The organism is Acidovorax radicis, from assembly GCF_020510705.1.
GTDB classification, from domain to species: domain Bacteria; phylum Pseudomonadota; class Gammaproteobacteria; order Burkholderiales; family Burkholderiaceae_C; genus Acidovorax; species Acidovorax radicis_A.
The window spans coordinates 4355001-4411211 of record NZ_CP075184.1 but is presented as its reverse complement, the minus strand read 5'-3'; the positions used below and the strand labels follow the sequence as shown (position 1 = coordinate 4411211).

At 60.6% G+C, this 56211-nt stretch carries 58 protein-coding genes (1 of these 58 cut by a window edge); 28 read left to right on the top strand and 30 right to left on the bottom strand.

The window, feature by feature from the left end; genetic code table 11:
* From KI609_RS20195 to KI609_RS20180, 4 genes are all read right to left on the bottom strand, one after another.
* Positions 1–198, bottom strand: partial view of a PLP-dependent aminotransferase family protein gene (locus KI609_RS20195; RefSeq protein WP_226445320.1) — the 5' portion only. It extends 1008 nt beyond the left edge of the window; the window shows 198 of its 1206 coding nt (coding positions 1–198); the start codon lies at positions 196–198; the stop codon falls past the left edge of the window.
* A 65-nt stretch (positions 199–263) separates the two neighbouring features.
* Complete coding sequence (locus KI609_RS20190; RefSeq protein ID WP_226445319.1) at positions 264–593, bottom strand: DHCW motif cupin fold protein; 330 nt, start codon at positions 591–593, stop codon at positions 264–266.
* A complete protein-coding gene (locus tag KI609_RS20185; RefSeq protein ID WP_226445318.1) occupies positions 590–1507 on the bottom strand; it encodes a DMT family transporter in 918 nt (305 codons plus the stop codon). The genes KI609_RS20190 and KI609_RS20185 overlap by 4 nt, the downstream gene beginning before the upstream one ends.
* On the bottom strand, positions 1504–2118 hold the full coding sequence (locus tag KI609_RS20180; protein ID WP_226445317.1) for a LysE family translocator: 615 nt from the start codon (positions 2116–2118) through the stop codon (positions 1504–1506). The genes KI609_RS20185 and KI609_RS20180 overlap by 4 nt, the downstream gene beginning before the upstream one ends.
* A 148-nt stretch (positions 2119–2266) precedes the next feature.
* Here KI609_RS20180 and KI609_RS20175 point away from each other — a divergent pair, with 148 nt between their 5' ends.
* Entirely contained in the window at positions 2267–3754 is a 1488-nt protein-coding gene (locus KI609_RS20175; RefSeq protein WP_226445316.1) for a PLP-dependent aminotransferase family protein, read from the top strand.
* Between the two features lie 11 nt (positions 3755–3765).
* Here KI609_RS20175 and KI609_RS20170 read toward each other — a convergent pair whose 3' ends face one another.
* The 12 genes from KI609_RS20170 to flgB all read right to left on the bottom strand — a co-directional run bounded on the left by KI609_RS20170 (position 3766) and on the right by flgB (position 16315).
* The gene (locus KI609_RS20170) at positions 3766–4992 is read right to left on the bottom strand and encodes an HDOD domain-containing protein (protein WP_226445315.1); all 1227 of its coding nucleotides are present in this window, start codon (positions 4990–4992) and stop codon (positions 3766–3768) included.
* A 159-nt stretch (positions 4993–5151) separates the two neighbouring features.
* Positions 5152–6405 (bottom strand): flagellar hook-associated protein FlgL, encoded by a 1254-nt coding sequence (gene flgL / locus KI609_RS20165; RefSeq protein WP_226445314.1) that lies wholly within the window; start codon positions 6403–6405, stop codon positions 5152–5154.
* Positions 6406–6432: 27 nt separating this feature from the next.
* Entirely contained in the window at positions 6433–8409 is a 1977-nt protein-coding gene (gene flgK / locus KI609_RS20160) for a flagellar hook-associated protein FlgK (protein WP_226445313.1), read from the bottom strand.
* A 13-nt stretch (positions 8410–8422) separates the two neighbouring features.
* Positions 8423–9343, bottom strand: a complete 921-nt coding sequence (flgJ, locus tag KI609_RS20155) for a flagellar assembly peptidoglycan hydrolase FlgJ (RefSeq protein WP_226445312.1) — start codon at positions 9341–9343, stop codon at positions 8423–8425.
* A 194-nt stretch (positions 9344–9537) separates the two neighbouring features.
* A complete protein-coding gene (locus KI609_RS20150; protein ID WP_413463346.1) occupies positions 9538–10680 on the bottom strand; it encodes a flagellar basal body P-ring protein FlgI in 1143 nt (380 codons plus the stop codon).
* A gap of 365 nt (positions 10681–11045) precedes the next feature.
* On the bottom strand, positions 11046–11777 hold the full coding sequence (locus KI609_RS20145; protein WP_413463345.1) for a flagellar basal body L-ring protein FlgH: 732 nt from the start codon (positions 11775–11777) through the stop codon (positions 11046–11048).
* Between the two features lie 50 nt (positions 11778–11827).
* Complete coding sequence (gene flgG, locus KI609_RS20140) at positions 11828–12610, bottom strand: flagellar basal-body rod protein FlgG (protein ID WP_226445310.1); 783 nt, start codon at positions 12608–12610, stop codon at positions 11828–11830.
* A gap of 40 nt (positions 12611–12650) precedes the next feature.
* Complete coding sequence (gene flgF, locus KI609_RS20135; RefSeq protein WP_226445309.1) at positions 12651–13391, bottom strand: flagellar basal-body rod protein FlgF; 741 nt, start codon at positions 13389–13391, stop codon at positions 12651–12653.
* A 46-nt stretch (positions 13392–13437) separates the two neighbouring features.
* Positions 13438–14718, bottom strand: a complete 1281-nt coding sequence (flgE, locus tag KI609_RS20130) for a flagellar hook protein FlgE (protein ID WP_226445308.1) — start codon at positions 14716–14718, stop codon at positions 13438–13440.
* Between the two features lie 39 nt (positions 14719–14757).
* A complete protein-coding gene (locus KI609_RS20125; RefSeq protein ID WP_226445307.1) occupies positions 14758–15411 on the bottom strand; it encodes a flagellar hook assembly protein FlgD in 654 nt (217 codons plus the stop codon).
* 18 nt (positions 15412–15429) lie between these two features.
* On the bottom strand, positions 15430–15834 hold the full coding sequence (flgC, locus tag KI609_RS20120) for a flagellar basal body rod protein FlgC (RefSeq protein WP_226445306.1): 405 nt from the start codon (positions 15832–15834) through the stop codon (positions 15430–15432).
* 28 nt (positions 15835–15862) lie between these two features.
* Positions 15863–16315, bottom strand: a complete 453-nt coding sequence (flgB, locus tag KI609_RS20115) for a flagellar basal body rod protein FlgB (RefSeq protein ID WP_226445305.1) — start codon at positions 16313–16315, stop codon at positions 15863–15865.
* A gap of 231 nt (positions 16316–16546) precedes the next feature.
* Between flgB and flgA the strand changes: the two genes are divergently transcribed.
* The 3 genes from flgA (at position 16547) to KI609_RS20100 (ending at position 18206) form a co-directional block, all read left to right on the top strand.
* Complete coding sequence (flgA, locus tag KI609_RS20110) at positions 16547–17359, top strand: flagellar basal body P-ring formation chaperone FlgA (RefSeq protein WP_226445304.1); 813 nt, start codon at positions 16547–16549, stop codon at positions 17357–17359.
* A 93-nt stretch (positions 17360–17452) separates the two neighbouring features.
* Positions 17453–17773 (top strand): flagellar biosynthesis anti-sigma factor FlgM, encoded by a 321-nt coding sequence (gene flgM / locus KI609_RS20105; protein ID WP_226445303.1) that lies wholly within the window; start codon positions 17453–17455, stop codon positions 17771–17773.
* A gap of 58 nt (positions 17774–17831) precedes the next feature.
* Entirely contained in the window at positions 17832–18206 is a 375-nt protein-coding gene (locus tag KI609_RS20100; RefSeq protein ID WP_226445302.1) for a hypothetical protein, read from the top strand.
* A 91-nt stretch (positions 18207–18297) separates the two neighbouring features.
* Here KI609_RS20100 and KI609_RS20095 read toward each other — a convergent pair whose 3' ends face one another.
* The 10 genes from KI609_RS20095 to KI609_RS20050 all read right to left on the bottom strand — a co-directional run bounded on the left by KI609_RS20095 (position 18298) and on the right by KI609_RS20050 (position 29436).
* Positions 18298–19014, bottom strand: coding sequence for an RNA polymerase sigma factor FliA (locus tag KI609_RS20095; protein ID WP_226445301.1), 717 nt, complete (start codon positions 19012–19014; stop codon positions 18298–18300).
* 4 nt (positions 19015–19018) lie between these two features.
* Positions 19019–19816: a hypothetical protein gene (locus KI609_RS20090; protein ID WP_226445300.1), complete on the bottom strand. Its 798-nt coding sequence runs from the start codon at positions 19814–19816 to the stop codon at positions 19019–19021.
* Positions 19809–21302, bottom strand: coding sequence for a flagellar biosynthesis protein FlhF (flhF, locus tag KI609_RS20085; RefSeq protein ID WP_226445299.1), 1494 nt, complete (start codon positions 21300–21302; stop codon positions 19809–19811). The genes KI609_RS20090 and flhF overlap by 8 nt, the downstream gene beginning before the upstream one ends.
* On the bottom strand, positions 21299–23380 hold the full coding sequence (gene flhA / locus KI609_RS20080; protein WP_226445298.1) for a flagellar biosynthesis protein FlhA: 2082 nt from the start codon (positions 23378–23380) through the stop codon (positions 21299–21301). Before flhA ends, flhF begins: the two co-directional genes overlap by 4 nt.
* The gene (locus tag KI609_RS20075) at positions 23377–24531 is read right to left on the bottom strand and encodes a flagellar biosynthesis protein FlhB (RefSeq protein ID WP_226445297.1); all 1155 of its coding nucleotides are present in this window, start codon (positions 24529–24531) and stop codon (positions 23377–23379) included. The genes flhA and KI609_RS20075 overlap by 4 nt, the downstream gene beginning before the upstream one ends.
* 136 nt (positions 24532–24667) lie before the next feature.
* Positions 24668–25294: a protein phosphatase CheZ gene (locus KI609_RS20070; protein ID WP_226445296.1), complete on the bottom strand. Its 627-nt coding sequence runs from the start codon at positions 25292–25294 to the stop codon at positions 24668–24670.
* 4 nt (positions 25295–25298) lie between these two features.
* Complete coding sequence (gene cheY / locus KI609_RS20065) at positions 25299–25685, bottom strand: chemotaxis response regulator CheY (protein WP_010466076.1); 387 nt, start codon at positions 25683–25685, stop codon at positions 25299–25301.
* A 72-nt stretch (positions 25686–25757) separates the two neighbouring features.
* Entirely contained in the window at positions 25758–26690 is a 933-nt protein-coding gene (motB, locus tag KI609_RS20060) for a flagellar motor protein MotB (protein ID WP_226445295.1), read from the bottom strand.
* A gap of 33 nt (positions 26691–26723) precedes the next feature.
* Complete coding sequence (motA, locus tag KI609_RS20055) at positions 26724–27584, bottom strand: flagellar motor stator protein MotA (RefSeq protein WP_226445294.1); 861 nt, start codon at positions 27582–27584, stop codon at positions 26724–26726.
* 289 nt (positions 27585–27873) lie between these two features.
* Positions 27874–29436: a flagellin gene (locus KI609_RS20050; RefSeq protein WP_226445293.1), complete on the bottom strand. Its 1563-nt coding sequence runs from the start codon at positions 29434–29436 to the stop codon at positions 27874–27876.
* A gap of 330 nt (positions 29437–29766) precedes the next feature.
* Here KI609_RS20050 and KI609_RS20045 point away from each other — a divergent pair, with 330 nt between their 5' ends.
* The 4 genes from KI609_RS20045 to KI609_RS20030 all read left to right on the top strand — a co-directional run bounded on the left by KI609_RS20045 (position 29767) and on the right by KI609_RS20030 (position 33808).
* Positions 29767–31329, top strand: a complete 1563-nt coding sequence (locus KI609_RS20045; RefSeq protein ID WP_226445292.1) for a flagellin — start codon at positions 29767–29769, stop codon at positions 31327–31329.
* A gap of 218 nt (positions 31330–31547) precedes the next feature.
* Complete coding sequence (gene fliD / locus KI609_RS20040; RefSeq protein WP_226445291.1) at positions 31548–32990, top strand: flagellar filament capping protein FliD; 1443 nt, start codon at positions 31548–31550, stop codon at positions 32988–32990.
* 59 nt (positions 32991–33049) lie between these two features.
* Entirely contained in the window at positions 33050–33505 is a 456-nt protein-coding gene (gene fliS / locus KI609_RS20035) for a flagellar export chaperone FliS (RefSeq protein ID WP_226445290.1), read from the top strand.
* A gap of 3 nt (positions 33506–33508) precedes the next feature.
* Positions 33509–33808 (top strand): flagellar protein FliT, encoded by a 300-nt coding sequence (locus KI609_RS20030; protein ID WP_226445289.1) that lies wholly within the window; start codon positions 33509–33511, stop codon positions 33806–33808.
* A 320-nt stretch (positions 33809–34128) separates the two neighbouring features.
* On the opposite strand, the gene fliE is transcribed toward KI609_RS20030, so the two are convergent.
* Complete coding sequence (gene fliE, locus KI609_RS20025; protein ID WP_226445288.1) at positions 34129–34440, bottom strand: flagellar hook-basal body complex protein FliE; 312 nt, start codon at positions 34438–34440, stop codon at positions 34129–34131.
* A 174-nt stretch (positions 34441–34614) separates the two neighbouring features.
* On the opposite strand from fliE, the gene fliF reads away from it, so the two are divergent.
* From fliF to fliR, 13 genes are all read left to right on the top strand, one after another.
* A complete protein-coding gene (gene fliF, locus KI609_RS20020) occupies positions 34615–36306 on the top strand; it encodes a flagellar basal-body MS-ring/collar protein FliF (protein ID WP_226445287.1) in 1692 nt (563 codons plus the stop codon).
* 22 nt (positions 36307–36328) lie between these two features.
* The gene (gene fliG / locus KI609_RS20015) at positions 36329–37324 is read left to right on the top strand and encodes a flagellar motor switch protein FliG (protein ID WP_226445286.1); all 996 of its coding nucleotides are present in this window, start codon (positions 36329–36331) and stop codon (positions 37322–37324) included.
* A complete protein-coding gene (locus KI609_RS20010) occupies positions 37308–38042 on the top strand; it encodes a flagellar assembly protein FliH (RefSeq protein WP_226445285.1) in 735 nt (244 codons plus the stop codon). Before fliG ends, KI609_RS20010 begins: the two co-directional genes overlap by 17 nt.
* Positions 38043–38067: 25 nt before the next feature.
* Entirely contained in the window at positions 38068–39426 is a 1359-nt protein-coding gene (fliI, locus tag KI609_RS20005) for a flagellar protein export ATPase FliI (protein ID WP_226445284.1), read from the top strand.
* 19 nt (positions 39427–39445) lie between these two features.
* Positions 39446–39910 (top strand): flagellar export protein FliJ, encoded by a 465-nt coding sequence (fliJ, locus tag KI609_RS20000; RefSeq protein ID WP_226445283.1) that lies wholly within the window; start codon positions 39446–39448, stop codon positions 39908–39910.
* Positions 39911–39912: 2 nt separating this feature from the next.
* Positions 39913–41244, top strand: a complete 1332-nt coding sequence (locus tag KI609_RS19995) for a flagellar hook-length control protein FliK (RefSeq protein ID WP_226445282.1) — start codon at positions 39913–39915, stop codon at positions 41242–41244.
* A 249-nt stretch (positions 41245–41493) separates the two neighbouring features.
* Positions 41494–42030, top strand: a complete 537-nt coding sequence (gene fliL, locus KI609_RS19990; protein WP_226445281.1) for a flagellar basal body-associated protein FliL — start codon at positions 41494–41496, stop codon at positions 42028–42030.
* Between the two features lie 18 nt (positions 42031–42048).
* On the top strand, positions 42049–43053 hold the full coding sequence (gene fliM, locus KI609_RS19985) for a flagellar motor switch protein FliM (protein ID WP_226445280.1): 1005 nt from the start codon (positions 42049–42051) through the stop codon (positions 43051–43053).
* Positions 43043–43480 carry a flagellar motor switch protein FliN gene (gene fliN / locus KI609_RS19980; protein ID WP_226445279.1) on the top strand — a complete coding sequence of 146 codons (438 nt, stop codon included), beginning with the start codon at positions 43043–43045 and terminating at the stop codon, positions 43478–43480. The genes fliM and fliN overlap by 11 nt, the downstream gene beginning before the upstream one ends.
* 7 nt (positions 43481–43487) lie before the next feature.
* Positions 43488–43850, top strand: a complete 363-nt coding sequence (locus KI609_RS19975) for a FliO/MopB family protein (protein WP_226445278.1) — start codon at positions 43488–43490, stop codon at positions 43848–43850.
* A 70-nt stretch (positions 43851–43920) separates the two neighbouring features.
* The gene (gene fliP, locus KI609_RS19970) at positions 43921–44628 is read left to right on the top strand and encodes a flagellar type III secretion system pore protein FliP (RefSeq protein WP_226450551.1); all 708 of its coding nucleotides are present in this window, start codon (positions 43921–43923) and stop codon (positions 44626–44628) included.
* Positions 44629–44639: 11 nt separating this feature from the next.
* Positions 44640–44909: a flagellar biosynthesis protein FliQ gene (fliQ, locus tag KI609_RS19965; RefSeq protein ID WP_226445277.1), complete on the top strand. Its 270-nt coding sequence runs from the start codon at positions 44640–44642 to the stop codon at positions 44907–44909.
* Between the two features lie 107 nt (positions 44910–45016).
* A complete protein-coding gene (fliR, locus tag KI609_RS19960) occupies positions 45017–45787 on the top strand; it encodes a flagellar biosynthetic protein FliR (RefSeq protein WP_226445276.1) in 771 nt (256 codons plus the stop codon).
* An 8-nt stretch (positions 45788–45795) separates the two neighbouring features.
* On the opposite strand, the gene KI609_RS19955 is transcribed toward fliR, so the two are convergent.
* Positions 45796–46425 carry a response regulator transcription factor gene (locus tag KI609_RS19955; protein WP_226445275.1) on the bottom strand — a complete coding sequence of 210 codons (630 nt, stop codon included), beginning with the start codon at positions 46423–46425 and terminating at the stop codon, positions 45796–45798.
* Positions 46422–47531: an ATP-binding protein gene (locus KI609_RS19950; protein ID WP_226445274.1), complete on the bottom strand. Its 1110-nt coding sequence runs from the start codon at positions 47529–47531 to the stop codon at positions 46422–46424. The genes KI609_RS19955 and KI609_RS19950 overlap by 4 nt, the downstream gene beginning before the upstream one ends.
* A gap of 185 nt (positions 47532–47716) precedes the next feature.
* Between KI609_RS19950 and KI609_RS19945 the strand changes: the two genes are divergently transcribed.
* From KI609_RS19945 to KI609_RS19915, 7 genes are all read left to right on the top strand, one after another.
* Positions 47717–48163, top strand: coding sequence for a hypothetical protein (locus KI609_RS19945; RefSeq protein WP_226450550.1), 447 nt, complete (start codon positions 47717–47719; stop codon positions 48161–48163).
* A 49-nt stretch (positions 48164–48212) separates the two neighbouring features.
* Entirely contained in the window at positions 48213–48575 is a 363-nt protein-coding gene (locus tag KI609_RS19940) for a response regulator (RefSeq protein WP_226445273.1), read from the top strand.
* Positions 48576–48615: 40 nt separating this feature from the next.
* On the top strand, positions 48616–50751 hold the full coding sequence (locus tag KI609_RS19935) for a chemotaxis protein CheW (protein ID WP_226445272.1): 2136 nt from the start codon (positions 48616–48618) through the stop codon (positions 50749–50751).
* A 54-nt stretch (positions 50752–50805) separates the two neighbouring features.
* Positions 50806–51294 (top strand): chemotaxis protein CheW, encoded by a 489-nt coding sequence (locus KI609_RS19930; RefSeq protein WP_226445271.1) that lies wholly within the window; start codon positions 50806–50808, stop codon positions 51292–51294.
* Between the two features lie 99 nt (positions 51295–51393).
* The gene (locus KI609_RS19925; protein WP_226450548.1) at positions 51394–52305 is read left to right on the top strand and encodes a CheR family methyltransferase; all 912 of its coding nucleotides are present in this window, start codon (positions 51394–51396) and stop codon (positions 52303–52305) included.
* A gap of 30 nt (positions 52306–52335) precedes the next feature.
* Positions 52336–53085 (top strand): chemoreceptor glutamine deamidase CheD, encoded by a 750-nt coding sequence (cheD, locus tag KI609_RS19920; protein ID WP_226445270.1) that lies wholly within the window; start codon positions 52336–52338, stop codon positions 53083–53085.
* A 15-nt stretch (positions 53086–53100) separates the two neighbouring features.
* Positions 53101–54198, top strand: a complete 1098-nt coding sequence (locus KI609_RS19915) for a protein-glutamate methylesterase/protein-glutamine glutaminase (RefSeq protein WP_226445269.1) — start codon at positions 53101–53103, stop codon at positions 54196–54198.
* Positions 54199–54289: 91 nt separating this feature from the next.
* Here KI609_RS19915 and KI609_RS19910 read toward each other — a convergent pair whose 3' ends face one another.
* Entirely contained in the window at positions 54290–56200 is a 1911-nt protein-coding gene (locus KI609_RS19910; protein ID WP_226445268.1) for an ATP-binding cassette domain-containing protein, read from the bottom strand.
* Positions 56201–56211 lie beyond the last annotated feature (11 nt).

Genomic DNA, 56211 nt, shown 5'->3' with positions numbered 1-56211 from the left:
GTTGGCCAGCACGGCAGCCGAAGCTTCGGCAAAGGCCGACACGGGGAAAGTCTTGGGCGAAGGCAGGCCGCCCGCCAGACTGATGATGCCGGGCTTTTCCGTGACCTTCAGGATTTCGCGGATGACCGAAGGGTTCATGCGCTCGGCGCGGCGCGCCAGGGTCCAGGTGCTGGTCTGTGGAAGGTCGTTCAGTTTCACTCTCGTTCTCCTGCGGGTAGACCTCAGCGGGTCCCCCATGTTGCAAAGTCGTCGTCAGAAAAAAATCAGTCCACGATGAACAGCGTGGCTCCGTTCGGGGCCGTGGAGCGGTGGGGTTCCGCATTGTCCGCCACCTGATAGCTCATGCCGGCGGTCAGTGTGAACTGGCGGCCATCGGCAAGTTCGGTGTGCAGCTCTCCATTCAGGCACAACAGCACGTGCCCTTTGGTGCACCAGTGGTCGGATACATAACCGGGTGTGTACTCCACCATGCGCACGCGCAGGTCGCCGAACTGCTGGGTGCGCCAGAAGGCCTGGCCAGCCTGCGCGCTTTTTTCCTCGCGGGGGAGGCCGCCCCAGTCCGTGGTGACAAACGGGATGTCGTGCATTTTCATGGGGCGGCTCCTGCTGCGTGGACGGGCATCTTCTTGCCTGCGAACACCGTCGCAATGACAGCCAGTGCAAAAAATAAGGTGACGATATCCAGCCGCTCGCCCAGCAGCGGCACGGCAAATAGCAGGCTCAGGAAGGGTTGTATGAGCTGGATCTGGCTCACGCGCACGGCCCCCAGTGCAAGGGCACGATACCAGGCAAAAAAGCCGATCCACATCGAAAACAGCGCCACATAGATAAAGCCCAACCAGCCCATAGCGCTGATCGCCGAGGGCGCACCAGGCGCGAACCACCAGGCAATGGGCAGGGTCAGCGGCAGGCAGCACACCAGCACCCAGCAGATGGCCTGCTCGGCACCCAGGCTCGGCGTAAGGCGCGCCCCACCGATGTAGCCCAAGGCGCCCGTGGTCATCGCGATCAGCAGATAAATGTTGGCAGCGCCCAGGTAAAAGCCCCCAGCGCGCCACACCATGAAGCCCAGCACCAGACCGCTGCCCAGGACCGCGCAGGCCCAGAAGCCCGTGGATGGCCGCTGCCTGAACCACAGCGCGCCCAGTACGGCGGTAGACAGCGGCAGCAGCGCGGTGACAACGGCGCCGTGGGTGCTGGGCACGTGGCGCAGCGCCAGCGCGAGGAACAGCGGGAACCCGACGATCACCCCAAAAGCCGTGATACCCAGCAGGGGCCACTGTGCCCGCACCGGAACGTTGAGGCGCCCACGCGACCGCTGCCACAGCAAGTACCCGATGGACAGCACCCCCGCCACGGCGGCGCGGCCAAAGGTGACGAACCAGGGGGACAGTTGAGGCGCATCGGTGGGGCCGACGGCCAGGCGGGTCATTGGCAAGGTGGCGGCAAACAAGGTGACGCCGACCATGCCCCATAGCAGCGCTTCTTTTTCCTGGGCCGGGTTCATAGCGTCAGCATCCAATACGCAGTGAGCACCAGCACCAGGGCCAGCGCCCGGTTGAACCACAACAGGCGTGCGCCTTGCGCCAGCCACTGGCGCAGCAGCGAGCCGACCAACGCATAGACAAAATTGCTGGTGAAGGCAAACACCATCATTACGCCGCAGATGATCACCAGGCGCTCGCCCGGGTTGGTGGCCGGCTGGCCCGCTGCGTTTACCACCCAGCCTGCGCTGAGCGTGAGTGCCAGCATCCAGGCCTTGATGTTGACGAACTGCAGCCCTACGCCTTGCCAGAAGGTCACGCTCAGGCGCGTGGTGTCGATGGTGGTCAGCTGGCCCGCGCGGGCCAGCTTGAAGGCCAGCCAGAGCATGTAAGCCACGCCCAGCAGCGTGACGGCCCAGCGCAGAGCCGGCACTCCCGTGATCAGGGCCCCCAGGCCCAGGCCGCTGCCCAGCATGAGCAGTGTCCAGCCCGCAGGCACGGCAAAACAAAAACGCAGTGCGCGCTTGAGGCCCAGGTTGGCGGCCAGCGCGGTGGACAAGGTGGTGTTGGGCCCCGGCGAAAAGCTCATGGCGGTGCAAAACAGCAGCAGGGTGGTGAGTTCGGCGGCGCTCATGGGTGGGGTCACTATTGCGGTGGGCTTGTGTGTTCTGTGGGTTCAATGTAATCTTGCAAACCAATACAGAACCAGTACAGTTGGCCAGCGCAGTATCTAATCTGTATTGGTTGCGAAGACAGTACACACACAGCCCACAAGCCCTGCCATGCTGATGAAATCATCCACCCAGTCGCTCACTGAGCAGTTGTCTGCCCGGATTTCCGAGCGCATACGCAACCGTTTGCTGGCGCCCGGGGCGCGCCTGCCGTCGGTGCGCCAGTGCGCGCAGCAAAACGGAGTGAGCCCGTCCACCGTGGTAGCGGCCTATGACCAGTTGCTGGCGCAGGGGCTGGTGGAGGCACGCAAGAACCGGGGGTTTTTTGTGCGTGAAAGTGGTCGTGCGGCCGGTGCGGCAGATGGTGATGCCCATGCCGTGAACCCGGCGCTGGAAAGCGCAGCCGCCAACTGGAGCACGGCCCACTGGTTTGCCGCGCGGGCGGCGGGGCGCGCCGGTGGCGGGGTATCGCCGGTCAACGCCACGGCACTCATTCGCGGCATGTTTCACAAGATCAGCGACAAGCCCCAGCCCGGCATGGGCGTGTTTCCCCCGCAATGGCTGGAGTCCACCTTCATGCCCGCAGCGGTGCGCAAGGTGACCAGCTCGCGCAGCCTGCAGGATTTCTCGCTGCAGTATGGCGAGCCGCTGGGCGATGCGGGCCTGCGCCGCCTGCTGGCCAAGAAGCTGGCCACGCTCAATGTGCACACGGTGCCCGAGCACATCATCACCACCGTGGGTGCCACACACGCGCTCGACATCGTGAGCCGCACGCTGCTGCGCCCGGGCGACCCGGTGATGGTCGAAGAGCCAGGCTGGGCCGTTGAGTTTGCGCGCCTGGCGGCGTTGGGCATGCACATCCTGCCCGTGCCGCGCCGCGCCGATGGCCCGGATCTGGAAGTGATGGCCAAATACTGTGAGGTGCACAAGCCCAAGCTCTACGTGAGCGTGAGCGTGTTCCACAACCCCACGGGCTACTGCCTCACGCCGGGCAGCGCGCACCGCATCCTGCAACTGGCCAACCAGCACAATTTTCATGTGGTGGAGGACGACACCTACAGCCACATTGCGCCCGAGCACGCCACGCGGCTCACGGCGCTCGATGGCCTGCAGCGCACGATCTACGTGAGTGGCTTTGCCAAGATCCTGGCGCCCAACTGGCGCATTGGCTATCTGGCGGCGGCGCCGGCGCTGGTGGAGCAACTGCTCGACACCAAACTGCTGGCCACGCTGACGACGCCGGCTTTGCTCGAAAAGGCCCTGGCGCTGTGCATCGAGCAGGGGCAATTGCGCCGCCATGCCGAGCGCATCCGCACCCGGCTGGACGCGGCGCGTGCGCGCAGCGTCAAGCTGGCGCTGGGCGCGGGCTGCACCTTTGCGGCCGAGCCCGTGGGCCTGTTTGGCTGGGTGGAGACGGGGGTGGACACCGACGCGCTGTCGCAGCGCATGCTCGACGAAGGCTATCTGTTGGCGCCCGGCGCGCTGTTCCACGCCGAACGCAAGCCCAGCACGCTGATGCGCATCAACTTCGCCACCACGCAGGACGCAACTTTCTGGGGCGTTTTTCAGCGCGTTCGGTCTGAACAGCAGGGCCGCTGACGGAGCCCGTATCAGCGGCGCCCCGTCGGGCGCTCCACATCCAGATCTGACAGCACGCGCAGCAGTGCGCGGTTGACCTCTTCAAGGTCCATCTCGAACGTCTCGCACAGCTGGCGGATCGCCGCGGCATCATCTGTTTCCAGCGCACAGGCCATTTGCAGCCCTGCGGTGTAAGGCCCGGTGTGCAGCACCGTCGCGTCGTAGATGCGCTCAGACAGTGGCAGGCGGCGCAAGATGGTGCCCAGGGGCTCACCCAGCAGCTCGTCAAGCTGGGAGATCAGGCCACACAGATAGATCTCGCGGCGCAGGTCGTTCTCGATCCCCGCATCCAGCAGGCGGGCGGTGAGCTGGGCGCGAATCACCATCGACTCGCGCACCGGCTGCATATTGAGGTCGGTGCTGGCGTGGGGCAGCTGGTCCGAGAGCCAGCGCTTGATGGAGCTATACCCCATCATCACCAAGCCCCGGCGCAATGAGTCAATGCCGGTGCGCAGGCCGAGGGCCGCCGAATTGGTGTAGACCATGAACCGGTACGCGAGCAGGGGGTCTTCACCCATGATGTCTTCAAAGGTCTCCAGCGACTGCTCTGCGTCGATGGCCTTCATGAGTTTGAAGATCACGGCATGGGACGGCTGCTGCGGGTGGTGGCGCATGCTGTAGAGCACATCTTCCGTGGGCCAGCCCGTCAATGCCAACGCGTTGCCCTGGTCCAGGCAATGCTCCATGAGCGCCCGGCTCTCGATGTTTTCATACATCTGCCCGGCCAGCACCACGCTGGGCGTGGGCGCTCCGGTGCGTGCGGGGGGCGCTTGCAGCGCAGCAACTGCGTCTTCTGGCCGCAGGGTCAGCAAACTAATGTCAAAACAACGGGCTATGTCAGGCTCGGGCAGTTTGCCGATATCACCCCGCCATACCAGCCGCAGCCCGCGCTGGTGCGCGGCTTTCACGCGGGAGTAAATGGCCGAGTCTGACAACCAGTCGCCACGCACCTCGATCCAGGGGGCGCCGCGCGGTGCGTTCTCCAGCAGATCGAACAACAACTGGCGCGTCTGCGCCGAGATCAAAAGAGGCGGCGAACTGGCGGTCCACAGCTCCTGGATCGTCCGCAACAAATGGCCGGCATCGACGACGGCAGATGCCTCGTTATGTGCAAACAGCTGAATGCCCGCCAGCTTGCGGGCGGAATTCCATAAGGGGCGGTAGCCCAGAATCAGGCTGCCAAGGACGGATTGGACCATGTGCTCTCTGGCAATGTAACGGGGGGCTGCGCCCAGGGGAGGTCTCCTCTCCGCCTCGAGCGCAGGATTCGGGAATCTGTCGGACTGGGATATTGTCGGCGCCCCATGGCCCGCAGGGGGGCAATTTTTGCTCTAGCTGCCCACATTCCGGCCGGCGTCCTAGCTGATGAAATTGAACAGGGACAGCTTTTGGACCTGGGCATAGGACTTGAGTGCCGCCTCGTAGCCCACCTGCTGGTTCTGGAATTCCGAGAGGCCTTTGATCATATCGAGATCCTCCGCGCGCGAACGGTCTGCTTCGAGCTGATCCGAGCGCTTGCCCTGGTCACCGGTGATACGGTCTGCGCGGTTGAGCAATTCACCCGCGTAGCTACGCATGTTGTGTACCCGCTCCAGCCCCGCGTCGATGTTGGCAAGCGCCTGTCCCACGGACTGGATCGCGCCATTGTTGTTGGGCGCATTGCGGATGCCGTTGATGGCGCTGTCCAGCGTGCTGAACAGGCTGGCGCTGGGTTGCACGCTGATGGCATCGCCGTTCGCAGGTGTTCCCGTGATGTCGAAGGCCAGGCCTGGAATGCCCGTCACGGGGATGGTGACCGGTTTGTCGGATGGAAAGTCGGGGACCGTCACTGGCGCGGATACGGCGCCCGTGGTGGTGTTGGTGAGTGTGTACGTGGCGGTGCTGGTGCCGGTGGTTGCGCCCGGGCCCACCGCGCTGAACGTGATGGAGTAGCTGTCGCCTGTGATCAGACTGCGGTCCACCGGCGTGATAGCGGTCGTGGTGAGCTGCCGAGTGCTCGGGATGGTGCTGACCCCGGCGGTGTACACACCGTCGCGCTGCGGGTTGAACATGAATGCCGCATCCCCATCCAGGGAACCTGGCACTGTGACGCCTGTGCTGGCTGTCTGGCCAGGCAACCCTTGAAAGGTGTAGTCGGGCGAGGTGCTCTGAGGACCCAGAAATGGGGAGAGGGCGCTACCCAGCGAACTGAGCAGCGGAACACCATTGGTGTCCTTGCGGTTGGCGAGGTTCTGTAGTTGCTCGCGCAGGCCCTGCAGCTGGTTGGCAATGGTGGTGCGGTCGTTGGGGGTCAGGGTGGCATCGCCTGCATTCACCACCAGCTCGCGAAAACTCTGGAGCAGATTCACGGCATCACCCAAGGTCGACTCGCCCTGCGTGATGGCGTTGCGCTGGGTCTCCAGTGCCCGCTGCTCGGTCTGGATGCGTGACATGCGGTTGAGTGCCCGCTCAGCCTGTGCAGCAGACACCGGGTCATCGCTGGCGCGCACCACCCGTTTGCCGGATGTGAGGTTCTCCTGCAGATTGGAGAGGTTGGTCTGGCGCGCGCCCAGGTTGCGCAGCGCGTTGTCATACATGTTGGCGGTGCCAAGCCGGTAGAGGTTGTTGCTCATGTCGAACTCCTAGCTGGTAGCCGGCCGTCAGCGGCCCAGGCCCTGCAGCAGCGAATCAAAAATGCTCTGCGCAATCTGGATCATTTTGGACGATGCCTGGTATGCCTGCTGGTATTGAATCAGTTTGGCGGCTTCTTCGTCCAGATTGACGCCCGAGACCGCAGTGCGGTCACGTTCCAGATTGGAGGCGATGGTGGAGGAAAGATCGGCAGCGAACTTCGCGCTTTGGGTGCGGGTGCCCACCTGGGCCATGGCCCCGGCGTAGCCGTCGGTGAGCGAGGCCTCGTCGAACATCTTCACATCGCGCAGTCCCATCAGGGACGTTGCGTTGCCTGAGTTGCGGGTGAAGGTATCGCCATATTGCGGATCGAGCGCATTGCCGATCACGACGGTATCGCCGGTTTTAGGGGTGCCCTGCAACGTGACCTCCCACCCATTGAAGGAGATCGGAACGCCAGATGTATAGGGCTGTGCCGCAGCCAAGGTAGTGGGCGGTGCCGTGCCACGGTCGAGCACGTCGTAAGTGCTAGGGGGGCCTGCGTTGAACTGCAGCTGAACCCCGCCCAGAATGGGTGGAACCGCCGCTGCATTGGCGTTGGCTGGCAGCACAAGGCCTGGCGGATTCGGCAGCCCCGTTGCCTTGAGTCCTGCCAGTTGCATGGTGCCACCGTTGGACGTTCCCATGGCCGCATTGATGGGGTTGGCCGCCGCCAGGTCGCGGGGGGAATACACCAGCGCCTGGATGTTGCTTGCTGCGGTGCTGAACGGTTTGAACAGCATGCGCTCACCGGGCGCACCGGGGGTGGTCAGGTTGAAGTTCAGCCCGTCAATCTGCAGTGTGGCCAGGTTGGCCGCGTCGGTGAACGGTGTGGACTTGCCGTCCGACAGCCGCACGACTTGCCCGGCGGTGCCCGTGGTGAAGCGGATCTCATAGTCCGAGGCGGCGAACTGTGTGGGCCCCGTGAAAGAAACGGAACCAACGCCCGACCCGTTGGTGTACCCGGGCATGCTGGCGGGCACCGAGAACAGATCCTTGCCGGCCGCGCCGTCCAGCGTCAGCCCCAGGTTCTGCTGCGCGTTCATCGTCATGCCGATGGCAGTTGCCATGCGCCCCAACAGGTTGCGCCCTTCGGCAAGGTCCGTGTTGTTAAAGCGCAAGAGGCCCGAGATCGTGCCGCCGCCCAGCACGTTCTCGTCCATTTCGATCGGGGTAGCACCGGGTCGGTTGAAATACAGTTTGACCTGTCCGCTGCCCGGGAACTGGCTGGCTTCGTCGATGGACAGGCTGGTTGCCGTGGTGCCCAGCACCAGCGGTTGGCTGCCCGCCACAAACAGACCCACGGTGCCGTCATCGGCAGGAATCTGCGTCGTCTGCACGTACTGGTTGATGTCCCGGATGATCTGATCGCGCTTGTCCAGCAGGTCGTTGGGGGTCTGGCCGTTGCCCTGGGCGCGTGCAATCTGTTCGTTGACGCTCGCCATCTGGGCCGCCAGGCTGTTGACGGCGTTGATGCTGCTCTTGAGCTGTTCTGTGGCGGTGTATTCGATTTCGGTCAGGCGGTCTGCGGCTGTGCGCATGCGCGCGGCGGTTTCGTCGATGCGTGTGAGGGCCACCGTGCGTGCCGTGATGTCGGTGGGGCTGCTCACCACGTCAGAAAACGCGTTCATCATGTCGTTGATGGCCGCACCCAGGCCGGCCGTACCACCGCTGAAGATGTCTTGCAGTTGGCTCAGGCGTTCGGCGCGCACCGTGTCTGCGGCCTGCGTGGATCCTGCGGCCGCCGATTGGCGTGTAAGCAGTTCGCTCTGGTTGCGCAAAATCGTTTGCACATCCACGCCCTGGCCGATGTAGCCGCCGCCCGTGAACTGGCCCTGCACGGTTTGCAGCACCACGGTCTGGCGTGAATACCCGGGCGTATTGACATTGGCAATGTTGTGGCCGGCGGTCTGCAGGGCGACCTGGTTGGCGAGGAGGGCGCGAGCGCCGACGTTGAGCAGACTCATGGCTTACCTCTTGTCACGCCTGGGCGCGTTGTGCACGCAGCGCGCTGTTGATGGCGCCACTGAGCTTCTTGGCGTACTCGGGGTCGGTCGCGTAGCCGGCCTTTTGCAGCGCGGACGCATAGGCCACGGCCGATCCGGTCTTGGCGGTTGCCTGGGCCTTTTCGTAGCGGGGGCTTTCCGTGATCAGCTTGGCGTAGTCGCGAAACGAGTCTTCATAAGAGTCGTAGGCACGGAACTTGGCGGTCACCTTGCGGGGGGTGCCGTTGATGTATTCCGTGGTGGTGATGTCGGCCACTTTGCCCGTCCACCCCTTGTCGGCCTTGATGCCAAACAGGTTGAATGAGGTGGAGCCATCCTTGTTGCGGATCTCGCTTTTGCCCCAGCCGGTTTCGTGCCCCGCCTGGCCCAGCATGAAGCTCGCGGGGATGCCGCTTTCCTGGGCCACGCGTTCGGCGGTGCCGCTCAGGTGCTGCACAAAATCGTCCCGGCCTTTGGGCACCGGGGTGCCGGCTTGCGCAGAGGTGCTGGTGGTGGCCGCAGCGGCAACGCGTGGCATGGCTTGCTGCAGGCTCACGGTGGAAGGCACCGAAAACGCCGGATCGCCGCCGCCCATCTGGCGCGACAGCTGGCGCGAAATCGCCTCGGAAAGACCCCCCTGCATGCCCGACATGGTGACCGACAGTTGCTGGTCCAGCATGTCTTGCCCCAGGTCTGCCTGGCCTCCCTCCATCAGTCCCGATTTCATCGTGGCATCGCGCATGCTTTTGATGAGCTCGCGCATGAACAGCGATTCAAACTGTTTGGCGGCCTCGCGCGTGGTCGCGGCGCTGTTGGCGGTGCCCGCCTCGAACTTGAGGTTGTTCAGCGAACGGATGTCGACGGCCAGCGCATTCGATGGGCTGGCCGTGCTCGAAGAGGGCAGTGTGAGGGCCATGGTCACGCCTCCTGTTGCGACATGCACCAGGGCATGTCAGTGATCCATCGCGCTGCGCGCCACCCGCAGCCCATGAAACGGGCGCGCCCAAGGTCAGCGCCCCCGCGCAAGGGCCGCCCCGCCGCACTGGGGGTGTTCTCCTCCCGCGCAGCGAGAGACGGGGAAGACGCGCAGCGGCTCAGGGGGTGCTTCATTTAAATCACCTCCAGTTCGGCGTTGAGCGCGCCGGCTGCCTTGATGGCTTGCAAGATCGCGAGCAAATCGCCTGGTGTGGCACCCAGGGTGTTCAGCGCCTTGACCACATCCGCCAGCTGTGGCGACGCAGGCATCTGGATAACGTTGCCTGGTTCTTGGTTGATGGTGATGTTGCTCTTTTGCGCCACCACCGTCTGTCCTTGCGACAAGGGGTTGGGCTGGCTGATGACCGGTGTGGAGCTGATGGTGATCGACAGGTTGCCGTGGGCAATGGCGCAAGGCCCCAGCGTGACGGACTGGTTGAGCACCACCGAGCCCGTGCGGGCGTTGATGACCACCTTGGCGGCAGGTGCCGAAAACTCCAGGGGCAACTCTTCCAGGTCTGCGATGAAGCCCACCCGGGCACCGGGCTCTATCGGCGCGCGCACCTGCACGGTGCGGCCATCGAGCGCCGTGGCCAGGCCGTTGCCCATCTTGGCGTTGATGACCTGCGCCACGCGGCGAGCGGTCTGAAAGTCAGAGGCATTGAGCCCCAGGTTGATGGTGTCGCCTTCGTTGAGCGGGGTGGGCACAGACCGCTCCACCTGTGCGCCCAGGGGTATGCGACCAGCACTCAGGTGGTTGATCTGTACCTTGCTGCCCCCGGCGGATGCCCCCGCGCCCCCCACCACCATGTTGCCTTGGGCCAAGGCATAGATTTCGCCATCGGCACCCCGCAGGGGCGTGACGATCAGTGTGCCGCCCTTGAGCGATTTGGCGTTGCCCATGGACGAGACGATCGCATCGATCTGCTGGCCAGGCTGCGCGAACGCGGGCAATTGGGCGGTGACGATGACGGCCGCCACGTTCTTGAGTTGCAACTGCGAAGCGGTGCCCGGCGGCAGACTGATACCCATCTGCAGCAGGTAGTTGGACAGGGCCTGCGTGGTGTACGGCATCTGGGTGGTCTGGTCGCCCGTGCCGTCCAGCCCTACCACCAGGCCGTAGCCGGTCAACTGGTTGCTGCGAACGCCTTGCACGGCCGCCACTTCCTTGATGCGCAAGGCCTGTGCGGGGCCTGCCACACACGCGGCCATGACCGCCAACAGCACCCACAGGGTATGTGTGAGGCGGGGCAAAAGGGAGTCGGGCAAGGCTTTCATGGCATCCATTGTGGTGGGCCATGGCAAGAACTAAAACCCAAAAAGAAGCGGGTTCACCAGCCTATTGCGTGCGTTCGTGGTGGCGGGTGCCACCCCCGTCAGGCTGCTTCTGAGTGAGGTGAAATTTTAATAAAAGCAGGCGCTAGCGCTTATGGGGTAAGCGCTAGCAGCTATCATTTTTTATGATTGCTTTGGTAGTGGGGCCGTAGAGACCCCAGCGCGGTGCGACACCAGGGCTGGGGATGTGGGCATGCCTGCCGCCACCAGACGCAGCGCAACAATAAGCGGCAGCCCCCTTCAGCGCCCCGCAGGCACCTCATCTGTCTGCGGCGCTGCGTGCAAGGCGCGTCAAGGAGAGATGCGGATCAAAACGGTGTGATGGTATTGAAGAACCGGCCCAGCCAGCCCATTGTCTGCGCCTCACCCTGGGCGCCCCGGCCGCGTGACTCGATGCGCACATTGGCCACCTGGGTGGAGGCGATGATGCTGCCAGGCTGCAGCGACCGTGGGTCGATGGTGCCCGAGAAGCGCAGTACGTCCACGTTCTGGTTCACGCCAATCTGCTTTTCACCGGTGACGATCAGGTGGCCATTGGGCAGCACGTCCACCACGGTGGCCGTGATGGAGCCCGAGAAAGTGTTGGCGCTTTCCGTGCCGCCCTTGCCAGAAAATTCGTTCCCGGAATTGGCACCCACGCCCAACTTGTCTGTGAATTTGGTGCTGGTGAACGGCAAGGCCGACACCCCGGCAGAGACTTTGGACGTGCGGTCCACGGTGGAGGAGGATTTCTGGCTGGCGGTCACGTTCTCGACGATCTGGATCGTGACGTTGTCGCCCACCATGCGTGCGCGTCGATCTTCAAACGCGGGACGGTAGCTGGCGTTGTGAAACAGCCCGCCCGTGACCGGCGGCGGTGTGCGTGGCGCTGCAGCCAGCGGCGGTGGTGTGGTCGGCAGGATGTCCACCGGCGGCGGTGGCGAAAGGCTGGCGCAACCTGCGCAGAGCAGCATGGCACCCACGGCGGATGCGCCAGCGCGCAGCGCGCGCACCCCGTCAAAGGCGCGAAGAAGAAGGGGCGATCGATTCGGAGTCCGCATGGCAAATGTCCTGAACGAAGGATTCGTTGTCGTTGTCGCGAAGACCACGGTCACAGCTGGGCGAGCTTGGCCAGCATCTGATCCGATGTCGTGATCGCCTTGGAATTCATTTCGTAGGCGCGCTGGGTCTGGATCATGGTGACAAGTTCTTCCACCACGTTCACGTTGGACGCCTCCAAAAAACCCTGCTTGATGATCCCCAGGCCATTGGTGCCCGGTGTGCCCTGCTGGGGTTGGCCCGACGCTGCGGATTCCTTGAAAAGGTTCTGTCCGATGGGCTCCAGCCCAGCCGGATTGATAAAACTCGACATGGCCAGGTTGCCCAGTGCCTGCGGCTGGGTGTTGCCCGGCACCGTGGCCGACACGGCGCCCTCTGCGCTGATGCTGATGCTCGTTGCGTTGGCCGGAATGGTGATGCCATTGGCCACGGGCAGGCCGCTGGAGGTGACCATGCGCCCCTGTGCATCGACCTGGAACGAGCCGTCGCGGGTGTAACCCAGGGTGCCGTCGGGCATCGTCACTTCAAAAAAACCGTTGCCATTGATGGCCACGTCCAGGTTGTTCTTGGACTCCTGCAGGCTGCCCTGCAAGAAGTTGCGGCTGGTCGCCACGGTGCGCACGCCCAGGCCCAGGTGCAGGCCGGTGGGCAACTGGTTCTGCTCTGTGGTGTTGGCGCCCACCTGGCGCAGGTTCTGGTAAATCAGGTCTTCGAACACCGCGCTGTTGCGCTTGTAGCCGGTGGTCGAGACGTTGGCCAGGTTGTGCGAGATGACGTCGAGCTGGGTCTGCTGGGCAGACATGCCGGTTTTGGCGATCCAGAGAGAGTTGATCATGGTGCTTCCTTATGGCAATGCGGCGCGGGGCGCTGGTGCATCAGCCGTTCATGCTCAGCAGCTGGCTGGCGGTTTTGTCGTTGGTCTCGGCGGTCTGCAGCAGCCGCATCTGTTGTTCGAACTGGCGTGATGCGGCGATCATTCCCACCATGCATTCCACGGGATTGACGTTCGAACCCTCGAGCGCACCCGACAGCATGCGGGCATTGGCGTCGCTGGGTATCGGGTCGCCGGACGTCGCGCGGAACAAGCCGTCGTCGCCGCGTTTGAGCGGGTCTTCCTGTGTGGGGGTCGCCAGCTTGAGCCGGCCAATGGCCTGTGCGGGCTGGCCGGGTGTCTTGGCGGTGACGGTTCCGTCAGATCCCAGCGAAACATCAGCGCCCGGTGGCACGTCGATGGGCGCTCCGCCGTCGGACAGCACTGGCAAACCCGTGGGCGTGACCATCTGGCCCGTGGCCGACACTTCAAAGTTGCCCGCGCGGGTATAGGCCTCGGTGCCATCCAGGCCTTGCACGGCAAACCAGGCGTTGCCCGCAGCCATCGCATCCAGGTTGCGCCCGGTGCGCTGCACCGGCCCGGGGGTTTCGACGTGGCCAGATGTTGCCTCCAGCGCAAACACGCGTGTCTTGGACCCATCGCCCTGCAGCGGCACGGAGCGGAAAGTGGACATTTCTGCGCGGAACCCGCCGGTGGAGGCGTTGGCCAGGTTGTTGGCCAGCACCGCCTGCCGGTGCGCGGCGGCGTTGGCGCCGGTCATCGAGGTATAGATGATGTGGTCCATGGGGGCGCTCCGGTGTCCTGGTCGGGTTCAGTGAAGGATCCGCAGATCAGCGCAGATTGACCAGGGTGGACATGATCTGATCCTGCGTCTTGATCGTCTGCGCATTGGCCTGGTAGGCCCGCTGGGCGGTCATCATGTTCACCAGTTCTGCGGTCAGGTCCACGTTGGAGTCTTCGAGCGCACCCGAGCGCAGCTTGCCGAAATTGCCGTCGGTGGCGGTGCCCACCACGGGCTGGCCCGATTCAAAGGTTGAAACCCAGTTGTTGCCGCCCACCGACGCCAGTCCTTGTGTGTTGCGGAAGCTTGAAAGCGCCAGTTGACCTTCGGTACGGGTCACGCCATTGGAATAACGGGTCATGATCTTCCCGTTGTCCTCAATGTTGATACCGGTGAGTTCGCCAGTGGTGTAGCCATCCTGGCTCAGGTTCGATACGGCGAATTTGTTGCCGCTCTGGGAGACCTTGTCCAGGCCCACCGACACATTAAAGGCCGGCAGGTTGTTGGGGTTCGGTGGTGTGGGGTTTACGTTCAGAGTGAGCGCGAAACCCGTGGCGGGTAGCGTGGCCACGGGGCCCGTGATGGCGCCGTTGTTGTCGAATGTGATCTGGCCAATCGGTGTTGCCACCACAGGGGGCACGGCCGTAGGGTCGTCGAGCGCGTCGTACACATCCCATGTGTTGTCGGTGGCAGTCTTCTGAAAATACAGGCTCACCGGCTTTGCCACGCCTTGGCTGTCGAACACATTGATGGAGGTGCCATACGTGGCGCGTGGCGTCGCGGGGATGGGCGGCGTGGCCGCTGGGTCGCCGGCCGCATCGATTGCCGTGGCGGGGAGGTTGAAGGCCGCGGTGATCTTGGTGGTCTGTTTGGCAGGAATGGGCTCGGCCGTGGGGAAAACCATTGGAATGGGGTCGGTGCCCGAGCGCAGCCCTGTGACTGGATCCACCGGGTAGCCCATCACTTTGGCGTTGTCATTGGTGATCATGTTGCCTTCCTTGTCCAGCTTGAAGTTGCCGGAGCGGGTGTAGGCAGGCGTGCCATCGGGCATGGTCAGCGTGAAGAAGCCGTTGCCGTTGATGGCCACGTCCAGGCTGTTGCCTGTGATCGTCAGATTGCCCTGCGTGAACTGCTGCGATACCGCACCGACTTCCACCCCGATGCCGGCGTTGGTGCCGCCGGACGAGCCAATGGCCGAAGCCACCATTTCGGCAAACTCAGCCCGAGAGGCCTTGAAACCCACCGTGTTGGAGTTGGCGATGTTGTGTCCGATGACGTCGAGATTTTTGCTGGCGGCGTTCAAACCCGACAGGCCTTGCTGAAAACTCATGGTGTTCTCCTGATAGACGAGATGTGAAACGACGCGGGGCTAGACCAAGGCCTTGATCTGGTCGTAGTTGATGGTTTTGCCGTTGGAGAGGGTCAGTACCAGCTGGCCGTTCTCGGCACCGGCAGCCGTCACCTTGGACAGGCTGAGCGCGGTGGAATCGATCTTGGTCGCGCCATTGACTGCCGTGACGCGGAACTGCAGCGCATCGGTGGCACCGGTGTATTTGCTGGCGTCCCATTCGAAGGTGTGGCGCCCGGCGCTTTGGGCGCCCATGTCCACGGTGTCGATCACTTGGCCACCGGCTGTCATCACCTCGATCTTCACCCCGGTGGCAGCGGAGTTCAATTCGAAACCGCCCTTGCCCGTCTTGTCGGCCATCGAAAGGCTCGAGCCCTCGGTCATCACGTTGCGGCCAACCAGCGCCGTGCCTTGCATGACCTGCAGCGAGTTGAACTGGGTGGCCATGCTCTGCATGGTCTGGTTCAGCTGCTGAATGCCCGTCACCGTATTGATCTGGGCGATCTGCGAGGTCATCTGGGCGTTGTCCAGCGGGTTCATCGGATCCTGGTTGTTGAGCTGCGCGACCAGCAACTTCAGGAACCGGTCCTGGGCGGCGGCTGGATCGGTGGCCGCATTGGCTTTGGTGCCCGATGAATCTGTGGCGGTCGTGGCGTTGGTGGCACTGAGGATCATGGTGGGGTCTCCCGAGGGTTACTGGCCCATCTGCAGGGTTTTGAGGAGTAGCGTTTTGGCCGTATTCATGACCTCGACGTTGTTCTGGTACGAGCGCGAGGCTGAAATCATGTTGACCATTTCCTCCACCGCGTTGACGTTGGAGTGCGTGACGTACCCCTCCGCATCTGCGGACGGGTTGCTGGGATCGTGAACCCGACGCCCCGGCACATTGCTTTCGCTCATGCCGCTGATGCGAACGCCAGCGGCGCCCTCGGATCCCATGGGCGCCGTCTGAAACACCACCTGGCGTGCCTTGTACGCTTGCCCGTCGGGCCCCGCAACGGCATCGACGTTGGCCAGATTGCTGGCCACCACGTTGAGGCGCTGCGACTGCGCGCTGATGGCGCTGCCAGAGACGTTGAAGATGGAGAACATGGACATGGTGGATCTCGCTTTCTGGGCGGCGTACTTATTGGCCCTGGATGGCGCTGAGCATGGTCTTCGCGTTACCGTTGATGAAGCGCAGCGTGGCCTCATACCGCACGGAGTTGTCCACGAAATTGGCACGTTCCCGATCAAGATCCACGGTGTTGTTGTCCATGCTCGGTTGTGTTTGCACGGCGTAGCCCATTGCACCCTGTTTGTCGATGCTGGCGCTTGTCTGAACAGTGGCCAGCGGTATGTGGCGCGCGTCGGTGGTGCCCGCGCCAGTGGTGGATGCATAGCCGCTCATCGCAAGGCTGGTGGTGCCAGAGCCTGTTCCGGTGGCTTCGCGCAATGCATCCCCGAACTTGAAATCACGGGCTACATAACCGGGGGTGTCTGCGTTGGCGATGTTGCTGGCGATGGCGCGCTGACGTTCCGCACGCAGCAGGAGCGCGTTGCCGTGAAAGTTCAGCTGGTTCGTCATCTTGTCAAGCATGTTTGCCTCACACCATGGGTTGCAAAGGCGCCAGCCCCGCGGGCTTTTTGGCGTGGTTCGATTATGGAAACGGCGCCCTTTTTCTAAAGCGCAAAAAACGTGGAGTTGGATGGGTAGTTCGGGGTTTTGGGTGCATGCTGATTGCCTATAGTCCCGGTTGTGAAATAGCGTTTGCGGATGGCCTTGACAAGGTTCTGGAGGCAACGCTTGCGCGACGCCCAGGAGGTCACCATGGCAAAGCCCGTTCTTCCACTCATTTCCATTTCCACCCTTTCCCTGACGGCTGCTCCAACGAAGCCGAGCAGGGCGAGCCGCGTGGTGCGTTTCATTGGCCTTGGTCTTGGGCTATTAATACTGGCTGCCGCCTTCGGGGGGGGGCGTACCGCCCACGCCCAGGCAGCTGCCGACCCGGCTGTGGATCTTGGCCCGTTGACCCAGCGGTGGCTGGATGACACATTGGCACGCAACCAAACGGCAGGTTTGCCGCTGCGCATGGAAGTCACTGTTGGTTCGTTGGACTCGCGTTTGCGACTGGCCCCTTGTGCTCGGGTCGAACCCTATCTGCCGGTGGGGTCGCGTCTGTGGGGGCATACGCGCCTGGGACTTCGGTGTGTGGAAGGTGCCACCGCCTGGAATGTGTTTTTGCCGGTCACCATCAAGGCGTTTGGCCCCGCGTGGGTATTGACGAGTAATGTCGCGCCCGGTGCTACGCTGACGGCTGAAGATGCCACCGAGGCTGAAGTGGACTGGGCTGCCGATTCCGCGCCCATCATGGCCAACCCGGATCTCTGGGTGGGGCAGGTCGCGGCGCGGCAACTGATGGTGGGCCAGGCCTTGCGCCAGCCCATGGTACGAGCCCCTTTGTTATTCCGCGCAGGCGCCCAGGTCCGTGTGGTTGCCCAAGGCCCCGGCTATGCCGTTACATCGGCGGGGCAGGCCATGTCTGCGGGCGCAGTCGGTCAGACTGTACGTATAAGAATGAGTAATGGCAAGGTAGTGAGCGGGATTGTTAGCGAGAATGGGACGGTCGACATCACACTTTAAGGATGTCAAGGCAATAAATGGCTAAAGTCCCGGCGAAATGAGTCGAAAACATTGCTACTGTGCCCCACATCGAACGGGGTGGTGGAGAGAGCGATGAAGATTGGTCAAAAACCGGAACTCCCGGGCGCGTTGGCGCAGGCAGGGCTTGCCAAGCAAGCCAAAAGCCCTGCGGTTGCTGCTGAAGGGGCTGCCAAAGATGCTGTGGCGAAGTCAGCCGCCGGTGTGCCGGTCACGGTCTCTATGGCTGCACGAGCACTCAGCCCATCCAGCCGCACTACAGGCGATTTTGATGCCAGCAAAGTCAAGTCGGTTCGCACGGCTATTGAGAAGGGCGAATTTTCTGTGGACGCAGAAGCGGTCGCTGATCGGATGCTGTCCAATGCGCAGGAGATTCTGTCCCGTTCGCGGGGTTGATTTCAGTTGTTCAGTTGATATGTCTTTGCAGCTGACATGATCCGTCGCACAATGGGCCATGTTGCTGGAAGAATCCCTCACAGCTGTTGAGCAGCTGATCGAAAAAGTTTCTGCTGCGCTTCTCGCGGCAGACCCCTCCTCCCTGGAAAAAAACAGTACGGCGCTGCGCGATGCTGCGGCGCAGTTTGCTCGCGTGCTGGAGCAGTCTGCGACACGCGGCATGCCCCTGCCGTCGTCGATACAAAAGCGGTTGGATGCTGTCGGCGCGATGCTGGTGGTGCACCGTGAGAGTCTCGCCCGCCTTTCCGTGACAACAGACCGCCAAGTCGCGGGATTGCTACCTCCGGCAGACCCGGCATCTACTTACAGCAATGGTCTGGGTGCGCGTGCCGCCAAACCCGGTGTCGCCCGTATCTATCGCTCGGCGGGCTGATAGCCGGGGTGCTGCGCGTTCAGTCGCCCCAACGTGCTGAGCGCATGAAAAGAAAAAAGGGGGGCGGGCTGGTGATGTGTGCTGTAAGCGCTCAATGCGCCCGCATCTTGGCGCGCAGGCGAGCGATGGACTGGCTATGCAGTTGGCACACCCTGGATTCTGTGACACCCAGCACCGCTGCGATCTCTTTGAGATTCATGTCATGTTCGTAGTACATACCCATGATGTACTGCTCGCGCTCCGGCAGGCCCTTGATGGCATTGACTAACGACGCTTTGAGGCGATGGTCCCGCAGTAACTCCACCGGGTCTGCATCGCTATCGGCCACATGGCGGTCCAGAAAACCATCATCGTCTTCATTGCCCCGCGTCATGTCCTCAAGATACACCAGTTGGGTACCGCGAACCTTGCCCAGCAGCGACTGGTAGTCCACCAGGGTCATCCCCATTTCAGCGGCGATCTCTGACTCCAGGGCGCTTCTCCCGAGCTTTTGTTCCAGTCGGTTGACGGCCTGCTCAATGTCCTTCTGGCTTTTGCGGGAGCTGCGCGACATCCAGTCGCCTTCGCGCAGCTCGTCCAGCATGGCGCCCCGGATGCGCTGGGTGGCAAAGGTCTCAAACTGCACGCCTTGCGCGGCTTCATAGCGCGAAAGCGCTTCTGCCAAGCCCATCATGCCTACCTGGATCAGGTCATCCAGCTCAACATTGGGAGGCAGCTTGGCGATCATGTGGTGCGCAATTCTTCTGACCAGCGGGAGGTGCTGGCGAATCATGGCATCGCGATCAAGCTGGCCTTTGGCGGTGTACATCAGATCAGTGGCTCCGGACAAAATGGGCAGGTGTTCCTGTCATGTTGCTGGGCGGTGGCGCAGTCAGCGCCTCGTCCATCGTGCCCGCATTCTCCAGGAGTTGCAAGGCCAGGCGCTGCAGATCCTGGGGATTCTGGGTTGCGATCGTCGTGGTGCGCACGGGGGCTCCCAAATGCCGCTCCGCACACGACTGCAGGGTTTGCAACCCAAACTGCGCCCTGCGGCGCTCCGACGCTGTGTTCCCCTGAAGCAGCGCGGCCACCATGCAAGGCAAACCAGTGTGAAGCGCTATCTGCTTGAGGCTCTTGTAGCTGGTCAAGACACCCGCAGAGCCTCGGCCCATCACCACCAACGGGATGGTTGCCGTGTGCGTCAACAATGGCCCCAACGTGGCGGCTGGCGCATGCAACACCACGAGCCCATAGGTTCGAAAGCAGGGCAGCAGGCCTTCGAGCGGGGATGCATGAGCGCGGCCCGCGTTTCGGCTGAGGTACTGGAGGCCGCGGGCTGCGGGAATCACGGCCAGAGACGATGCGGCGGCCCCTGTGTTCAGGTGTGCGCCCTCGTCCCACGGGGTCTGTTGCATGAGATGGAAGAGCCCCGGGCTTTCTTCGGTCTCTTGCGCAGTGCCATCAAGCACAACCACCGGGTAGCCAAGCCGCTGCAAGCTCGCGCATATCTGCCATAGCGTCTCCAGACCATTGCCTGTATTGCCCTGGCTTGCCACTGCCAATACCCGCACGCCGGATTGCGGCGTGAAGCTGTGAAGACCGGCAGCCTGGTGAAAACCAAGATCAAGCATCGACCAGCCCTCCCTCCGTTACCGAGTCGGGGGAGTGGGAGAAAAAGAAATTCAAATCCGTGGCCTTCGGATCGAACGCTGATTTCGAAGGCGCGCGCATGGATGTGCTGATGAGCTTGTGCGCGTCGGCACGCTCCCAGTCTTCGGGGACGCGTTGACCGTTGGTCACGCCGCGCAGCACCATCTGGTGGCGGATGAGTGCATCAATGGCGGGGCCGAGTTTGACCGCCTCGTCCACCTTGGACAAGATGGCTTGTTGCGAACCATCGGTCTTGAAGGCGGTCAGCACATCATCCAGCGTGTCACCGTGGCAGCCCGCGTTCAGGACAAGCAACCGGTTGACATGCGGCAAGTCCAGCACGTCAAGCATGTCGCGCTTGCGCGGGTCGCGCGGTGCAACCCCGGTGGTGTCGATCAGCACCATTTTTTTTCCACTGAGCAAGCCCAGCAGATCTTGCAGGGCCGCACGGTCGTGGGCCAGGTGGGCCACGATACCCAGCATGCGGCCATAGGTGCGCAGCTGCTCGTGCGCTCCGACACGGTAGGTGTCCAGTGTAATCAGGCCGACACTTCCAGGCCCGTGGATGCGGGCACACATGGCTGCCAGCTTGGCGGTGGTGGTCGTTTTGCCCACGCCAGTGGATCCCACCATCGCGAAGATGCCGCCTTGTTCGTACAGGGGGGGATCCGCCAAATCGGTCTTGAGGTTGCGTTCCAGTACTTCCATCAGCCAGCGCACGGACTCACCTGCGGAGAGGTCTTCCGGAAGGCGCTCGAGCACAGCGCGCGCCAACGAAGGTGAATAGCCCGCGCGGATCATCTTGAGCATGAGGTTGGACTGGATCGGGTTCTGACGTGCCTGTCCCAGCCAGGACAGTGTGTTGAAGCGGTCTTCAATCAGCTCCTTCATTGCTTGAAGCTCATGCATCACGCTTTGCTGGTTGTTGGACTGCATGAGGCTCGAGCTTGCAGCCTCTTGGCGACGGCGTGGCGCCTCCGCCGGAATATCCACCGGAATCGTACGCAGCGGGTTGTGTCGGGCCACCGCAGGCGCTGGCATGCGTTCACGTTCGGGCGCCTGGCTGCGGCTGCGTTCCGACAACGAAGACGTTTCCGAGGGGCCGTTGAGTGCCTCATGGCGACGGCGCAGCATGCGTTCTCGCACATAGTCCTGGAACGACAGCGTGCTCATAGCAAGCTGTTCGGTATCTTCCTCCACGGGGTTGCGTGCGAGGTTGATGGCTGCTGTCGCCTGAGGGGTGCGTGTTGGCGCGGTAGTTGCCGCCCTGGGGGCCAGAAGCGGTGGGTTAGAGGCGCTGCCTGCGTCACCATCCAGTGCCGACAATGTGTCTTCGGCTGTCGCAACGACCTCCACACCATTGGCTGTGGGGCGGTTGGACAGAATCAACGTGCCGTCGCCAAAGGCCATGCGCGCCTTGGCCAGCGCCTCCCGCGAGGTGGGGGCGGTAAAGCGTTTGATGTTCATGTTGATGCACCTTTAAGGATCGGCCCAATACGGATGGTGTGGGTCTCTGGGATTTCACTGTGCGCAAGCACCTGCAGCCGGGGCGCCACGCGGCGCACGAGGCGGGAGATGGCATTGCGTATCTGATCGGGAACCAGCAGGCAGGCAGGCAAGCCCATTTCTTCCTGCTTGAGCGCCACCTCGGCAGCTCTTTGGGTGAGGGTGTCCGCAACGCCGGGGTCGAGTGCAGGCCCGGCGGTGTTGCCCAGCGCCTGCACGAGAAGACGCTCCAGGCCTGGCTCAATGGCGATGACGTTGAGTTCGCGGGTGGGGCCGTAGATCTGCTGGACGATGGCGGGCGACAGTGCAATGCGCACGCGGCGGGCCAGTTCGACGGGGTCGGACACCGCGCCAGCATGCTCGGCCAGCGTTTCGATGATGGTGCGGATATCGCGAATGTGCACAGACTCTTCCAGCAACAGCTGGAGGACTTTCTGAAACGTTGCGATAGAGACCATTTTCGGAACCACTTCTTCGATGAGCTTGGGGGCCAGCTTCGCGACGTGCTCCACCAGTTGTTGGGTTTCCGTGCGACTGAGGAGCTTGGCTGCTTGCACTTGCATCAAGTGTGACAAATGGGTGGCCATCACGGTTTCGGAATCAACGACCGTAAAACCTGCCATTTGTGCCGCTTCCTTCTGGCGTTCGTCGATCCAGTGTGCTGGGAGGCCAAAAGCGGGGTCTGTGGTCGGCGTGCCCAGCAGCGGTGTGGTGATGCCCCCGGGATTAATGGCCAGAAACATGCCAGGGAAGGCCTCGCCTTCACCCACCACCACGCCACGCAGCGTGATGCGGTAACCGCTGGGCTTGAGCTCGAGGTTGTCGCGTACATGCACGGCAGGCGGCAGAAAGCCGACTTCCTGGGCGAACTTGCGGCGCACACCCTTGATGCGGGTGAGCAGATCGCCTTGGCGGCTCTTGTCCACCAGGCTGATGAGGCGGTAGCCCAGCTCCAAACCCAGGAGGTCCACAGGCTGCAGGTCGTCCCACGTCGCCTCTCCATCGCTCACGGGCGCAGGCGGGGCTTCAACCTCTGGGGGAACCTTCTGACGCTCGTACAGAAGCCATGCTCCATAGCCCAAGAGGCCGCCCATGGTCAGGAAAACGATGTGCGGCATCCCGGGAATCAAACCCAACAGCACGAGGATGCCTGCGGTCACGCCCAGAACCCGTGGCGACATGAAGAGCTGCTCGACGATTTGGCGGCCCATGTCGTGGTCCTTGCCGACTCGCGAGATCACCATGGCGGCTGCGACAGAAATCAACAGCCCCGGAATCTGGGCGACCAGCGCATCACCAATGGCCAGCAGGATGTAGCTGTCGGCCGCCTGCTTGGCCGACAGATCGTGCTGCAGCACGCCGATGGCAAAGCCGCCAATGATATTGATGAGCAAGATCAAGATGCCGGCGACTGCATCACCACGCACAAACTTGGATGCACCGTCCATCGAACCAAAGAAATTGGCTTCTTCAGCCACTTCGGAGCGGCGGCGCTTGGCTTCTTTCTCGTCGATCAGGCCTGCGTTCAGGTCGGCATCCACCGCCATTTGTTTGCCCGGCATGGCATCCAGCGTGAATCGGGCCGAGACCTCGGCAATACGCTCTGCGCCTTTGGTCACCACCACGAAGTTGATCACCACCAGAATGGCAAACACGATCAACCCGACGGCAAAGTTGCCACCAATCAGAAAGTGGCCGAATGCTTCGATCACCGCACCGGCTGCGCCGGGGCCGGTGTGGCCTTCCAGCAGCACCACCCGGGTAGACGCCACGTTCAGCGAGAGGCGCATGAGCGTGGTCAGCAACAAGACCGAGGGAAACGCCGCGAAATCCAGCGGGCGCAGCATGTAGGCAGCCACCATCATCACCATCAGCGCCACGGCAATGTTCAGCGTGAAGAACGCATCCAGCAGCCAGGGCGGAATGGGTAGCACCATCAGCGCGAGGATGGCCACCACCAGCAGCGGGGCTGACAGACCCTGCAGTGCGCCAGCGTTGGTGCCCGCCCACTGCTGAAGAGACTTTACGGAGGTGTTCATAGGGCATCGCCTTGCACGGTCGTGCGGTTCAGCGGATCGAGTTCAGGAGGCACGTACGGGTCCACCAGGCTGTCGGGCATGCGGCCCTCGCCACGCATGGCTGCTTTGAGGCGATAGACATAAGCCAGCACCTGGGCCACGGCGGTGTACAGCGTGGCGGGTATGGCCTGATCGAGTTCGGCATGGGCATACAGCGCACGGGCCAACATGGGGGACTGCAGCACGGGGATGCTGTGTTCCTTGGCAATGTCACGAATCTTGAAGGCGATGAGGTCCGTACCCCGCGAGATGACCTGCGGCGCGCTCATGGTTTTTTCGTCGTACTTCAGCGCCACGGCATAGTGCGTCGGGTTCATGACCACGAAGTCGGCCTTGGGCACAGCCCCGACGCTGGCGCGTTCTGACATTTCGCGCTGTCGCTGGCGGATCCGACCCTTGGTGTGCGGGTTGCCGTCGGACTCCTTGTGCTCCTGCTTGATTTCTTCGTGCGACATCTTCAGGCGCGCCTTGAAGAAATAGGCCTGCAAAGGCACATCCACCAGTGCTGCCAAAAACACGACCAACAGCAGCAAGCTCATGCCAGAGGTCAGCCAGTCGGCAATGTGCCGAATGGCCAGCGGCGAGGGCTGCAGCACCAGCATCGCCACCGATTCCATGCTGTTTCCAAGGAACTTCCAGGCCACGAAGGTCAGGATGGAGCTCATCAGCACCATCTTGGCAACGTTGGCCATCTGTTGCTTGGAGAACATATTCACCAAGCCGGAAATAGGATTGAGCCGATTGAACTGTGGCGTGATGGGCTTGGCGCTGAGAATCCAGCCACCAGCGGCGATAGCGCTGATGAGCGCCGCACCGCTGGTCAACGCGGCAAAAACCGTGCTGGCGACCAAGCCCACAATCACCATGTTTTGCAGACGATTGAGCATCGTGCCGGGGGCCATGACCATGGCAGCATCGAATGCCAGCTGTTGGCCCAGGGCCAGTTCCAGCTGATCCATCAGCTGGGGTGCCAACACCAGCATGCAGGCCGCACCGGCCCCCAGTATCGCCAGGTGAGAGAGATCGCGCGAGCGCGCCCCTTGGCCGTCTTCGCGCGCTTTTTGCAGCTTACGTTCTGACGCGGGGAGGCTTTTTTCTTGGCTGGATTCCATGGTGGCATGACGGCTCGTGTCATGCCATTGTCGTGAGCGACTCGGAAATCTAAAGCGCGATAAGGGGGCTGCGACCCCCTCTTTTCGATACCGGCAACGTCAACTTCATTGGCGGCCACGGCGCCGCCGCCGTTGATCAGAACCCGAGGCTGGCGAGCAGGTCGTCCACCTGGGACTGGTCGGTCACCACGTCTGCCGTGTTGACAGGGTCCACCACGGGCCCTTGAAGATGAGCGCGTGGCGCTTCAACGGGGGCGACGGGCACCTGCATGTTGGGCGGTGCTGTCTGAATGAGCAGTTGCACCAGCTGCGCTTCAATGGTGGCGGCAAGATTGACCACGCGGGCAATGACCTGGCCCGTGAGGTCATGAAAGTCCTGCGCCATCATGATTTCGGTCAGATGGGTGTCGGCTTCCTTGGTGACCCGCTCCACGTCGGTCAGGAAATTCATGATCTCGCCCTTGGCCACGGCTGCCACCGGGTCTTTCACGAGCGATGTCACCACACGGCGTGTTTCCGTAGCGATGAAATCATGTTGTGCCTTGGCCTGTTCCACGCGGTTGAGCACCTTTTCGGCGGCTTCACCCGTCAAGCGGGCGATATACGACAGGCGGCTCTGGGCATCTGGTAGCTCTCCCATCGAACCGCGCAGCTTGTCCGCGTAGCCCAGTTCATTCAGCGAATCGTGCAGCTGACGTGTCAGCAGGCCAATCTTGTGGTGTACATCGGTCGGCTGCTGGTTGTTGTCCGGTGTGTCGTCCATGGCGTCACAGCCCCATCTTCTTGAGAATCAAGGTCACTTTCTCTTCGAGGGTCGCTTTGGTAAACGGCTTGACGATGTAGCCGGCGGCGCCGCCCTGGGCCGCTGCAACGATGTCTTCCTTGCGCGCCTCTGCGGTCACCATCAGAACAGGCAAGTGTTTGAGTTTGTCGTCCTTCTTGATTTCAGCCAGCAGCTGAAAGCCGTTCATGTTGGGCATGTTGATATCGGTCACCACAAAATCAAACTTGCTGTTGCGCAGTTTGTTCAGGGCAGCCACACCATCTTCGGCTTCGTCCGCATCGGCAAAACCGCTCTCTTTGAGCAGATTGCGCACAATGCGCCGCATGGTGGAGAAATCGTCAACGATCAAAAAACGAAGGGCTGTGGTCACTTGGGACCCTTTCGGTCGGAAATAGCTGTAAGTATTGTCATGGGCGGCAGGTTTGGTGACAAGTCGTAACTGTCACCTGCTGGGGGGGGGATTTTCCCGCTTTTCATTCAGCAGCTCTGTTGACGTGATTTCGGGGATACCTTTACCCATGAGTCGTTCTTCGGCCTCGCGGGTCAACACCGTGATGGTGATGCGCCGATTGGACGGGGAGCGTGGATTGTCGGGGTCCAGCAGATCGCTGGCCGCCAATCCTACGACACGGCCCAGTTTAGCGTCTGGCATGCCTGCAGAGACCAGCTCCCTGCGTGAGGCATTGGCACGGTCAGAAGACAGTTCCCAGTTGCTATACCCGCGATCGCTGTTGCCATAGGGCACGGAATCGGTATGGCCTGCCAGGCTGATGCGATTTTCGACCCCTCCCAGGGCTGAGCCAATTTCACGCAGGATGTCCCGCATGTAGGGTTTTACCAACGCACTGCCGCTGTCAAACATCGGGCGGTTCTGGTCGTCGATGATCTGGATTTGCAGGCCATCCGGCGTAATGTCGATGCGAATCTGCGACTTGTATTCGTTCAGGCGGGGGTTTTCGGTGATCAGCGAATCGATCTTGGCCTCCAGGGCCTTGATGCGGTCGCGGTCCTGCTTGGCGCGCTCGGCGCGTGCGGCATCAATACTCATGCGGCGCTGCTTGGCTTCTTCTGCATCCGAGCGCCGCACCTGGCCGTGCACCTTGGCCAAATCGTTGCCTCCACCCGGAATCACGCTGGAGCTATTGCCTGCACCGTCACCGCCCGTCATCGCCACCTTGAGCGGCGACGCGAAATAGGCTGCTATCCCTTGCAGTTCCCCTTTGGCGGTCGAGCCCAGCAACCACATCAGCAGGAAAAACGCCATCATCGCCGTCACGAAGTCGGCATAGGCAATCTTCCAGGCGCCCCCATGCACGGCGTGACCGCCTTTTTTGATGCGCTTGATGATGATGGGCTGAAGCTTCTTTTCTGCCATGGCTTTGTGGGCGGCGCAGTGCTGCTGGTGCTGCTACTTCTTGCCTTTTACGTGCCCTTCCAGCTCGGTGAAGCTGGGGCGAACACTAGAGAAAAGCACCTTGCGACCAAATTCGATGGCGGTGGCCGGGTTGTAACCCTGCATGCTGGCCAGCAGGGTGGACTTGATGCACAGCAGCTCCTTGGACGCGTCTTCGGTCTTTTGCTCCACCAGGCCGCCCAGGGGTTCAACCACCCCATAGGCCAGCAAGATACCGAGAAAGGTCCCCACCAGTGCCGAGCCGATCATCCCGCCCAGCACGGCGGGCGGCTGGCCCACCGATCCCATCGTGTTGACCACCCCCAGCACCGCCGCCACGATACCGAACGCCGGGAGGGCGCCCGCCAGGCGCGCCAAAGCGGCCACAGGCGCATGGGTTTCCTGGTGGTGGGTCTCGATTTCGCTGTCCATCAGCGCCTCGATCTCGTGCGAATTGAGGTTGCCCGACACCATCATGCGCAGGTAATCGGTGGTGAACTCGATCACGTGGTGATCGCTGCCCACGGTGGGGTATTTTTTGAAAATTTCGGATTCGTTGGGCGTTTCCACATCTTTTTCGATCGCCATCAGCCCTTCTTTGCGGGCTTTTTGCAAGATGTCATAGAGCATGGCCATGAGCTCCATGTAGCGCGCCTTGGTGTATTTGGAGCCCTTGAGCGCCATAGGCAAGGCGGCCAGGGTGGCCTTGATGACTTTGGGCTGGTTATTGACCACAAAGGCGCCCAGCGCGCCGCCCAGGATGGTGACGATCTCAAACGGCAGCGCATGAAGAATCACGCTGATGTTGCCCCCGTGCATGACGTACACGCCGAAGATGCAGCCGAGACAGACAACGTAACCAATGATGACAAACATGCTTTAGACGTGTTGGGCTGCTGCCTGGGCAAGGCCATACAAGGCGGGGAGGGGACGGGGCCGCAGAGGCCTCTACGGGGCCAAGGGTACTGCAAATGTATCGGATTGCTGCAAACAGCCCTCTTTTGGCGTACACCAAGGCTGGCCCCTTGGGTTGGTGGCTTTTAGATAAAACAGCCTCTAGCGCATGCTGCATAAGCGCCAGAAGCTATTAAAAACGTAGCAAAAACCTTGCTGTGCGGTTTTGGCAACAAAACACCGCCCTGCGGCGTGTTTCATGCACGCGCGCTTACTTGAGCAGCGCCAGCACGCCTTGCGGGATCTGGTTGGCCTGCGCCACCATCGCTGTGCCGGCCTGCTGAAGGATCTGGGCGCGCGACAGGTTGGCGGTTTCGGCGGCGAAGTCAGCATCCTGGATCCGTCCGCGCGCTGCCGACATGTTCTCCGAAGACACGTTCAGGTTGGCAATGGCCGTTTCGAAGCGCGCCTGCAAGGCGCCATAGTTGGCGCGTTGCCCGCTGATGGCGGCAATGGCTGAATCCACAATGGCGAGCGTGCGGTTGGCGCCATCCACCGTGCTGACATCCATGTTTTGCACGGTCTGGATCTGGCTGCCCGCAGCCGTGGCGACGGTCAGAACCCCCCCGCCTGCAGCTGCGCCGGCTGCATCAATGGCGCTGAAGGACTTTGATGAGTCCAGCGTGATCTGGCCGGTCACTACCAAAGCGGTGCCCGGGACGGTAGCTGCGCCAGCGCCTCCCGCAATCGCTGCGCCCGCGCCGCCGATCAATGCACCGCCAGCGGCATCGGTCACGGTGATGGTGTTGGCTGCCAGAGAGTCATTGGCAATCTTGATGTCATTGCCCGCAGCATTGGTCAGGACCAGGCCGGTTCCGCCGTCGTTCACACGGGCAACGACGCCGGTTTTTGCGGCCGCGTCATTGAATGCCTTGGCGGCATCGCTCAAACCGTCGTTATTGATCGGGCTGCCTACGGTGAAGGAAACGGTGACCGCTTGTGCGTCCCCATTGTCCGAGGCGACCTTGAGGGTGTACGACGTGGCAGCGGTCAGGCCCGACAAGCCAATTTCGGTGCGCGCGCTGGCGCTCACGCCTGTTTTTTCGGTCTGCGCATTCACCAAGGCGGCCGTGTCTTTAGCTGACGCGCCCGCAGGGTAGGGGATGGCGACACTGCCGTAAGCGCCGTTGACGGTCAAGGTGCTGCCGGTGATGGCTGACGCGCCAATCGCGCCTTGGGCCACCACGGCGTTAGGGGTGCTTCCCAGTGTCAGGTCGCCCGCACCGCCCGTGGTGGTGGCCGCAGTGCCGCCAATGCGGTAGTTGCCATAGGCGTTGGTGCTGAAGTTGGACGACGTGGCCGTGATGGTCTGGTTGGCATTGGCGCCGACCTGGAAGGCGGCGCTGGTGAAGGAGCCATCCAGCAGCTTGCGACCGTTGAACTCGGTGGTTTTGGCGATGCGGTCCAGCTCGGAGGTGAGCTGGTTCACTTCGGCGTTCAACGCCTGGCGGTCAGAGGCCGAATTGGTGGCGTTGGCCGACTGCACAGACAGCTCCCGAATACGCTGCAGGATGTTGCCGGCACCGCCCAGAGCCCCTTCAGCCACTTGCGCCAGCGAAATGCCGTCATTGGCATTGCGCGCGGCCTGGTTCATGCCGCGAATCTGGGTGGTGAAGCGCTCAGAGATGGCCAAACCGGCGGCATCGTCTTTGGCGCTATTGATGCGCAGGCCTGACGACAGGCGCTGGATGGAGGTGCTGAGCGATGCCTGGCTCATGCCCAGGTTGCGCTGGGCAGTCAGCGAACTGACGTTGGTATTGATGGTAGCTGCCATGGATATGCTCCTTGAAGGCTGGAAAAACCAAATCTGCGCCGGTAGAAGCCCCACCGTCCGGCAGACAAGACGGGAACGATGGGGGAATTGTGAAAGTGCACGTCGATGTGCAGTGGCCCAATAAAGCGCAGAAAAACCCGGCAACTTGTGCGATTCGCCCTAAAGTTTTGGGCGCAGCGTCCGAAAACATTTGCAACGGGACGTAAATGCCCGCCGTTCATCAGAAACCCCAACCCCTGTGGGCGATGTGAACCGTATAGCCGGGTGCCTTGCCTGGCGCCAGGTTGGCGGCAACGCCATATTCAGTCAGTTCTTTATCGGAGATTTGCCATGGCAGCTACCATCAATACCAACGTCGCCTCGTTGACCGCCCAACGCAACCTGGGCATGAGCCAGGCATCGCTCAACACCTCCATCCAGCGCCTGTCGTCAGGCCTGCGCATCAATAGCGCCAAAGACGACGCCGCTGGCCTGGCCATTTCGGAGCGCTTCACTTCCCAAATCCGTGGCCTGAACCAAGCTGTGCGCAATGCCAATGACGGCATCTCGCTGGCGCAAACCGCTGAAGGCGCCTTGGCGTCGTCGGGCAACATCCTGCAGCGTGTGCGTGAACTGTCTGTGCAGTCGGCCAACGCCACCAATTCGGCCTCTGACCGCCAGGCGTTGAACGCCGAAGTGAACCAGCTCACCTCCGAGCTGGACCGCATCGCCAAAACCACCGACTTCAACGGCCGCAAGCTGCTGGATGGTTCCTTCACCAGCGCAGCCTTCCAGGTCGGCGCCAATGCCAACCAGACCATCACGGCCACGTCGTCGAACTTCAGCACCAACGCCTACGGCAACTACCGCATTGGCGGCACTTCGGCCACGACCACCGGTGGTGCGGGTGACCTGACACTGGGAAGCACGGCTGATGCCGTGGTTGCGCAGGGCAAGGTGGGTGCATCCGGCATTACAGGCAATACCCTCACGATCAATGGCGCCTACGGCAGCGCGGCTGTAACCTATGCCGCAGGCGCTTCCGCCAAGGATGCCGCTGCAGCAGTGAATGCGCAGACGGAAAAGACCGGTGTCAGTGCCACGGCACGGACCGAAGTGGGTCTGTCGGGTTTGGGTGCAGGAAAATCCTACACCTTGAAGCTGGCTTCCGACAACGCCACGGGCCAGGCCGTGACGATCTCCTTCACGGTGGGCGGTACCCTCAACGCCGATGGCCTGAGCGATGCTGCCAAGGCTTTCAACGACGCGGCTGCAAAAACGGGTGTGACGGCACGTGTCAACGACAAAGGCGACGGCTTGGTTCTTACGAATGCCGCGGGCAATGACATCAAGGTGGTCAATGACTCGGTGGCCGCAAATACCATCAGCGTTACAGACGCCGCAGGCGGCGCCTTGGTGGGGGCGGCTGGTGCGGGTATCGCAGGGATGGCCGGGTTGGGCGCCTTTGGTACCGACGACCTTGTGGTAACCGGCCAGCTGACGCTGGATTCGTCCAAGTCGTTCAGTGCGGTGGACGCCGGTGGTGCGGCTGCAGGTGGCGGCTTCCTGAAGGCAGCAACTTCCGCTGCCAGCCAAATGCAAACCGTGCAAAACATGGATGTCAGCACGGTAGACGGTGCCAATCGCACCTTGGCCATCGTGGATGCCGCACTGTCAGCCATCAGCGGCCAGCGCGCCAATTACGGTGCCTTGCAAGCGCGTTTTGAAAGCACCGTGAACAACCTGCAAAGCACGTCTGAAAACACCTCGGCTGCTCGTGGTCGTATCCTGGATGCTGACTTCGCCGCAGAAACTGCCAACCTGTCGCGCTCGCAAATTCTGCAGCAAGCAGGCACGGCGATGGTGGCCCAGGCCAACCAGTTGCCACAAGGCGTGTTGGCCCTGCTGCGTTAATAGGCGCTCATCGGCTACCCGGACCTCGCAGCCCCCTGGGGCCCGGGTTTTGGGTGCGAAGCGGCGGTGATTGATTCGCCGCCGCTTTTTTGCCTTTGCAAAGCGGAACGCAAGGCGGTAGATTGGCAGGGTTCTCAGGTGTTTATTGGCAGGCTGTCACAGCGCAGGTCTTTGATAATTCCCGGCTGTAACGCTCAACGCTTTTCAGGAGATGGACTATGGCTAGCTTTTCATCAATAGGCGTGGGGCTTGGTGGCAGTGTGGATGTCAATGCACTCATCAAGGCCTCTGTGGATGCAGTCAAAATCCCGATTACCAAAACCAACGGTCTCAAAGACCAGGCCACGTTTGTCAACGCAAAAATATCGACGTTTGGGCAACTGAAGTCGATGGTGTCTGATTTTTCAGATGCTGCGGGCAAGCTCAACAGCGTGACCGGCTGGAATGCTGTCACCGCGACATCGTCGAATGCCGACGCCGTGACGGTGAGTGCCACAGGGGGCACGGCTGCCACGTCCTTCAGTGTAGAGGTTCAAAACCTGGCGAAAGCCCAGTCCACTGCATCGGCACCCCTGTTGCCCGTCGGCGGCTACATGGGCGTTGGCTCGTTGAAGATAGAGCTGGGCAAATGGAGCGTCTCGCCCACCAGTTTCGCCGCCGGGGCCGCAAATCCGGTCAATATCACCATTGCCGCGACCGACAAGTTGGCCGATGTGGCCAGCAAGATCAACGGTGCCAACGCGGGCGTAACGGCGTCTATTTTGTCGGATGCGTCTGGTGAGCGCCTCTTGCTGCGCAGCAAGACGACGGGCGAGGATGCGGGGTTTCAGATGACGGTGACGGATGGCGACGGTAACAACACCGATGCCACCGGTTTGTCGCGTCTGACCACAGGTTTGAGCATTGACTACGGTGCCAATGCCAAGGCGACGGTGAACGGCATCCCGGTGTCTTCCGCCACCAATCAGTTCAACACCGTTTCGGGTGTGACGTTCAGTGCAGTCAAAGTCACCACCTCACCCGTTGAAATCACCGTGGCCAAAGACACTACGGCGGTGAGAGCCAATGTCGACGCCTTCGTGAAAGCCTACAACACGCTCAACAACGCGTTGAACGACATCACCAAATACGACAAGGAAAACAAGACGGCCGGGCTGCTGCAGGGGGATTCGACGGCGCTGGGGTTGCAAAACTCCTTGCGCAGTGCGATCCAGTCCATGGCGGACGGGGCGGGTGGATTTCGTGGCCTGTCGAGTATTGGTATCGGTGTGGCGGGCGGGCTTTCCAACATCAACCCCACTGGCGAGCTGGTCGTGGACAGCACCAAGCTGAACAAGGCGCTGGAGAACCCGGATGCCGTCAAGGCCATGTTCCGTGGGCCGGACGGCGGCACGGCAACAGATGGCGTGAGTGAAAAAATCCTGAAGACCACCAAAAGCTTGTTGGCATCAGATGGATTCTTTGCGAGCAAGGACAAGCTGCTTCAAAACTCGCTCAAGCGCAATGCGCAAGAAATCGAACGCGTGAACGATCTGGCAGATCGCACGGAAACCAACCTCAAGGCACGTTACACAGCGCTTGATACGAAGATGAGCCAGTTGAATGCGCTGAATGCCTATATTTCCCAGCAAGTCACCACTTGGAATAAGTCGTCGGGTTAGTCCTTTAGTTTTTCGGGAATTGGCCGATAAATTAAATAACCAACCTAAGTGACACCACCATGTTCAGTGCCTACAGCCCTCGTGCCGCAAATGCCTATCAGCGTATCAACGTTGAAACCAGCATGCACACCATCGACAAGCACCAACTGGTCAGCCTGTTGTATGAAGGTGTCCTCAATGCCGTTGCCACCGCTCGAGGCGCGATGGCCCGTGGGGATGTGCTGGGCAAGTGCAATGCCATCAGCAAAGCCCTCCGGATTCTTGAAGAAGGTCTGAGCACTGCGCTGGACCGGGTGGATGGCGGAGAACTCGCGCAGAACCTGGGTGATTTGTATGACTACTGCATGCACAGCCTGATCATGGCCAACGCGCGCAATGACGATGCCCTGATGGAGGAAGTCATGCGCTTGATCGAACCCGTGGCGATGGGTTGGAACCAAATCAAAAACAACGGCGCCGGTTCTGCCATGGCAACCGCGCCCGCCTCGGGCCAGCCCGTGCTGGTGGAGGCCTGAACCATGTCGCACATGCTGATTGATTACTACAAAGCCATTGAAGACAGCAGCGCCAAGATGCTGGAGGCTGCCCGGCTCAAGGACTGGGACGGCGTGGTGCGCTACGAAGGCGCTTGCGCCGTGCTGATTGAGCAGCTGCGTTTCAAATCGCAAGAGCACAATCTGTTGCCCGAGCATCGGCGTGAAAAGACCCGCATCATGCAGCGCATCCTGCGCAACGACGCACAGATCCGTTGCCTGGCAGAACCTTGGCTGGCGCAGTTTGAGCACCTGTTGGAAGGCCAGCCGCAGATGATGCACTGAGGTGCGATGCGGAATGTCCGCTGCGAAGTTTGAAGCTCTTTTTCAACGAAATATGCCTCAAGCGCTTTATTCATAAGCGCAAGGTGCTATCAAAAATATAGTCAATTCGATGTGCTTCGATGAATTGGCGGCCACAAAAAAAGCCACTCTGGATCAGAGTGGCTTTTTTGTTGGAATGTGGATTGAATTCGGCGCTAGCGCCTGACTGTCAAGCGCTAAACGCTATTAAATACGGAGCGATAGGCCTAGGCGGGTTACCGTCAGGGCTCAGCTCTTGCTGGGCGGGGGCGGGTTTTGCGGAGGGGGGCGCAGCGTGACCGTCAAACCTGCATGTTCATGATGTCGGTGTAGGCCTGCACCATGCGGTTGCGCACATGCAGCGTGGCTTGAAAGCCGATCTGGGCTTTCTGGATGGCCACCATGGTTTCTTCCAGGCTGACCGATGGGTTCTCCATCTGCACTTCCCTTTGCAGGTCGGTAGAGCGGTTCTGGGCTGCGCTCACCGATTGCAATGCGCCTTTGAGGGCGCCTGAAAAACCCACGTCTGTTTCGGCGCCTTGCGGTGCCAAGGCACGGCGCGCTGCGCCGGCGCCCGTCAGGGGCGTGGTAGAGCTTGATATGCGAAGGTCCATGGCGGTATCCGTAGGGAATGGCGGTATGCTGCGTATCCTAATCACCGCCCTGGTTTCCATCGCTTTGAATTGATGGCCAAACCGGCGGCTTATCCAGCGAACATTTTGGGGGCGTGATCGAATAATCGACCCCACGCTTTGGTCTTTGCCGGGCCTGCCTTACTGGAAAGCAAGATGTCTGCTGTTGCTGAAGTCCCTCTCAATCCGCTCCCGATGCCCGCCCGCCCCAACTGGCTGCAGCGGCTGTCTACCCTTGACCGGGGACAGCGCTTGCGGCTGGGCGCGGGTGCCGCGCTGCTGGTGGCCGCTGCCGTGGCGGCCATTGTGTTGGGGCGCCAGCCGGACTACAAGGTGCTGTTTGCGAATCTGAACGACAAGGATGGGGGCGCCGTGGTGGCCCAGTTGTCGCAGATGAATGTGCCTTACAAGTACACCGAGGGTGGTGGCGCCATCCTGATCCCTGCTGACCGCGTGCATGACGTGCGCCTTCGCCTGGCCACCCAGGGCCTGCCCAAGGGCTCGGTGGCGGGTTTTGAGATCATGGAGTCGAGCAAGTTCGGCATGACGCAGTTCCAGGAGCGGCTAAATTTTCAGCGCGGCCTGGAGGGCGAGTTGACACGTTCCATTCAGGCGCTTTCATCGGTGCAGAGTGCACGCGTGCATCTGGCACTCCCCAATCAGAACGGGTTTTTCCGCGAGCAGCAAAAGCCGTCGGCGTCGGTGTTGGTGAGCCTTTATCCCGGGCGGGGGCTCGATCGCGCTCAATTGGCGGGCATCGTGCACCTGGTGGCCTCCAGTGTGCCAGAGCTGGCCCCATCGGCCGTCAGCGTGCTGGACGATACGGGCAAGTTGCTGTCGCAGACTCCAGACAATGGCAGCACCGAGGTAAATGCGCAGCAGCTTTTGTATGTGCAGCGGCTTGAGCAGCAGTACACGCGCCGCATCATGGATATTCTGGAGCCCGTGGTGGGCCGCGACAACGTCAAGGCGCAGGTGACGGCCGAAGTGGATTTCACGCAGACGGATTCCACCTCCGAACAATTTCGCCCCAACCAGACGCCTGACACCAGCGCTGTGCGCAGTCAGCAGGTGCTGGAAAACCGGGGCAGCATCGGCAAAGGGCCTGCAGGCGTTCCTGGCGCGGTCAGCAACCAGCCACCGGCACCCTCTACGGCCCCCATCAACGGCGCCAACCCCGTACCGACTGCGGCGGGCCAGCCGCAGGGCACCGAGGAGCAAATCAATAAACGCGAGGCAACCACTAACTACGAGGTGGACAAAACGGTGCGCGTGACCCGCGGCAGCACCGGCGTTGTCAAGCGCCTGAGCGCTGCCGTGGTGGTGAACTACCAGTCCGCCGAAGACAAGGGCAAGACGGTGACCAAGGCGCTCACCCCTGAGCAGGTGGAGCAGATGACGGCGCTGGTGCGCGAAACCATCGGCTTCAACCGCGAGCGGGGCGATTCGGTGAATCTCATGAATACGCCGTTCCAGGTGGCGGTGGCCCCATCGACGGATCTGCCGCTGTGGAAGCAGCCCGAGATGGTGGACTTGGCCAAGACTTTTGCATGGCCTGTGGGTGCCGTGCTGTTTGCCGCCATCGTGTTGTTGGGCTTGGTGCGGCCTGCCCTGAAGGGCTCGGCGCCAGCCAAGGCGACGGCGGTTCCGGTGGCGGGGGGGCAACTGGATGCGCTTGAAGCCGACATGCCCGAACGCGCGGCCCTGCCTGCCCCGGGTAAAAAGGATGAGCTGGTGCCGGCAACCCCCGAGCAGTTGCGCCTGGAAGATGCGCGTGTGCTCGCCAAGGAGAATCCGGTGGCGGTGGCGAACATCCTCAAAACCTGGCTGAACGGCGAACCTGTTTAACCGCACATTGCACGGACCTTCTATGGACGACCAAGGCCTTCATGACGCCGCCATCATGCTGATGTCCCTCGGCGAAGAGGAGGCGGCCGAAGTATTCAAGCATTTCTCACCCAAGGAGGTGCAAAAGCTGGGCGAAACCATCGCACGCATGCGGTCGGTGTCGCGCGAGAAGGTGGACGAAGTCATCAACAAGTTCTCGAACGCGGCTGCCGCGCAGAGCCTGCTGGTCTCGGACACGGGCAACTATGTGCGTGCGGTGCTCAGGCGCGCACTGGGCGACGACAAGGCGGGCCTGCTGATTGACCGCATTTTGCAAGGTGGGGATGTCTCGGGCATTGAGAGTCTCAAGTGGATGGACCCGCTTTCTGTGGCGGAATTGCTGCGCAATGAGCATCCGCAGATTGTTGCGGCCATTTTGGTGCACCTCGATAGCGATCAGGCGTCAGCCATTCTGATGCACCTCACGGACCGCCAGCGCAGCGAGATCTTGCTGCGCGTGGCGACGCTGGAAGGTATTCAACCCACCGCCCTCAAAGACCTCAATGAGGTGCTTTTCAAGGTGTTGGCGGGCGGCGACAAGATTCGCAAGAGCTCTCTGGGGGGCGTCAAGGCCGCCGCAGAAATCATCAACATGCTGGGCGGCAACATGGACGCCATGGTCCTGGAGTCCATTCGCGGGTACGACCCCGAACTGGCGCAAAAGATCATGGACAAGATGTTCGTGTTCGACGACGTGCTCAAGCTGGACGACAAGGCGATCCAGACGGTGCTCAAGGAAGTGGCCTCCGAAACCCTTATCGTGGCGCTCAAGGGCGCGGTCCCGGAGCTGCGCGAGAAGTTCCTGTCTAACATGTCTTCGCGTGCGGCCGAAGCTCTGCGCGAAGACCTCGAATCGCGCGGCCCTATGCGGCTGTCCGAGGTCGAGGCCCAGCAAAAGGAAATCCTCAAGACTGTGCGCCGCTTGTCCGATGAGGGCCAGATCATGATTGGAGGCGGTGGTGATGATGCCTTCGTCTAACCAGCGTTCTTATTCGCGGTTCATACCCAGCGAAGAGGTCGGCGACTTCACGCAGTGGAAGTTTGGCGCGGTGGATGGCTCGGATCTTGTCGAGCCATTGCCAGAGCCTGAGGCCGAACCTGTCGTCGAAATACCCGCAGAAATTGACGAGGCAGCGCAGCAGGCCCTGGTTCAACAAGCCTGCGACGATGCTTACGCGGAGGGATTTACCCAGGGGCAGGCAGAAACGACGCTCGAATGGCAGCGGCGGCTGGATGAATACATTGCCACGCAAGGGCAAGAGTCGGCGCGCCGCCTGCAGGAGGTTTTTCAGACGTTTGATGCAAGCCTGATCGACCTGCAGCAGCACATGGCGCAACAGGTGCTGGAACTCGCCTGCGACATTGCCCGCCAGGTGGTTCGCCAAGAGCTCTCGGTCAACCCCAACCCTTTGCAGCCCGTGGTCCGGGAGGCTGTGGGCATGCTGGTGACGGAAGGGCGGCCTGCCACGGTGCGGTTGAACCCTGTCGACCTGGATGCCATGGCGGCGCCATTGCGTGAAGAGGTGGATGTCCCCGGCATCCAGTGGGTGGCGGACAGCGCGGTTCCTGAAGGTGGTTGCATCGTGGAATCGGCTGGAACGGTGGTCGATGGCAGTCTCGACAAGCGGTGGCAGCGCGCCATTGCGGCGCTGGGCCTGGATTCTCCATGGAACGAAGGGGATGCCGGTGACCGTTGAGACACCCTCCGCCTGGACGCGTTTCATGGACGACGCTCGTGCCCGTGTGTCTGAGGGTGCTGCGCTGGAGACGCGCGGCACGCTCACGCGGTTGACGGGCCTGGTACTGGAGGCCGCAGGGATCCGTGTTCCCGTGGGGTCTCAATGCATGGTTCAGATGCCTGGACAAGAGCCTATCCTGGCTGAGGTGGTGGGCTTCTCGGCGGATCGCGCCTTCTTGATGCCGGCGGGCGACATCCATGGTCTTTCCAGCGGTGCCAGCGTGACACCGGCCGCGCCTTATGTCCCCGTCCCCCGCCTTGGCGAAGTTTCGCGCCCCGTTCAACGTGCGGGTGTGCTGCGGCTGCCGATGGGAGATGGACTGCTGGGGCGTGTGGTGGACGCACAAGGTGTGCCGCTGGACCATGGCGGGCCGGTGCAGGATGTCGTGTCCGAACCCATGGGGCGCAGACAGATCAACGCGATGGACCGTGATCCGGTGCGCGAGCCGCTCGATACGGGTGTGCGTGCCATCAATGCCTTGCTGACCGTGGGGCGCGGACAGCGCCTGGGGTTGTTTGCCGGCTCTGGGGTGGGCAAGAGCGTCTTGCTGGGAATGATGGCGCGGTACACCCGTGCCGACGTGATTGTGGTGGGACTCATTGGCGAGCGAGGGCGCGAAGTCAAAGAGTTCGTGGAAGACATCTTGGGGGAAGAGGGGCGCGCACGCTCTGTGGTGGTGGCCGCGCCCGCCGACGCACCACCGTTGTTGCGCATGCAAGGGGCGGCTTACGCAACGGCCGTGGCCGAGCATTTTCGCGATAAGGGGCAGCATGTGTTGTTGCTCATGGACTCGCTCACGCGCTATGCAATGGCCCAGCGAGAAATTGCGCTGGCCATTGGCGAGCCGCCAGCCACCAAGGGCTACCCGCCGTCGTGTTTTGCCAAGCTGCCGCAGTTGGTGGAGCGCAGTGGTAACGGGCTGCATGGAGTGGGGTCGATCACGGCGTTCTACACCGTGCTGTCGGAAGGCGATGATCAGCAGGATCCGATCGCCGATGCGGCGCGCGCTATTTTGGACGGGCACATCGTGTTGTCGCGGGCGCTGGCGGAGACAGGGCATTTCCCGGCCATCGACATCGAGCAGTCTGCGTCACGGGTCATGCACAACGTGGTGTCCCGCGGGCACTTCGATCTGGCCAGGCGTTTTCGTGCCACCTATTCGCGGTATCAGAAGAGCCGCGATCTGGTGCAAGTGGGCGCGTATATGAGTGGTTCAGACCCTGCCCTTGACGAAGCGATCCGCTTGCAGCCCCAAATGGAGGTTTTTTTGCAGCAGGATATGTTTGATGCCGCTTCGATGGACCAGAGCGTGACGGCCATGGCCTCCGTGCTGAACCATTAAAGCTCGGGAGCCATTTGCCATGTCCAACCTGAACGCGCTTTCTGTGGCCATCGAGGCTGCTACCCGCAAGCGGGACGACGCCCGCAAAGTGGTGCAGGCGGCGTTGGCTGCGCAACAGGCGGCGCGGGCGCAGCTCCACCAACTGGATGATTACGCCCGTGAAACTGAGGCGCGGTGGGGTGTGAGGGCGGACGCGACACTACAGCCTGAAGTGATGTACCACCACTACCAGTTCATGGATCGATTGGGGCACGCGTCCGGCATTCAGACCGGTGTGGTAAGTGACCAGTCCGCAAGGGTCGACGCCGCCCAAAGTGCGTTGCTGCAGGCGGAGCTTCGGCTTTCCAGTTTGCGCAAGGTCATTGAAAAGCGGCGCCATGACCTGGAGTTGCAGCAGATGCGCAGAGACCAGAAACAGACCGACGAACGGGCTGCGCTGCAGTACCGTGGTGCAGGCCAAGGCTCTCAAGGCCAGGAGTATTGATCATGGAACCGACAAAAATTTCCGGCTCTCAAAATAACCAGTCAACCCAAGCCACGCGTGCGAAGTCACCCACGCAGCAACAAGGGGTGTCGGACTCTGGCAACGAAGCGGCTGCGAGTGGTTTCCTTGCCTTGCTGGCGGCGATGGGCGATGCGTCGGGGGACGGTGCTGTGCTGGCCGCACCGGACGCAGCGGTGATGCCCGCAGATTTGATGACGGATGTACCGGCGGGTGGCGCAGATGCTTCTGCTGTGGCGGCTTGGCATGGTTTATTCGGCGCAGCCACGAATGACGGCGCACTGGGTGCGGCGGGTGGTGCAGTCGGGGATGCCGCATCAGCAGGCTCATTCGGTGCGGCGGGCGGGAGTATTGGGTCGATGTTGGGCGGGCTTGCGGCCGACGGGCGAAGCCAGGGGCTGGTGGCAGAGACGATGAAGCTCGACACATCGGCAGACCTCAAGGATGGGCAACCCCTTGGTGCGACGACGGGGTTTGCTCGTGCCTTTTCTCGCCTTCAGGGCGCGCAGGCGCAAAGAGCGGGTGTGGGCGGGGCACTGGACACATCGGCCGTGCAGGTTGTTTCTGGCGAGTCGTTGCAGCACCGAGTCGGCGGACACGCAACCACCGCAGCCCTTGTTCAGTCGATGAATGAGCGTGTGTCGCCCGGTGCGCAACATATGACCGCTGCAGCCGAGCGGGTGGGGAACGCTCTGGGCGTGCCGGTAGGGGCTGAATTGACTGGGGCGTTGGTTGCCGGTGCCTTGGCCTCCCCGGCGTCAAACCATGGTGCGGGTTCTTCAGGTGAAAGCCGCGCGGGCGAAGGCCACCCCGGCGCCAATGCAGGGTCTGAAGCGGGCTCGGCGCCCGCGACGCCAGAGACTGGCGGTGTGGATAACGCACAGACCTTCTCTGATGCAAACCCGATGGGTACCGAAGAACAGGTCGCGGACCAGGTGGCCTACTGGGTCAATCAGAAGACACAGAGCGCCGAGATGACGCTCAATCGGGATGGCCAGCCCGTCGAGGTTTCGGTTTCGTTGTCGGGCAATGAAGCGCATGTTTCCTTCCGCAGTGACCAGGCGGAAACGCGCGCGTTGCTGGACCAGAGCATGGCGCAATTGAGCGATCTGCTGCGCAGCGAGGGGCTTGTGCTGTCCGGCATGTCGGTGGGTACGTCAGCTCAAGGAGGCTCTGGTGCAAGCGGTGAAGGTGGTCAATCTGGCGGCCGCGAGGGGGCTCGCCATGCACAGGTTGTATCGAAGGCGCCGGCCGGCTCATCATCGCTTGTTCGGGGGGCGGTTGCCTCGGAGCGGGCCGTTGATATTTTTGTGTAGCCCTCGGGCGTGTGGCGTCCCTCTGTGGTGGCCGGTTTGGATAGAGCCCCTGAATACAGCTTGAGCGCGCTGACTGCCATGGTTTTGGGCTTTTATTCTGGCTATTATTGGTCGGCATCCCCTCCAATAATGGGCTCACTGGTTCTACCTGCGTTTCATAAGTGCTGGTAGGGCTTGTGCCCAATCCCAAGGAACACCATCGTGTCAGTCCCTACTCCCGCAGCCGCCGCTCCCGCCAAAAGCAAGAAGATGCTTTTGATCATCATTGGCGTTGTGCTTCTGCTGGTGATTGGCGGCGGTGCAGCCGCGTGGTTCGTGGCGAGCCGGTCGCATGCTGACGAAGAAGATGCTGGGGGACACACGGCCCGCAAGGAGGCCCCCAAAGCGGCTCCCACCTTCCTGCCGTTGGAAAACATGGTGGTAAACCTTGCGGATCCGGGCGGTGACCGCTTTGCCCAGGTTGGTATCACGCTGGAGCTGGACGATGCCAAGACGGCAGAGCAGGTGAAGGTGTATCTGCCGACCATCCGCAGCGGCATCTTGATGTTGGTGTCACAACGCACATCCGCAGAGCTGTTGCAGCGTGAGGGTAAAGAGAAGCTCGCGAACGACATTGTGCGAGAAGTGTCGCGTCCGCTGGGCTATTCGGTCCCCTCCGCCAAGGCCCGGGCTGCAGCCGCAGCAGCCGAGGATGGCGGCGAGGATCCGGAAGAGCGTCCCGCAAAGAAAAAGGTGGAGCGCAACCCTGTGCAACGGGTGCTTTTTTCCAGTTTCATCATCCAATGAGCGGGGCAAGGATCGACCATGAGTGATTCATTTCTTTCGCAGGAAGAGGTTGATGCCCTCTTGGAGGGGGTTACTGGTGAGAGCCAGAAGTCTGTCGAGGAAGTGGCAGAGGCCGGATCCGTTCGCAACTACGACATCTCAAGCCAGGAGCGCATTGTTCGTGGCCGCATGCCGACGATGGAAATCGTCAACGAAAGGTTTGCGCGCAACTTTCGCATCGGGCTCTTCAACTTCATCCGCCGTAGCCCCGAGATATCCGTTGGCACTGTTTCTGTGCAGCGCTACAGCGCATTTCTGCGCGAACTGGCTGTGCCCACCAATTTCAACATCGTGGCAATCCGCCCATTGCGCGGCAGTGGGCTCATTGTGTGTGAGCCATCGTTGGTGTTTGGCATCATCGACACGCTCTATGGCGGGGTAGGCAAATTCCAGACCCGGATTGAAGGAAGAGACTTTTCACCCACCGAGCAGCGGGTGATCAATCGTTTGGTGGACGTGATCTGTGCCGAATACAAAAAGGCATGGCAGGGTATTTATCCGTTGGATCTGGAGTACCAGCGCTCGGAAATGCAGCCTCAGTTTGCGAACATTGCGACGCCTAGTGAAATTGTGGTTTCCACCGCGTTTCAGCTGGAGATTGGCGACTTGTCAGGGGCGATTCATATTTGTATGCCCTATGCGACCCTGGAGCCCATACGCGATGTGTTGTATTCGTCCACACAAGGCGACTCCATTGAGGTGGATCGCCGCTGGGTGCGTGTTCTAACCCGCGAGATTCAGGCGGCGGAAGTCACCTTGGTGGCAGAGTTGGCCCGCGCCGACGCGACGGTGGAGCAATTGCTGGCCATGAAGCCCGGTGACTTTATTGAACTGGATCGTGAGCCGCGTATTCGGGCCTCGATCGGTGGGGTCCCTATTTTTGAATGCCAGTACGGGACCCACAATTCCAAATATGCCATTCGTATCGAAGAATGTCTGCGAAATTCCGACATGAGCTGGCTGGGAGAGAAAGATGTCAACTGAAGAAGACAACAAGAGTGATGCCGCCGAAGATCCCTTTGCGGGTTGGGCCGAGGCGCTGGAAGAGCAAAAGAGTACCGATGGAAAACCGGGAGACGCCGAGCAGGGCGGGCCACTGTCCGGTGAGCCTGCACGGCCTTTTTCTGCGGGGGCAGACGGAACGGTCAATGACATCAATATGGTGTTGGACATTCCTGTCCAGCTATCTGTTGAGTTGGGGCGCACCAAAGTGCCCATCAAATACATCCTCCAGTTGGCACAGGGCTCGGTGGTGGAGCTTGACGCCCTCGCTGGGGAGCCCATGGATGTGCTCGTGAACGGATATCTCATCGCACAAGGCGAGGTGGTGGTCGTCAACGACAAGTTCGGTATCCGGCTCACCGATGTGGTGACTCCATCTGAACGCCTGCGGCGAGTCAGCCGTGGATAGTGCAAGCATGACCCAGACCTTGGTTGTGGTCGTGCTTTTTGTGGGCGCGATGGCCACGTTGCCATGGCTGGTTCGCAGATTGCAGCAGCGCCGTGCGGTGGGGGGCGCGGCGGGGGGCAGTACTTCACGGGTTTTGTCTGCCGTAGCCGTTGGCCCGCAGCAGCGGGTCGTGACGGTGGAGGTAGGGCCGGAGCATGCACGGGCCTTTTTGATTCTTGGGGTGACTGCACAGCAGATCAATTGCCTGCATGTGCTGCCCGCCGGGTCAGCCCAAGCACCCACGGGGGCCTCCTTGTCATCGGGTGGTGCTTCATTTTCACGTGAGATCGCAACGGCGATTGGTTCGACAGAGAAGTCTTCTGATGGCTGACACATCGCAGTGGCTCCAGGGCGCACGACTGAAAACTTTTGGGAAATGGGTGGCCGCGGCGGCAGTGGCGATGTTCGTGCAGGCACCCGCTTTTGCTCAGGCCGCCGGCTCCTTGCCGCTGATTGTTGGCAGTGGGGCATCTGGCGCCAGCTATTCCGTGCCCATCCAGACGTTGTTGTTCTTCACCGCGCTGTCGTTTTTGCCCGCAGTGCTGTTGATGATGACGGGCTTCACCCGCATCGTGATTGTGTTGTCTCTTCTGCGCCAAGCTATTGGCACGCAGTCAGCACCGCCTAACCAGGTCATCGTCGGCCTTTCGCTGTTTCTCACTTTTTTTGTGATGGGACCGACCCTTGATCGGGTGTATCAGGACGCTTATGTTCCCTACACCAACAACACCATTTCTTTTGAGCAGGCGCTGGACAAGGCTGAGGCGCCCATGCGCAGCTTCATGCTCAAACAAACCCGGCAGTCTGACTTTGCATTGTTTTCGCGGCTTGCACGCCTTGATCCCAGCGTGACCGCTGAAACAGCCCCCATCCGTGTTTTGGTGCCTGCTTTTGTCACGAGCGAGTTGAAGTCTGCCTTTCAGATCGGGTTCATGATATTTATCCCATTTCTCGTGATAGACATGGTGGTATCGAGCATTCTCATGTCGTTGGGCATGATGATGCTGTCCCCTGTTCTGGTGGCGCTGCCCTTCAAATTGATGTTGTTTGTGTTGGCGGATGGCTGGAATTTGCTGATGGGATCGCTCGCAGCAAGCTTCGTAACCTGAAGGAATTGGCGATGACTTCACAAATGGTGCTGACCATTGGGCGTGATGCCCTGACGCTGCTGCTGATGATTTCGATGCCAGTGCTCGGGGTGGTCATGGGTGTGGGCTTGATCGTAAGCATCTTTCAAGCGGTGACCCAGATCCACGAGGCCACCTTGGCTTTTGTCCCCAAACTGATTGCCGCGATGGTGGTTTTTGCCATTGCCGGGCCATGGATGCTGAGTACGCTGGTGGATTTCATCCGCCGGACCATTGAGTCCATCCCATCAATGATTGGATAGCGACGTGCTTTTCTCGGGCTGGGTGGGTTCTTTGCGGTCAGTGATGGGCATGCATCGCTTTTTTCTCTTGACCTCCACTTATCGCCTGGCACCTTTGTGAGGAATGCGTGATCACATTTTCCGAGGCACAGATCATGGCGTGGCTTTCACCCATCCTCTGGCCGTTTCTGAGAGTGCTCGCACTGTTTTCAGTGGTTCCCGTGTTATCGATGCGAGTCATTCCGACGCGCGTAAAAATCGGTCTCGCGTTTCTGGTGGCTTTGTGTGCACAGGGCGTGCTGGTCGATCAACCGGTTATCAATGTCAACGGCCGCGAAGCGTTGGGCGCCGTTGCGCAGCAGGTCGCAGTGGGCATCGCTATCGGGTTTGCCGTGCGCTTGGTGTTCACTTCCGTCGAGTTGGCAGGCGAGATCATCGGTCTGCAGATGGGGCTCAACTTTGCGTCGTTCTTTGACCCTGCTTCCAATGCGCAGATCAGTGCCGTTGCCCGATTTTTTGGCTATATGTCGATGCTGCTTTTTATCGTCATCAATGGGCATTTGCTCGTCTTGATGGCGGTGGTCAAGAGTTTTGAAAAATTTCCCGTGAATGGCAATTTTTTACAGGCGCTGGGTCAAATGCGGCTTTTTGAATTGGGGTCATCCCTGTTTTCCAGTGCGCTTTGGATCGCGATGCCCATGATTGCGCTTCTGCTCTTCGTGAATCTGACCATGGGTATTATTTCCAGGGTTGCTCCGCAAATGAATATTTATGCGGTGGGTTTTCCCGTCACGCTGACAGTGGGCATGTTGGGCATCGCGGCGACGCTGCCCATGCTGGAGCAGCCCGTGATTGCGCTCATGCAGCAGGCCGTCGATTTGTTTGCTGTCGGACGGTAAGGCCGCTCTCAGACCAACTGGTTTCGGATGGCGTAGACCGTTAACTCAGCGTTGTTCGACAATTTCAATTTTTCCAGCACGCGCGATCGATACACGCTGACCGTCTTGGGGCTGAGCATCAACTCTTCGGCTATATCCGATAGCCGCCGGCCCGAAGCTATCTTCACAAGCGTTTGTAATTCCCGTTCTGAAAGCGCTGTGTGCGGCGCTTCCGGCGTGGGTTGCGCCAAGCTGTCTGCCAGCATTTGTGCGACTTCGGCGGTGAGGTATTTACGTCCCTGCATGACGGTGCGCACTGCTGAAATCAGCTCTACAGGATCTCCCGCCTTGTTTGCGTAGCCTTGGGCTCCGGCCTTCAGACACCGTAGCGCGTACTGGTCTTCTGGGTACATGGAGACCACCAGCACTTTGATGGTCGAATGCGTTTCCCGCAGGCTGGCGAGTACTTCCAGGCCACTGCGGCCCGGCATATTCAGGTCGAGCAGCAATACATCACATTCAATGCTGCGAAGCACTTCCCGCAGTTCCGAGTATCCACTCGCTTCTCCGGTGACTTGAATGTCTGGCGCATCGGCCAGTGTGTCGCGTATTCCTCGTCGTAAGACCGCATGGTCATCGCACAAGACCACGTGAATCACTGCGCATCTCCTTGGGCTGGTGGTGATGCAGATAGTAGCGGTACAGACAGGATCACCGAAGTCCCCTTGCCCGGCCTGCTGCTGATGTCGAGCCAGCCGTCCACGGTGCGCGCGCGCTCCTGCAGCCCCTTGAGGCCGAAAGCCTTGGGCTTGTCGAGCATTTCTGGGGCGATACCCCGGCCGTTATCTGCAATCTCAAGGGTGAGCACGTTTTCTCTGTCGGAGAGCTCGATGTTTACCTGACTGGATTGGGCGTGTTTTGAGATATTGGTCAGCGCTTCTTGAGCGGTGCGATAGGCCACCAACTGAACCGCAGGGGGCGTGCTGATCGTGTCGCTGCTGCTCTGAACGCGGGTGGGCACTCCCGTGCGTCGCTCAAACCCGCTTGCAAGCCACTGGACCGCAGCGACAAGCCCTTGCTCAAGAATCGGCGGCCGCAAATTCATCATGATGCGTTGGCTGGCGCCAATAGCATGCTGAAGCATGTCGGAGGCAGACGCTGCATGGTTTTGCATGGCTGGGTCGGTGCTGTGTCTTCCGATCCACGCTACGTCAAACCGCACTGCAGTGAGTGCACCGCCAATGTCATCGTGGATTTCGCGTGCAATGGACGCGCGTTCTTGCTCTATGGACGTTTGCAGATGCGCTGCCAATTCAGCCAGACGCCTCTGGGAGGCTGCCAATTGCGCAACGGCTTGCTCTCTTGCTCGCCGTGCCTCATGAACTTCCAGGGCCCGTCCGATCACATGGGGAAGGCGACGGATATCGTCTTTCAGCAGATAGTCCGCTACCCCAAGACGCATGGCGTCCACGGCTGCAGCTTCCCCAATAGCGCCGGATAACAGAATAAATGGTGGGTGTTGCGGCTTTTTCGCAACATACGACCAGGCATCAAGTGCTGTAAATCCTGGCAGGCGGTAGTCTGCCAGGATGAGATCGAATGAATCGGTAGTGGTCAGGCGCTGGAATTCTTCCAGCGTGTCCACCTGCTGAAGGTGACAAAGCAGCCCTGATCGCCGAAGCGTCAACGCTGCCAACTGGTGATCGGCCTGCGAATCTTCGAGATGCAGGATCTCAAGGGTCTGGTCTGATGTTGCAATGACCATAGGAGCGCTATCATAGGATACAAATTGGAACAAACAGGGATGTCTGTCCGGTTGGGATGGTGTCAGCGCGGGCGTTCAATGGGCGCGGGCGTTACGGTATGCGCAAGAGCGGGGTGTTTTTGCTGCATGTATCGTGGTTCTATGTTTTTGCGTGCTTTGCTGCTGCTTGCTGCGATGGAGAAACGATGCAATCTACGCTAACAACGTCTGGGGGACCTGCAGTTCAGGTCCCCGTCATGGTTGCTGCGGAACTGCAGGATTCTTTGCTGGTCGTGATGCACGACCTGCATCGGTTGGAGGGGTTGCTGAACCACGCTACCGACAATTTGTTGGAACGATTTGGTGAGGCCAACGCAGTTTTGACCGACGCTGTCGTGTCCGATTCCCCTGAGCTTATTGCAGCCAGGGCTGCATTGCGTAACGCCGTCACGGAGCTTCAATTTCAGGACATGGCATCTCAGTTGATCTGGCACACAACGAAGGTGCTGCAAGGTTGTGCATTTCGCCTGGCCTCGGAAGCCATGGGAAATGAAGAAGGCGAAGAGGCTGCTCCTTTCGCCGAAATGGCGCCTGACAGGCCAAACCCTGTCACGCAAAGCGAAATGGACGCGGGTTCTGTGGATCTGTTTTAGCGTTCACACCACTGGTTACCCTATATATTCAAGTCAGTTGGAGCCTTACATGCAATCGATTCTTGCCGTAGATGATTCACCTTCCATGCGGAAAATGGTGTCGTTCACCCTGACGGGGGCGGGCTATAACGTGGTGGAGGCAGTGGATGGGCAGGATGCCCTTGAGAAAGCTGAGACGCACAACATCGATCTGGTGCTGGCGGATCAGAACATGCCCCGGCTCGACGGCATTGGGCTGACCCGCAAGTTGCGCGAACACCCCAAGTTCAAGACCATTCCCATTCTTATCCTCACCACGGAGTCGAGCGACCAAATGAAGCAGGCCGGGCGCTCGGCCGGTGCGACGGGTTGGCTGGTCAAGCCCTTCGACCCCAATCGGCTGATCGAAGTCATTCAGAAAGTGATCCGCTGAGTCGGGTTGGCTGACATCATCAAGTACACAGGAGCCCACCATGGCGGAAACTTACCAAGAAGGATCGGGCGCAGGCGCTGACTTCGACCTGAGCCAGTTCTATCAGATCTTTTTTGAGGAAGCGGGCGAGAACCTTGACCAGATGGAGCAAATGTTGCTCGATCTGGATTTGAGCGACGCCGACGACGAAGAGCTCAATGGCATCTTCCGCTGCGCCCATTCCATCAAGGGTGGTTCTGCAACGTTCGGGTTTTCGGACGTCGCCGAATTGACGCACCAGATGGAATCCTTGCTGGATCGCCTGCGTCGGCATGAATTGCAGCCTATCCCGCAGATGGTTGATGTTCTGCTCGAATCTGCAGATGCATCGCGCAGCCTGCTGGCCAGGCACCAGGCGGGCGGTCAGGGCGAGGCGGTTTCCACGACTTCGTTGGTGCAGCGCATCAGCGAGTTGGCTGCCGGCCAAGTGCCCGACGATGCACCCGCTCTGGCGGCCCCTCCTCCAACAGCTCCGGCTCCGGTGGCCGTCGCTCCCAAAGCCATGGCTGTACCTGGCGCGGCCAGCCTGACGCGTCAGCTTGAAATTCAGATTGGTCCTCTGGACCGCCCTGACCAAGCGGACGCCATCAAAGAACTGTTTCGAGACATTCCTGGGCTGGGCGCGATTCGCGACCTCACGAGCTCCCAGTCGAATGTGCGCGTTTTTGGCGTGGAGACCACTTCCACCAACGACGACCTGCTCGATCTGTTTGCTTTTCACGTGTCCAAAGACCAAGTGGTTATTCGTGATGCCGGGGGCGTCGTCGGTGATGCGTCGCAGGCCGCGTTGGATGATGATGCCTTGCTGGCGGTGGATGCATCAGGGGTTGACGCGCCGTACGGCTTCTTCGACGAAGCGCCGGGTGCTCCGCACGTCAATGCCTCGCCGGCCGTGCCCCAAGCTGCCGTGCTTGCCCCTAAGGTTGTTGCTCCCAAAGCAGCCGAGCCAAAGGCCGCTATGCAGGCGCAAATGGAATCCACAACCATTCGCGTAGATGTCAAAAAAGTGGATCAACTCATCAATCTGGTGGGTGAGTTGGTGATCACGCAGGCCATGTTGGCCCAGAACAGCCGGGGACTGGACGCGGGCGCCTATCAGCAGTTGTTGGCCGGACTTGCCGACCTTGATCGCAATACGCGTGATCTTCAAGAGTCGGTGATGTCGATTCGCATGATTCCGATGTCGATTGTGTTCAGTCGATTCCCACGAATGCTGCGTGATTTGGCCAACAAGCTTGGCAAGAAGGTTGACTTGGTGACGTTGGGTGAGGCGACCGAGCTTGACAAGGGCCTGGTGGAGAAGATTACCGATCCGCTGACTCACTTGGTGCGCAACAGCTGCGATCATGGTGTTGAGATGCCTGCAGAACGGCTGGCCAAGGGGAAACCAGAGCATGGGACCATTACATTGTCGGCGTCCCACCAGGGCGGCTCGATCGTGATCGAGGTTCGTGATGACGGCAAGGGCCTGTCGCGCGAGAAGATTCTCAGCAAGGCGCAGGAGCGCGGTCTCGACGTTTCCGAACAGATGAGTGACGCTGAGGTCTGGCAGCTGATTTTTGCGCCGGGGTTCTCCACGGCTGACGAAGTGACGGATGTTTCCGGCCGTGGCGTGGGTATGGATGTGGTCAAGCGCAACATTGCCGCACTCAATGGTTCGGTCGAGATCGACTCCGCTGAGGGCTACGGAATGAAGGTTTCCGTGCGTTTGCCTCTTACGCTCGCGATCATGGACGGCATGTCTGTGGGAGTGGGGGAGGAGGTCTATATCCTTCCGCTGTCGTCTGTGGTGGAGTCGTTCCAGGTCAACGGAGAAGATGTCAGCACCGTGGCGCAGGGATCGCAGCTGGTGAAGGTGCGCGACGAATATATGCCGGTGATCGCCTTGGAAAAGATCTTCCAGGTGCCGCGTTTCGATCTCAACAAATCCAGCAACATCATGGTGGTGGTCGAGGCCGATGGCAGCCGTGTCGCACTGCTCGTTGATGAACTGCTGGGGCAGCATCAGGTGGTGGTCAAGAACCTTGAGTCGAACTATCGAAAGGTCCCCAACGTGTCTGGTGCCACCATTCTTGGCGACGGAACCGTGGCGTTGATTTTGGACACTGGCGGGCTGGTCCGCCGTGCACGCCACTAGATTCATGCGCTGGAGCCCGATGGGCTTGGCGCTGTCATGAAAGGAGAATTCACCATGAGTGTGATTGGTAAAACAGTAGATGCTGCACCTGTGGGTGCGCGGGAATACCTCACCTTCCGCCTCGATCAAGAGGAATACGGCATTGATATTCTGAAGGTTCAGGAAATCCGAGGCTATGAGCCGCCGACGCGCATAGCCAATGCCCCTGATTTCATTAAGGGTGTGGTCAATCTGCGTGGAACGATTGTTCCCATCGTGGATATGCGCATCAAATTCAATTGCGCACAAGCAGATTACAACAATTTCACCGTTGTCATTATTCTGAATCTGCGGCAGCGTGTGGTCGGCATCGTGGTGGATTCTGTCAGTGACGTGATGGAGTTGACGCCTGAGAGCATCCGCTCTGCGCCCGACATTGAAAGCACCATTGACAACAGCTGCATTCTTGGGTTGGGCTCGGTCGGTGAGAGGATGCTCATATTGCTGGACATTGAGAAGCTCATGTCGAGCGTCGATATGGGGTTGGTCACGGCGGGCGATTAGAGATATCGCTTATTACCGTAGGTGGCTGGCATATATCAGGTCGCAGGCGCAGCTTAGAGATTTTCGGAGCGAACTGAATTTCCTTTTTGAATGATCAATATGGCCCAGCCCATTAGCGTTTCTTTGTCGACCACCCAGCCTCCCCCTTCTTCCAGGGCGGACCCGACTTACGCTGCGGCTGGCGCCCCCTCAGGCCCCTTGGCACAGGGGCGTGAGTTTGTCTGGACAAATGCCGATTTTGCGCGGGTTCAGGCGTTGATTTACCAGCGCGCAGGCATCAGCCTGCATGATGGAAAACACGCCATGGTTTACAGCCGACTGTCGCGGCGATTGCGCGATACCGGCCACACGAGTTTTCACGAGTACCTGGGGTGGCTGGAAAACCATGATGGGCCAGAGTGGCAGGAGTTTGTGAATGCTCTGACCACCAACCTCACCGCTTTCTTTCGCGAGCAGCATCATTTTGAGATATTTGCTTCGCACCTGCGTACGCGGCCGACCGCCAACTGGCGTGTTTGGTGCAATGCCGCTTCAACGGGCGAGGAACCTTATTCCATCGTCATGACGGCTTTCGAAGCGCTGGGTACCAATGCGTCTTTCAAACTGACGGCAAGTGATATTGATTCGCGCGTGTTGGCCACGGCGGCGCAAGGCGTCTATCGTCTGGACGGGTTGAAAGGTATTGCGCCAGAGAGGCTGCAAAAGTTCTTTTTAAAGGGGAAGGGGGGGAATTCGGGCATGGTCCGTATCAAACCCGAACTCAGGCGAGTCATCGATTTCATGAGTGTCAACCTGATTCGTGATGACTGGCCTTTTAAAGAGCCATTTGATGTGGTCTTCTGCCGTAACGTCATGATCTATTTCGACGCCCCAACACAAAGAAAAGTCCTGGAGAGAATCCACCGGGTGCTGAAACCGGGTGGCATGCTGTTTGTAGGGCACGCCGAAAACTTCAGCGAATCCCGAGATCTGTTTACTTTGCGTGGCAAGACGGTGTACGAACGCCGTTGACCTGTCCATGTTGTCTTGCAAGAAGCGCCCATGACCAACATTCAAACAGGCACGACGTCCACAACAGCTACCGCTGCGTCCGGTTCCTTTGAGCGTCGCCGTGCCCCCCGCATTGCGCCCCTGAGTGCTGACATCTATGGATCGGGCGGGGGGGCGGTGCGAGAGTCTTCATTGCAAGAACTCAAGGCCCGAAATCGCAAGCCCGGAGAGGCGTCTTTTTTCTATCTGGACCATCATTTTCAGCACAACGCCGTCAAGGTTCTGCCGGGAGAGTATTTCGTGGCAGATGAAAACATGGTCATCATGACGGTGTTGGGATCATGCATCGCCGCTTGCCTTTGGGACAGCCGTTCGCGCATCGGTGGCATGAACCATTTCATGCTCCCTGATGGCGACCTGGCCGATGCATCTGGGCGCTATGGCTCGTATGCCATGGAGTTACTGATCAACGAAATGATGAAACTGGGCGCTCGCAGGGAAACCATGCAAGCCAAGATTTTCGGAGGCGCGCAGGTGATGCACAACTTCACGACCATGAACGTGGGCGAGCGCAATACGAACTTCGTTTTGAATTACCTCCATATGGAGCGCATCCCCATCATCTCTGAAGACGTGCTCGACATTTATCCGCGCAAGGTGGTGTTTTTCCCGGTGACCGGAAAGGCCATGGTCAAGCGTCTTGCCCATGCACATCCCGAGACGCTTGTGGCGCAGGATGCACGAGGCAATGCGGCTACGGTGGCCAAGACCACCGCCGGCGGATCCGTGGATCTATTTTGAGGAAGGCTCGAATTAATGAGTAAAAAAATTCGGGTGGTCGTGGTCGATGATTCGGCGCTGGTCCGTAGTCTGCTGGCCGAGATCATCAATCGGCAGCGTGATATGGAATGTATTGGCACGGCCAACGACCCGTTGGTTGCCCGCGAGATGATCCGCGAGCTCAATCCAGATGTGATCACATTAGATGTCGAGATGCCGCGCATGGATGGAATCGACTTCCTGGGGCGTCTGATGCGGTTGCGTCCGATGCCGGTCGTCATGATCTCCACGCTGACCGAGCGGGGGGCCGAGGTCACGATGAAGGCGTTAGAACTCGGCGCTGTGGATTTTGTGGCGAAACCTCGCGTGGGGCTTGCGAATGGGTTGAATGATTTGGCGGCGCAGATCGTGGACAAAATCCGCGTCGCGGCAGTGGCGCAGGTCCGTCGTGCGCCAGCCCGGGATGCCTCGACAGCCGGTGGTGCCGCTGGTGCGGCTGCTTCCAAGCCCGCCTCCGCTCTTTTAGGTCGTCTTTCCACCGAAAAGCTCATCTGCATCGGTGCGTCCACGGGGGGCACGGAAGCGATTAAGGAAGTGCTTGTCCAGATGCCCGCCGACTCGCCCGCCATTGTGATCACCCAGCACATGCCTCCTGGTTTCACCACCAGCTTTGCTGCGCGCCTGAACGGCCTTTGCCAGATCACGGTCAAGGAGGCTGTGAACGGAGAGCGCATATTGCCGGGCCATGCCTACATAGCGCCAGGAGGGATGCAGTTCCATGTCGCGCGAAGCGGTGCGAATTACGTCGCGGTCGTGGACGACGGGCCTCCCGTCAATCGCCACAAGCCGTCGGTCGAGGTGTTGTTCAAGTCGGCCGCTGCCGTGGTGGGGCGCAACGCTTTCGGCATCATGCTCACCGGCATGGGTAATGATGGCGCCGTTGCGATGCGTGAGATGAAGGATGCGGGTAGCTACAACTATGTGCAAGATGAGGCGAGCTGCATTGTGTTTGGCATGCCGCGTGAAGCGATTGCCCATGGCGCCGCCGACGAGGTGTTGCCGTTGGGGCAGATCGCGACGGCGCTGATCCAGCGCCTGCGAGGTGCCACGGATCGTTTGCACCATCGCATTTAACCTGCGAGCAGCAAAGATGCTGAGGGTGGGGGGGTTGCGCTCCATCAGTCTCTCCCCACACCTCCTGCCGCCGCCGTCTATTTTTATCAGCTCAAGCCGATAGGGCTGTCCAGCGTTCCAGTGCCGCCATGAGCTCTTCGTCAATAGCGGATGCTCGCGCGATCATTTCCCCTGCTCGCACAGGGTCTGAGCGGTACAGCGTTCCGTCCGCCAAAGCGCCTTGCAGCGTTTGTTGCTCGGCTTCCAGGGCGGCGATCTGCGCCGGAAGCTGATCGAGTTCACGTTGATCTTTATAGCTCAGCTTCTTTTTTGATAGCTGCTCAGGATTATTGGACGGGCGTTGTGGCTCATTTTGATCTGTAGCCTTTGCTGCGATGGCTTTCTCTTTCTGTAGGGCGGAAACGGCAGTTGCTTCAAGTGCCTTGCTGCGTTTGGATTGCAGAAGCCAGTCTTGCACGCCACCTTCGTATTCGCGCCAGAGCCCATTGCCTTCGGCCGCGATCGTGCTGGTGACTACATTGTCGAGAAAAGTACGGTCGTGGCTGACCAGAAACACCGTGCCTTCATAGGCCTCCAAGAGTTCCTCCAGCAGATCCAGCGTGTCTATATCAAGATCGTTGGTCGGTTCGTCCAGTACAAGGACATTGGCGGGACGGGCAAACAGTCGAGCGAGGAGAAGCCGGTTGCGTTCACCTCCTGACAAGGAGCGAACGGGAGAGTGCGCGCGTGATGGGGAAAAGAGGAAGTCGCTTAAGTAGCTCTTCACATGCTTGCGCTGATTGCCGATTTCGATCCATTCACTACCCGGGCTAATGAAGTCTTCCAGTGTGGCATCGAGGTTCACTGCATGACGCATCTGGTCAAAGTACGCCACCTGCAGGTTAGCTCCCTGGCGAATCGTGCCCGTGTCTGCTTCTAACTCTCCCAAGATCATTTTGAGCAAAGTGGTCTTGCCCGCGCCATTAGGGCCAATCAAACCGACCTTGTCTCCGCGAAGAATCGTGCCCGTGAAGTTGCGAACAATAGTTTTGTCGCCAAACGATTTGCTGACGCCAGTGAGTTCGGCGACGATCTTTCCCTGATAGCCATTTCCGCTGCCGGTGGCTACATCCATGCGCACACTTCCCACCACGTCGCGGCGGGCTTCTCTGCGTGCGCGCAGGTGTTCCAGTCGGCTGATGCGGCTTTGGCTGCGTGTGCGGCGAGCCTCCACACCCTTTCGAATCCAGACCTCTTCCTGCGCGAGAAGCTTGTCGGCCTTGGCGGCAACCACGGCTTCTTGGGCCAGTTGATCTTCTTTCTGGATCAGATATTGGGCAAAATTGCCGGGATAAGAGCGCAGTTGCCCGCGATCCAGCTCAACGATTCGGGTAGCAATGCGATCCAGAAACGAGCGATCGTGGGTGATGGTGACAACACTGCCGGGAAAATCCAGCAGAAGGTCTTCGAGCCACTCAATCGAATCGAGGTCAAGGTGGTTGGTTGGCTCGTCAAGCAGCAGCACATCGGGGCGTGCCACCAAGGCTTGCGCCAAGGCAACCCGTTTCTTGGTTCCGCCGGAAAGCGTCCCAATCACCATTTCTGGCTCCAGATGCAGGCGGTGCAGCGTCTCTTCAACCCGCTGCTCCCAGTTCCATGCGTCATACGCTTCTATCTCCGACTGCAGGGCATCCAGATCCAACCCGTCGGCACCCGACAGATATTGATCTCGGATGGCAATCACTCTCTGAAGTCCCTCGGAGGCAGCTTTGAAAACGGTGGCTGACGCATCAAGCGAAGGTTCCTGCGCCACAAACGCGATACGAACCCCTTGTTGCATCTGCAGCGAGCCATCGTCTGGCTTTGCGAAGCCACCCAAGATTTTGAGCAGAGAGGATTTGCCTGCCCCATTGCGGCCGATCAAGCCAACGCGTTCCGCCGTCTCCAGGGAAAATCCTGCGTGGTCTAGCAGAGCGACGTGCCCAAAAGCGAGTTGAGCGTCCAGTAAGGTGATAAGTGCCATATGAGTGCAAT

Coding starts and splice junctions, on each gene's coding strand:
- KI609_RS20190 (WP_226445319.1), bottom strand. CDS start 593: ATGAAAATGCACGACATCCCGTTTGTCACCACGGACTGGGGCGGCCTC.
- KI609_RS20185 (WP_226445318.1), bottom strand. CDS start 1,507: ATGAACCCGGCCCAGGAAAAAGAAGCGCTGCTATGGGGCATGGTCGGC.
- KI609_RS20180 (WP_226445317.1), bottom strand. CDS start 2,118: ATGAGCGCCGCCGAACTCACCACCCTGCTGCTGTTTTGCACCGCCATG.
- KI609_RS20175 (WP_226445316.1), top strand. CDS start 2,267: ATGCTGATGAAATCATCCACCCAGTCGCTCACTGAGCAGTTGTCTGCC.
- KI609_RS20170 (WP_226445315.1), bottom strand. CDS start 4,992: ATGGTCCAATCCGTCCTTGGCAGCCTGATTCTGGGCTACCGCCCCTTA.
- flgL (WP_226445314.1), bottom strand. CDS start 6,405: ATGAGCAACAACCTCTACCGGCTTGGCACCGCCAACATGTATGACAAC.
- flgK (WP_226445313.1), bottom strand. CDS start 8,409: ATGAGTCTGCTCAACGTCGGCGCTCGCGCCCTCCTCGCCAACCAGGTC.
- flgJ (WP_226445312.1), bottom strand. CDS start 9,343: ATGGCCCTCACACTGCCCTCTTCGAGCACGGCCAGCCCATCGAATGCG.
- KI609_RS20150 (WP_413463346.1), bottom strand. CDS start 10,680: ATGAAAGCCTTGCCCGACTCCCTTTTGCCCCGCCTCACACATACCCTG.
- KI609_RS20145 (WP_413463345.1), bottom strand. CDS start 11,777: ATGCGGACTCCGAATCGATCGCCCCTTCTTCTTCGCGCCTTTGACGGG.
- flgG (WP_226445310.1), bottom strand. CDS start 12,610: ATGATCAACTCTCTCTGGATCGCCAAAACCGGCATGTCTGCCCAGCAG.
- flgF (WP_226445309.1), bottom strand. CDS start 13,391: ATGGACCACATCATCTATACCTCGATGACCGGCGCCAACGCCGCCGCG.
- flgE (WP_226445308.1), bottom strand. CDS start 14,718: ATGAGTTTTCAGCAAGGCCTGTCGGGTTTGAACGCCGCCAGCAAAAAT.
- KI609_RS20125 (WP_226445307.1), bottom strand. CDS start 15,411: ATGATCCTCAGTGCCACCAACGCCACGACCGCCACAGATTCATCGGGC.
- flgC (WP_226445306.1), bottom strand. CDS start 15,834: ATGTCCATGTTCTCCATCTTCAACGTCTCTGGCAGCGCCATCAGCGCG.
- flgB (WP_226445305.1), bottom strand. CDS start 16,315: ATGCTTGACAAGATGACGAACCAGCTGAACTTTCACGGCAACGCGCTC.
- flgA (WP_226445304.1), top strand. CDS start 16,547: ATGGCAAAGCCCGTTCTTCCACTCATTTCCATTTCCACCCTTTCCCTG.
- flgM (WP_226445303.1), top strand. CDS start 17,453: ATGAAGATTGGTCAAAAACCGGAACTCCCGGGCGCGTTGGCGCAGGCA.
- KI609_RS20100 (WP_226445302.1), top strand. CDS start 17,832: ATGTTGCTGGAAGAATCCCTCACAGCTGTTGAGCAGCTGATCGAAAAA.
- KI609_RS20095 (WP_226445301.1), bottom strand. CDS start 19,014: ATGTACACCGCCAAAGGCCAGCTTGATCGCGATGCCATGATTCGCCAG.
- KI609_RS20090 (WP_226445300.1), bottom strand. CDS start 19,816: ATGCTTGATCTTGGTTTTCACCAGGCTGCCGGTCTTCACAGCTTCACG.
- flhF (WP_226445299.1), bottom strand. CDS start 21,302: ATGAACATCAAACGCTTTACCGCCCCCACCTCGCGGGAGGCGCTGGCC.
- flhA (WP_226445298.1), bottom strand. CDS start 23,380: ATGAACACCTCCGTAAAGTCTCTTCAGCAGTGGGCGGGCACCAACGCT.
- KI609_RS20075 (WP_226445297.1), bottom strand. CDS start 24,531: ATGGAATCCAGCCAAGAAAAAAGCCTCCCCGCGTCAGAACGTAAGCTG.
- KI609_RS20070 (WP_226445296.1), bottom strand. CDS start 25,294: ATGGACGACACACCGGACAACAACCAGCAGCCGACCGATGTACACCAC.
- motB (WP_226445295.1), bottom strand. CDS start 26,690: ATGGCAGAAAAGAAGCTTCAGCCCATCATCATCAAGCGCATCAAAAAA.
- motA (WP_226445294.1), bottom strand. CDS start 27,584: ATGTTTGTCATCATTGGTTACGTTGTCTGTCTCGGCTGCATCTTCGGC.
- KI609_RS20050 (WP_226445293.1), bottom strand. CDS start 29,436: ATGGCAGCTACCATCAATACCAACGTCAGTTCGCTGACTGCCCAGCGC.
- KI609_RS20045 (WP_226445292.1), top strand. CDS start 29,767: ATGGCAGCTACCATCAATACCAACGTCGCCTCGTTGACCGCCCAACGC.
- fliD (WP_226445291.1), top strand. CDS start 31,548: ATGGCTAGCTTTTCATCAATAGGCGTGGGGCTTGGTGGCAGTGTGGAT.
- fliS (WP_226445290.1), top strand. CDS start 33,050: ATGTTCAGTGCCTACAGCCCTCGTGCCGCAAATGCCTATCAGCGTATC.
- KI609_RS20030 (WP_226445289.1), top strand. CDS start 33,509: ATGTCGCACATGCTGATTGATTACTACAAAGCCATTGAAGACAGCAGC.
- fliE (WP_226445288.1), bottom strand. CDS start 34,440: ATGGACCTTCGCATATCAAGCTCTACCACGCCCCTGACGGGCGCCGGC.
- fliF (WP_226445287.1), top strand. CDS start 34,615: ATGTCTGCTGTTGCTGAAGTCCCTCTCAATCCGCTCCCGATGCCCGCC.
- fliG (WP_226445286.1), top strand. CDS start 36,329: ATGGACGACCAAGGCCTTCATGACGCCGCCATCATGCTGATGTCCCTC.
- KI609_RS20010 (WP_226445285.1), top strand. CDS start 37,308: ATGATGCCTTCGTCTAACCAGCGTTCTTATTCGCGGTTCATACCCAGC.
- fliI (WP_226445284.1), top strand. CDS start 38,068: ATGGACGACGCTCGTGCCCGTGTGTCTGAGGGTGCTGCGCTGGAGACG.
- fliJ (WP_226445283.1), top strand. CDS start 39,446: ATGTCCAACCTGAACGCGCTTTCTGTGGCCATCGAGGCTGCTACCCGC.
- KI609_RS19995 (WP_226445282.1), top strand. CDS start 39,913: ATGGAACCGACAAAAATTTCCGGCTCTCAAAATAACCAGTCAACCCAA.
- fliL (WP_226445281.1), top strand. CDS start 41,494: ATGCTTTTGATCATCATTGGCGTTGTGCTTCTGCTGGTGATTGGCGGC.
- fliM (WP_226445280.1), top strand. CDS start 42,049: ATGAGTGATTCATTTCTTTCGCAGGAAGAGGTTGATGCCCTCTTGGAG.
- fliN (WP_226445279.1), top strand. CDS start 43,043: ATGTCAACTGAAGAAGACAACAAGAGTGATGCCGCCGAAGATCCCTTT.
- KI609_RS19975 (WP_226445278.1), top strand. CDS start 43,488: ATGACCCAGACCTTGGTTGTGGTCGTGCTTTTTGTGGGCGCGATGGCC.
- fliP (WP_226450551.1), top strand. CDS start 43,921: ATGTTCGTGCAGGCACCCGCTTTTGCTCAGGCCGCCGGCTCCTTGCCG.
- fliQ (WP_226445277.1), top strand. CDS start 44,640: ATGACTTCACAAATGGTGCTGACCATTGGGCGTGATGCCCTGACGCTG.
- KI609_RS19950 (WP_226445274.1), bottom strand. CDS start 47,531: ATGGTCATTGCAACATCAGACCAGACCCTTGAGATCCTGCATCTCGAA.
- KI609_RS19945 (WP_226450550.1), top strand. CDS start 47,717: ATGCAATCTACGCTAACAACGTCTGGGGGACCTGCAGTTCAGGTCCCC.
- KI609_RS19940 (WP_226445273.1), top strand. CDS start 48,213: ATGCAATCGATTCTTGCCGTAGATGATTCACCTTCCATGCGGAAAATG.
- KI609_RS19935 (WP_226445272.1), top strand. CDS start 48,616: ATGGCGGAAACTTACCAAGAAGGATCGGGCGCAGGCGCTGACTTCGAC.
- KI609_RS19930 (WP_226445271.1), top strand. CDS start 50,806: ATGAGTGTGATTGGTAAAACAGTAGATGCTGCACCTGTGGGTGCGCGG.
- KI609_RS19925 (WP_226450548.1), top strand. CDS start 51,394: ATGGCCCAGCCCATTAGCGTTTCTTTGTCGACCACCCAGCCTCCCCCT.
- cheD (WP_226445270.1), top strand. CDS start 52,336: ATGACCAACATTCAAACAGGCACGACGTCCACAACAGCTACCGCTGCG.
- KI609_RS19915 (WP_226445269.1), top strand. CDS start 53,101: ATGAGTAAAAAAATTCGGGTGGTCGTGGTCGATGATTCGGCGCTGGTC.
- KI609_RS19910 (WP_226445268.1), bottom strand. CDS start 56,200: ATGGCACTTATCACCTTACTGGACGCTCAACTCGCTTTTGGGCACGTC.